General features: G+C 61.5%; 42 protein-coding genes, 1 tRNA gene, 2 rRNA genes and 1 pseudogene (1 of these 46 cut by a window edge). 39 read left to right on the top strand and 7 right to left on the bottom strand.

The genetic code is table 11. The features are described 5' to 3' along the window. Both D580_RS0101250 and rrf read left to right on the top strand, forming a co-directional pair. Window positions 1–1,239 (top strand): 23S ribosomal RNA (locus D580_RS0101250) (it extends 1,646 nt beyond the left edge of the window). Window positions 1,240–1,353: 114 nt separating this feature from the next. Continuing rightward, window positions 1,354–1,469: ribosomal RNA gene (rrf, locus tag D580_RS0101255) — 5S ribosomal RNA — on the top strand. 314 nt (window positions 1,470–1,783) lie between these two features. Here the strand turns inward: rrf and D580_RS0101260 are convergent. Then, window positions 1,784–2,437, bottom strand: a complete 654-nt coding sequence (locus tag D580_RS0101260) for a lytic transglycosylase domain-containing protein (RefSeq protein ID WP_026289589.1) — start codon at window positions 2,435–2,437, stop codon at window positions 1,784–1,786. Between the two features lie 40 nt (window positions 2,438–2,477). On the opposite strand from D580_RS0101260, the gene D580_RS0101265 reads away from it, so the two are divergent. The 24 genes from D580_RS0101265 to D580_RS0101390 all read left to right on the top strand — a co-directional run bounded on the left by D580_RS0101265 (window position 2,478) and on the right by D580_RS0101390 (window position 30,380). Continuing rightward, a complete protein-coding gene (locus D580_RS0101265; protein ID WP_231363470.1) occupies window positions 2,478–3,515 on the top strand; it encodes a biotin--[acetyl-CoA-carboxylase] ligase in 1,038 nt (345 codons plus the stop codon). Beyond that, window positions 3,512–4,273: a type III pantothenate kinase gene (locus tag D580_RS0101270; protein ID WP_018952627.1), complete on the top strand. Its 762-nt coding sequence runs from the start codon at window positions 3,512–3,514 to the stop codon at window positions 4,271–4,273. Before D580_RS0101265 ends, D580_RS0101270 begins: the two co-directional genes overlap by 4 nt. Continuing rightward, window positions 4,255–4,920: a hypothetical protein gene (locus tag D580_RS0101275; protein ID WP_018952628.1), complete on the top strand. Its 666-nt coding sequence runs from the start codon at window positions 4,255–4,257 to the stop codon at window positions 4,918–4,920. The genes D580_RS0101270 and D580_RS0101275 overlap by 19 nt, the downstream gene beginning before the upstream one ends. An 85-nt stretch (window positions 4,921–5,005) precedes the next feature. Next, window positions 5,006–5,081: transfer RNA gene (locus tag D580_RS0101280), tRNA-Thr, on the top strand. Window positions 5,082–5,448: 367 nt separating this feature from the next. Beyond that, entirely contained in the window at window positions 5,449–7,038 is a 1,590-nt protein-coding gene (locus D580_RS0101285; protein ID WP_231363471.1) for a TIGR03013 family XrtA/PEP-CTERM system glycosyltransferase, read from the top strand. Between the two features lie 212 nt (window positions 7,039–7,250). Then, window positions 7,251–9,359, top strand: a complete 2,109-nt coding sequence (prsK, locus tag D580_RS15010; RefSeq protein WP_038042946.1) for an XrtA/PEP-CTERM system histidine kinase PrsK — start codon at window positions 7,251–7,253, stop codon at window positions 9,357–9,359. A 233-nt stretch (window positions 9,360–9,592) separates the two neighbouring features. Continuing rightward, window positions 9,593–10,885: an AAA family ATPase gene (locus D580_RS15785; protein ID WP_018952631.1), complete on the top strand. Its 1,293-nt coding sequence runs from the start codon at window positions 9,593–9,595 to the stop codon at window positions 10,883–10,885. A 113-nt stretch (window positions 10,886–10,998) separates the two neighbouring features. Then, a complete protein-coding gene (locus D580_RS0101300) occupies window positions 10,999–12,570 on the top strand; it encodes an exosortase C-terminal domain/associated protein EpsI (protein ID WP_018952632.1) in 1,572 nt (523 codons plus the stop codon). Between the two features lie 25 nt (window positions 12,571–12,595). Further along, a complete protein-coding gene (prsT, locus tag D580_RS0101305; protein ID WP_018952633.1) occupies window positions 12,596–15,412 on the top strand; it encodes an XrtA/PEP-CTERM system TPR-repeat protein PrsT in 2,817 nt (938 codons plus the stop codon). A gap of 99 nt (window positions 15,413–15,511) precedes the next feature. Beyond that, on the top strand, window positions 15,512–16,129 hold the full coding sequence (locus D580_RS0101310; RefSeq protein ID WP_018952634.1) for an XrtA/PEP-CTERM system exopolysaccharide export protein: 618 nt from the start codon (window positions 15,512–15,514) through the stop codon (window positions 16,127–16,129). Window positions 16,130–16,184: 55 nt separating this feature from the next. Continuing rightward, complete coding sequence (locus D580_RS0101315; RefSeq protein ID WP_026289591.1) at window positions 16,185–17,777, top strand: XrtA system polysaccharide chain length determinant; 1,593 nt, start codon at window positions 16,185–16,187, stop codon at window positions 17,775–17,777. After that, the gene (locus D580_RS0101320) at window positions 17,777–18,628 is read left to right on the top strand and encodes an XrtA-associated tyrosine autokinase (protein WP_018952636.1); all 852 of its coding nucleotides are present in this window, start codon (window positions 17,777–17,779) and stop codon (window positions 18,626–18,628) included. Before D580_RS0101315 ends, D580_RS0101320 begins: the two co-directional genes overlap by 1 nt. Before the next feature lie 77 nt (window positions 18,629–18,705). Next, entirely contained in the window at window positions 18,706–20,118 is a 1,413-nt protein-coding gene (locus D580_RS0101325; protein WP_081617208.1) for a TIGR03016 family PEP-CTERM system-associated outer membrane protein, read from the top strand. Between the two features lie 29 nt (window positions 20,119–20,147). Continuing rightward, entirely contained in the window at window positions 20,148–21,062 is a 915-nt protein-coding gene (locus D580_RS0101330) for an XrtA system polysaccharide deacetylase (RefSeq protein WP_018952638.1), read from the top strand. Between the two features lie 9 nt (window positions 21,063–21,071). Beyond that, window positions 21,072–23,039, top strand: coding sequence for an asparagine synthase (glutamine-hydrolyzing) (gene asnB / locus D580_RS0101335; RefSeq protein WP_018952639.1), 1,968 nt, complete (start codon window positions 21,072–21,074; stop codon window positions 23,037–23,039). Window positions 23,040–23,131: 92 nt separating this feature from the next. Beyond that, complete coding sequence (locus tag D580_RS0101340; protein ID WP_018952640.1) at window positions 23,132–23,521, top strand: GxxExxY protein; 390 nt, start codon at window positions 23,132–23,134, stop codon at window positions 23,519–23,521. 146 nt (window positions 23,522–23,667) lie between these two features. Further along, window positions 23,668–23,919 carry an acyl carrier protein gene (locus D580_RS0101345; RefSeq protein WP_018952641.1) on the top strand — a complete coding sequence of 84 codons (252 nt, stop codon included), beginning with the start codon at window positions 23,668–23,670 and terminating at the stop codon, window positions 23,917–23,919. Window positions 23,920–23,947: 28 nt separating this feature from the next. Next, entirely contained in the window at window positions 23,948–25,516 is a 1,569-nt protein-coding gene (locus tag D580_RS0101350; protein ID WP_018952642.1) for a class I adenylate-forming enzyme family protein, read from the top strand. 352 nt (window positions 25,517–25,868) lie between these two features. Beyond that, a complete protein-coding gene (gene prmC, locus D580_RS0101360) occupies window positions 25,869–26,759 on the top strand; it encodes a peptide chain release factor N(5)-glutamine methyltransferase (protein WP_018952644.1) in 891 nt (296 codons plus the stop codon). A 123-nt stretch (window positions 26,760–26,882) separates the two neighbouring features. Next, window positions 26,883–27,851, top strand: coding sequence for an NAD(+) synthase (gene nadE / locus D580_RS0101365; protein ID WP_026289593.1), 969 nt, complete (start codon window positions 26,883–26,885; stop codon window positions 27,849–27,851). 22 nt (window positions 27,852–27,873) lie between these two features. After that, window positions 27,874–28,098, top strand: a complete 225-nt coding sequence (locus D580_RS0101370; protein ID WP_018952646.1) for an AbrB/MazE/SpoVT family DNA-binding domain-containing protein — start codon at window positions 27,874–27,876, stop codon at window positions 28,096–28,098. A 277-nt stretch (window positions 28,099–28,375) separates the two neighbouring features. Then, window positions 28,376–29,464, top strand: a complete 1,089-nt coding sequence (locus D580_RS0101380; RefSeq protein ID WP_081617209.1) for a FemAB family XrtA/PEP-CTERM system-associated protein — start codon at window positions 28,376–28,378, stop codon at window positions 29,462–29,464. Between the two features lie 228 nt (window positions 29,465–29,692). Beyond that, window positions 29,693–30,079: a type II toxin-antitoxin system RelE/ParE family toxin gene (locus tag D580_RS0101385; RefSeq protein ID WP_026289594.1), complete on the top strand. Its 387-nt coding sequence runs from the start codon at window positions 29,693–29,695 to the stop codon at window positions 30,077–30,079. Window positions 30,080–30,152: 73 nt separating this feature from the next. Continuing rightward, window positions 30,153–30,380, top strand: a complete 228-nt coding sequence (locus D580_RS0101390) for a helix-turn-helix domain-containing protein (RefSeq protein ID WP_018952650.1) — start codon at window positions 30,153–30,155, stop codon at window positions 30,378–30,380. Between the two features lie 179 nt (window positions 30,381–30,559). Here D580_RS0101390 and D580_RS0101395 read toward each other — a convergent pair whose 3' ends face one another. From D580_RS0101395 to D580_RS15790, 3 genes are all read right to left on the bottom strand, one after another. Further along, complete coding sequence (locus tag D580_RS0101395; RefSeq protein WP_018952651.1) at window positions 30,560–31,540, bottom strand: VanZ family protein; 981 nt, start codon at window positions 31,538–31,540, stop codon at window positions 30,560–30,562. 456 nt (window positions 31,541–31,996) lie between these two features. Beyond that, window positions 31,997–33,043, bottom strand: a complete 1,047-nt coding sequence (locus D580_RS0101400) for a GNAT family N-acetyltransferase (RefSeq protein WP_018952652.1) — start codon at window positions 33,041–33,043, stop codon at window positions 31,997–31,999. Between the two features lie 194 nt (window positions 33,044–33,237). Beyond that, window positions 33,238–33,954 carry a 4'-phosphopantetheinyl transferase family protein gene (locus D580_RS15790; RefSeq protein WP_018952653.1) on the bottom strand — a complete coding sequence of 239 codons (717 nt, stop codon included), beginning with the start codon at window positions 33,952–33,954 and terminating at the stop codon, window positions 33,238–33,240. 511 nt (window positions 33,955–34,465) lie between these two features. On the opposite strand from D580_RS15790, the gene D580_RS15025 reads away from it, so the two are divergent. The 9 genes from D580_RS15025 to D580_RS15965 all read left to right on the top strand — a co-directional run bounded on the left by D580_RS15025 (window position 34,466) and on the right by D580_RS15965 (window position 44,660). After that, window positions 34,466–37,549 (top strand): non-ribosomal peptide synthetase, encoded by a 3,084-nt coding sequence (locus D580_RS15025; protein WP_231363472.1) that lies wholly within the window; start codon window positions 34,466–34,468, stop codon window positions 37,547–37,549. Between the two features lie 289 nt (window positions 37,550–37,838). After that, window positions 37,839–38,570, top strand: coding sequence for an alpha/beta fold hydrolase (locus D580_RS15795; RefSeq protein WP_018952655.1), 732 nt, complete (start codon window positions 37,839–37,841; stop codon window positions 38,568–38,570). Then, window positions 38,558–39,397, top strand: coding sequence for an alpha/beta fold hydrolase (locus D580_RS15800; RefSeq protein WP_018952656.1), 840 nt, complete (start codon window positions 38,558–38,560; stop codon window positions 39,395–39,397). Before D580_RS15795 ends, D580_RS15800 begins: the two co-directional genes overlap by 13 nt. A gap of 616 nt (window positions 39,398–40,013) precedes the next feature. After that, window positions 40,014–40,352, top strand: coding sequence for a nucleotidyltransferase domain-containing protein (locus D580_RS0101425; RefSeq protein WP_018952657.1), 339 nt, complete (start codon window positions 40,014–40,016; stop codon window positions 40,350–40,352). After that, complete coding sequence (locus D580_RS0101430) at window positions 40,349–40,756, top strand: HEPN domain-containing protein (RefSeq protein ID WP_018952658.1); 408 nt, start codon at window positions 40,349–40,351, stop codon at window positions 40,754–40,756. The genes D580_RS0101425 and D580_RS0101430 overlap by 4 nt, the downstream gene beginning before the upstream one ends. Window positions 40,757–41,144: 388 nt before the next feature. After that, window positions 41,145–41,879 carry a YdcF family protein gene (locus D580_RS0101435; protein WP_018952659.1) on the top strand — a complete coding sequence of 245 codons (735 nt, stop codon included), beginning with the start codon at window positions 41,145–41,147 and terminating at the stop codon, window positions 41,877–41,879. A gap of 386 nt (window positions 41,880–42,265) precedes the next feature. After that, window positions 42,266–43,624: a Fic family protein gene (locus D580_RS0101440; RefSeq protein ID WP_026289596.1), complete on the top strand. Its 1,359-nt coding sequence runs from the start codon at window positions 42,266–42,268 to the stop codon at window positions 43,622–43,624. Window positions 43,625–43,999: 375 nt separating this feature from the next. Continuing rightward, window positions 44,000–44,290 carry a nucleotidyltransferase family protein gene (locus D580_RS0101445; RefSeq protein WP_018952661.1) on the top strand — a complete coding sequence of 97 codons (291 nt, stop codon included), beginning with the start codon at window positions 44,000–44,002 and terminating at the stop codon, window positions 44,288–44,290. Window positions 44,291–44,396: 106 nt separating this feature from the next. Beyond that, window positions 44,397–44,660: a DUF86 domain-containing protein gene (locus tag D580_RS15965; RefSeq protein WP_231363474.1), complete on the top strand. Its 264-nt coding sequence runs from the start codon at window positions 44,397–44,399 to the stop codon at window positions 44,658–44,660. Between the two features lie 605 nt (window positions 44,661–45,265). Here the strand turns inward: D580_RS15965 and D580_RS15040 are convergent. Next, window positions 45,266–49,573: a MupA/Atu3671 family FMN-dependent luciferase-like monooxygenase gene (locus tag D580_RS15040; protein ID WP_018952663.1), complete on the bottom strand. Its 4,308-nt coding sequence runs from the start codon at window positions 49,571–49,573 to the stop codon at window positions 45,266–45,268. Between the two features lie 269 nt (window positions 49,574–49,842). Continuing rightward, window positions 49,843–50,034, bottom strand: coding sequence for a hypothetical protein (locus tag D580_RS0101460; RefSeq protein ID WP_018952664.1), 192 nt, complete (start codon window positions 50,032–50,034; stop codon window positions 49,843–49,845). Between the two features lie 223 nt (window positions 50,035–50,257). On the opposite strand from D580_RS0101460, the gene D580_RS0101465 reads away from it, so the two are divergent. The 4 genes and pseudogenes from D580_RS0101465 to D580_RS15980 all read left to right on the top strand — a co-directional run. Beyond that, window positions 50,258–52,072: an ABC transporter ATP-binding protein gene (locus D580_RS0101465; RefSeq protein ID WP_018952665.1), complete on the top strand. Its 1,815-nt coding sequence runs from the start codon at window positions 50,258–50,260 to the stop codon at window positions 52,070–52,072. A 140-nt stretch (window positions 52,073–52,212) separates the two neighbouring features. Further along, a complete protein-coding gene (locus D580_RS15970) occupies window positions 52,213–53,589 on the top strand; it encodes an O-antigen ligase family protein (protein ID WP_081617213.1) in 1,377 nt (458 codons plus the stop codon). A 54-nt stretch (window positions 53,590–53,643) separates the two neighbouring features. Beyond that, complete coding sequence (locus D580_RS15975) at window positions 53,644–54,867, top strand: glycosyltransferase family 4 protein (RefSeq protein ID WP_081617214.1); 1,224 nt, start codon at window positions 53,644–53,646, stop codon at window positions 54,865–54,867. A gap of 164 nt (window positions 54,868–55,031) precedes the next feature. Then, window positions 55,032–55,257: pseudogene (locus D580_RS15980) on the top strand (IS5/IS1182 family transposase); the annotation flags it as partial. A gap of 228 nt (window positions 55,258–55,485) precedes the next feature. Here D580_RS15980 and D580_RS0101475 read toward each other — a convergent pair. Next, window positions 55,486–56,220, bottom strand: coding sequence for a methyltransferase domain-containing protein (locus D580_RS0101475; RefSeq protein ID WP_018952667.1), 735 nt, complete (start codon window positions 56,218–56,220; stop codon window positions 55,486–55,488). Between the last annotated feature and the right edge of the window lie 142 nt (window positions 56,221–56,362).

The following is a 56,362-nucleotide window of genomic DNA, read 5'->3' on the forward strand; positions in this document are numbered from 1 at the left end:
GGAACTAGGCAAAATGGTACCGTAACTTCGGGAGAAGGTACGCCTCTGATGGTGATGGGACTTGCTCCCTAAGCTGTTGGAGGTCGCAGAGACCAGGCCGCTGCGACTGTTTATTAAAAACACAGCACTCTGCAAACTCGAAAGAGGACGTATAGGGTGTGACGCCTGCCCGGTGCCGGAAGGTTAATTGATGGGGTCAGCCTTCGGGCGAAGCTCTTGATCGAAGCCCCGGTAAACGGCGGCCGTAACTATAACGGTCCTAAGGTAGCGAAATTCCTTGTCGGGTAAGTTCCGACCTGCACGAATGGCGTAACGATGGCGGCACTGTCTCCACCCGAGACTCAGTGAAATTGAAATCGCTGTGAAGATGCAGTGTACCCGCGGCTAGACGGAAAGACCCCGTGAACCTTTACTACAGCTTCACACTGAACTTTGAACCTGCTTGTGTAGGATAGGTGGGAGGCTTTGAAGCGGCGACGCCAGTCGTCGTGGAGCCAACCTTGAAATACCACCCTGGCATGTTTGAAGTTCTAACCTAGTCCCGTTATCCGGGACAGGGACATTGTGTGGTGGGTAGTTTGACTGGGGCGGTCTCCTCCCAAAGAGTAACGGAGGAGTGCGAAGGTACCCTCAGCGCGGTCGGAAATCGCGCACTGAGTGCAAAGGCATAAGGGTGCTTAACTGCGAGACAGACAAGTCGAGCAGATGCGAAAGCAGGTCTTAGTGATCCGGTGGTTCTGTATGGAAGGGCCATCGCTCAACGGATAAAAGGTACTCCGGGGATAACAGGCTGATACTGCCCAAGAGTCCATATCGACGGCAGTGTTTGGCACCTCGATGTCGGCTCATCACATCCTGGGGCTGAAGCAGGTCCCAAGGGTATGGCTGTTCGCCATTTAAAGTGGTACGCGAGCTGGGTTTAGAACGTCGTGAGACAGTTCGGTCCCTATCTGCCGTGGGCGTCGGAAATTTGAGAGGATCTGCTCCTAGTACGAGAGGACCGGAGTGGACGTACCTCTGGTGTTCCGGTTGTCACGCCAGTGGCATTGCCGGGTAGCTAAGTACGGAAGGGATAACCGCTGAAAGCATCTAAGCGGGAAGCCCACCTCAAGATGAGATTTCCCTGGACCCTCGAGGTCCCTAAAGGGCCGTCGGAGACTACGACGTTGATAGGCTGGGTGTGGAAGCGCAGTAATGTGTGAAGCTAACCAGTACTAATTGCCCGTGCGGCTTGACCATACAACCCCAAACAGTTTGGGCTGTATGTTGAGTCCGAAATCGACATAACACTGCGCCTAGAATGCTTTCTCGAATTCTGTGTATCGGAATTGACCGGTACATGGTACAAGTTTGCCTGGCGGCAATGGCGAGTGGGAACCACCCGATCCCATCCCGAACTCGGAAGTGAAACTGCTCAGCGCCGATGATAGTGTGGGGCTTCCCCATGCGAAAGTAGGTCACTGCCAGGCACCTATCCCAAACCCCGTGGTCTTTCTGGACTGCGGGGTTTTTTTTGGCCTGCATGGGGAAGCCGCTAAGCGGCGCTCCAGCCTCGCACACGAGGTGCGAGTCGCTCGCATCGGCTGCGTTCGTCCACTGGACGAACGGGTCCCCGCTCGCCCCCATGCGAAAGTAGGTCACTGCCAGGCACCTAACGCAAACCCCGCTGTCCTTTGGGCAGCGGGGTTTTTTATGGGCGATTTTGGAGCAAATGCTTGGTTCAGAGAGCGAGTTTGACGGGTTTGATCACGACTTCAGCCGCAGCAAGGCCCGTGCGACTGTATCAGGGGGTTGGCGTCTGGGGCGTACCCGCCAGTCGCTCGTAGTGATCCATGACCCGGGTGATGTAATTGCGGGTTTCGTTGAAGGGCGGGACACCATTATGCCGGCGTACTGCGCCTGGGCCGGCGTTGTAGGCGGCCAGGGCGAGGGTGATGTCCTGGTCGAATTCCTGCAGCATCCGATGCAGGTAGCGTACGCCGCCCCGGATGTTGTCTAGGGCATCGAAGCTGTTCTGAACACCCAGTTCCCGCGCCGTCGCCGGCATCAGCTGCATCAGGCCCTGGGCACCCACTCTAGAGACCGCCTGCCGGTCGAAGCAGGACTCCACCGTGATGACTGCACGGACCAGGTTCGGGTCGATGCCGTAATGGGTGGCGTAGTGTCGCACGGTGGTGAGATAGGGTTCGGCCCGTTGCGCCAGGATGGTCGGCGTGATGCCGTTGCAGGAGTGGCTGGCGGTGGGTCGCCCGTAGGAGCCTACATAAGTATAGTCGGGTCCCATGTTGCGCCGGTCGGTGAACCACTGGGTGCCGTCCGGGCTGCGGTGGATGTGTATCTGGCCCTGTGCCATGACAGCCGATGGCGCAGCCGCACCCAGAAATACGGCACCGGCCAGCGCACAGTTCAGGAAGGTGGATCTGTGAAATGGTGTCATTGTGTTCATTCCCTGTTGCCACGATCATAGCCGAAAGTCTTTGACGGACAGAACAGGACGTCATCCCATCAGCACCGTTGATCCACAAATCAGTCACGGGCACTCGGATCCGGATCAGGCGGCGATCCAGGACGCCATGATTCTGCTGCATCTGCTGGCGGACGGGCAGCCGCATCCTGCGGCGGCGCTTCCCGGCGACTGGCACGCGTCCCGACTCAAGGGCGCGCTTGATCGCCTGCGCGGCTGGGGGCTTGGATTGATAGGCGATCAGGCCGGCATGCTGCAGCTCGAACGTCCCGTCGAACCCCTCGCTGAAGAACGTATCGTCCAGGATCTTCCAGCAGATCTGCGTGCCAGATTGCGCCTGCACGTCTTCCCCGAGCTGGACTCCACCAGTGCCTGGCTCGGGCGTCTGGCCTGTGACTCCGGCGAGGCCGCTTGTCTCGCGGAACATCAGAGCGCCGGACGGGGCAGGCGCGGCAGGGAATGGCGGATGCCCTTTGGCGGCGGGCTGGCCATGAGTGTGCGTCGGGATGTTTCCCACTGGACGGGGGTGCCGCCACGGCTGACCCTTGCCTTGGGCGTGGCCCTGGTCGAGGCGCTTGATCATGAAGAGATCGGTTTGAAGTGGCCCAATGACTTGGTCGCCCGTGGCCGCAAGCTGGGCGGTATCCTGGTCGAACTGCGCAGTCGGGAGCAACGGTCCGTGCTGGTGGCCGGCGTGGGACTCAATGTGGCACTGTCTGGCGATGTTGCCATCGACCAGCCCTGGATCGACCTCGCCGGGCTCATGGGGGCGGACTTGCCGTCCAGGAATGCGCTGGCTGCCCGTCTGATTCAAGCCCTTTCCCGGGCGCTGGACGACTTCTGCGCTCAACCGGCCGAGGCCCTCCTGGAGCGCTGGTCCCGCTACGATGTGCTGTTCGGACTTCCGGTCAAGGTAAGTTCAGCCTCGGGGGAGATTCTCGAGGGCGAGGCCCGTGGCGTGGATTCAGAGGGTCGGTTGCGGCTCGTGGGTCAGGGCAGCGAGTGGTTGCTGGATGCGGGCGAGGTCAGTGTCAGGAGGGCGATGTCATGACCCGGCTGCTGCTGGATGCCGGCAACAGCCGGCTCAAGTGGGCCCTGGTCAACGCGCCCGGGCAGGATCCGCCGCGGGGTGTCGTGACGCCCGACGCCGAAGGCCTGGAGGGATTGGCCAGGAGCCTTTCGCCCCATGAAAGTCCGGAATCGATTCATGTGATCAGTGTCAGGGATGAGGGTTTCTTCGATGGACTCTCCAGTTTTTGCGCACACCAGGGCTGGCCGGTTCCGCTGTTGCACCAGGCCGTCCAGGAGGCTCATGGCATCCGCAACGCTTACGCGGACCCGGGGCGTCTGGGCGCGGATCGCTATGCGGCCATGGTCGGGGCTCGGCGGCTGTTCGCGGGCAGCCTGGTGGTGATCGACTGTGGCACGGCCCTGACCCTGGATGCGGTTGATCCCGATGGCCGGCACCTGGGCGGTATGATCCTGCCAGGCCTCAGGCTCATGGCGCTCGCCCTGGGGCAGGGGACCGCCCAGATCGGCGTGAAGCCGGATGGGCCACCGGCCCTGCTGGCGGATAATACCGCCGGCGCGGTGTCGGGGGGCGCGCTTTTTGGCATGGCTGCGGCGGTGGACGGGCTCTGTGAGCGTATTGAGTCGAATCTGACAGAACCCTTTCGACGCATTCTCTGTGGCGGGGATGCGCCGCGCATCCTGCCTTGGCTCAAGGGCCGCTACGAACTCTGTCCCTGGCTGGTGCTGCAGGGGCTGGACGTGATGACGGGGGGGCGTGCATGCGAACCCTGGTCCTGATCCTGATCTTGCTCAACGGGGCGTTTCTGTACTGGCAGACCCAGGTCAAGCCCCCCGGGGAAACCGGTTCTCCGGTCGAGAGCCTCGAGATCCGTAATGCTGCCCGGCTGGTGCTTTTGTCCGAACGTGCTGCAGGGGTCGTGCCTGAAGCCCCGCCGAGCGCGCAAACGGCCGGTGCTGCGCCGCGCTGGCACTGTGAAACCGTCGGCCCCTTCATGTCCCGGATGGAGGCCCAGGCCCTCAGTACACAACTGGAGGCTCAGGGGCTCCTGGGGGACCTGCGCAGCGTCAGCCGGGAGATCGTCTCCAGTTACTGGGTCTACCTGCCTCCACGGGCGACCCGCGAGGCCGCGCTCAACCTGGCCCGGGATCTGGCCGGGCGGGGTCTGCTGGATCTCTATGTCATCGGCGAAGGGGAGCACCGCAACGGCATCTCGCTCGGCCTGTTTTCCGAGCATGAACGGGCCAGAAGACGCGTGGAGCAGGTCGAGGCCATGGGTTATGGACCGCGCATCGAGGCGCGCACACGCACCCAGACCCTCTACTGGCTGGATCTGGCGGGGCCCGAGGAGGCCTACGCCGATGTCGCGCTGCCCGTTGGGGTTAACCGCATGGAACGGGCCTGTCCTCCCCTCGTGGTGCCTTAACCCGCATATTTCACCGGGATCGGTGAAATATGCGGGTTAATTGGCGCCTGTCCCCGCCCTGGAGTACACTTCTCGACCGGATTGCGCTGGCGTAGCTCAGTTGGTAGAGCGGCTGATTTGTAATCAGTAGGTCGCAGGTTCGACTCCTGTCGCCAGCTCCACGATTGCTCAGGTCGTCCGGGACTCTGGATCCTCCATCCGAGCCCGGAGACTGACTTGTCCCACCCTTGCCATGGACCCGGTGCCTTAAAACATTTGCAATCTTCTGAACGTACACTATGCTATGCATAATGTGACCTGTGTCACATTGCTGGTGCCGGTGCCGCCGTCTTACTGACGGGGCAAACGGACCAATACCGGTGTCTTTGCAAGGGTTTGATCCGTAGGTTGAATCCCCGGTATGAAGGGCCTCTCAGGCCCAGGGCCCCCTGGTTCAGTTAGGGGTAACACGTTGTATCTGGGCAGTCCGGCAGCCGTCTCAAATCGGCTCGAATCGGCTGCCCCCACGGCCAAGGAGGCGTGTGGATCATGACGCAGAAAGCTGAATACAAGGCCGCAGTCCCCAGTGAGTCGGGCATGTCCGGCTTCAGCGGCCCGGATCGCAGGCGGGCAGGCGAACGCGGGTCCGTCCCGGCGCCCGAGCAAGGCGGCGGTACGGTCACCATGCTGCCGGTCGCTGAGCCCGCAAGACGTCAGAAACCACGCGGCATCCGCCTCAAACACAGCCACGTCCAGATCCTCGGGCGCGAACTCTCCACCCCCCTGGTGGTGCTGGCCATGGCCGAGGCCGTGATCATCATGGCGGCCTTCTATCTCGCCGTGCAGTTTCGTTTCCCCCAGGGCGCGGCCCCCGTTGTCTTTGATGGCCTGGGCCTGAAGCTGGTGATCTTTGCCGCCGTAAACATGCTGGCCATGCTCAGCATGGGTCTCTACCGGCGCGGGTTCCGGGATTCCACCCTTGCTGTGGTCCTGCGTGTGGTCGGCGCGTTCGCCCTGGGTGCCGCGATGCTGGCTGCACTTTTCTATGCATTTCCCTCGCTCCTGTTCGGTCGCGGCATCATGGTGCTGGCCATGGCGGGTGCCTTTGCGGGTGTGATCGTGACCCGTCTGGTCGGCGTACGTCTCCTGGATCTGGACGCACTCAAGCGTCGGGTGCTTGTGCTGGGTGCAGGAAACACCGCCACCCTGTTCAACCGGCTGCGCCGTCGCAGTGACCGGCGCGGTTTTGAGCTCTTCGGATTTGTGCCCCAAGCCCAGGAAGTGAGTCTGGTGCCCCAGGACAGCCTGGTGCATCTGGATCAGCCCCTGGATCAGTACGTGCGCGCCCACCAGATCGATGATGTGGTCATCGCCATGGATGATCCTCGCGGCGGCTTCCCAGTGGATGAGCTGATGGCCTGCAAGATGAACGGGGTCAACGTGCTGGATGTCTCGGATTTCTTTGAACGGGAGGGCGGGTTCCTCAAGCTGGATATCCTGCGCCCGAGCACCATGATCTTCTCCCGGGGCTTCCGTCAGTGCCTGTACCGGGACTACGCCAAGCGCATGCTGGATGTCACGACCAGTCTGGTTCTGCTCGCATTGACCTGGCCTCTGATGCTGTTGACGGCGCTGGGCATCCTGATCGAGAGCCGGGGTCGGGGGTCGGTACTGTTCCGTCAGGTGCGGGTTGGGCAGAACGGCAAGCCGTTCACCCTGACCAAGTTTCGCAGTATGGTGATGGACGCGGAGGGTGACGGGGTGGCCCGCTGGGCCCAGAAACAGGATCCCCGGGTTACCCGCTTCGGCAATTTCATGCGCAAGACACGCCTTGATGAACTGCCGCAGCTGTTCAATGTGCTGCGAGGCGACATGAGCTTCGTGGGGCCGCGTCCGGAGCGTCCGGAATTCGTGGAACAGCTGTCCGCCAAGCTGCCCTATTACCATCACCGTCACTGGGTGAAACCGGGCCTGACCGGCTGGGCGCAGATCAACTATCCCTACGGTGCTTCCGAGAAGGATGCCTTCGAGAAACTCCAGTACGATCTCTACTACGTGAAAAATCAGAGCATCGCACTGGACCTGCTCACCATCATCCAGACCGTGGAAGTGGTCCTGTGGGGCAGGGGTTCCCGCTAACATCGGCAACCAGGTGACCGTGCCTGCACGGTCACCCGGTGATCCTCATCCTCCTCTGTGAAGAATCCCGGATCGTTCTATCACTCCTTTCGAGGTCCGGTTTTCCTGGTTCCATGCGCCAAACCCGTGAGACCTCCAGCTTGCCTGCGATCCGTGCCACGAGTCACGACACGCCACGGATGTCTGAGTGATATGCCGTCGGGGCCGATAGCATGAACATCGGTCTTGCTGGCTATGCCCTGTCCGCCATTGCATTTTCAGCGCTTCTTGCGATCCTGCTGATCGGCTGGAGACGTCCGGGCCCAGTGGGCCATGTCTTGATGTGGGCGGTCGCCGGCAGTGTGCTCTGGTCTGCTCTGTTCGCCTGGCAGTGGAGCAGGCCCGTCTTCAATCCCGGTTTCCTGTTCATCATTGAGGTTTTCCGGGACAGCGCCTGGATCGGCTTCCTGTGGCTGTTGAACTGGAAGGCCACGGGGCCGGAGGATCGAGCCAGGCGGTATCTGGCCGCCATTGGCGTGGTGGCCGGCGTGATCGCTCTTGCGCTCGTGGTCCACTTCATCATCTCGCCCGGCGTCGTCAGCGATGATCCGGTTCGTGATTTCCTGCTCGTCGGCAAGCTTGGCCTGGCCCTGTGCCTGCTCGTGCTGCTTGAACATCTTTTGCGTTCCACGACGCCGGCAGACCGATGGCAGATCAAGTACGTGGCCCTCGGCCTGGGGGGTGTCTACGTCTTCGAGTTCTATATCCATGCCGAGGCGCTGATGCTTGGCGGCATGTCCCAGCACCTGCTGGATGCCCGCGGTTACATCTTTGCACTCATGGCACCGCTCATCGCCATCTCGGCCGCGCGCAATCCCCGCTGGGAACTGGACGTGTTCGTCTCCCGGGGGGTGGTGTTCCAGGGCGTGACCCTGATGGCGGCGGGGCTGTACCTGGTGATCATGGCTGCTGCCGGGTACTACGTGCGCGTGTTCGGCGGCGACTGGGGCACGGTACTGCAGGTGGTGTTCCTGTTCGCGGCCCTCATGCTGCTGGTCGGCGCGCTGTTGTCAGAGCGGCTGCGTGCCCGGCTGCGCGTGTTTGTCAGCAAGCATTTTTTCAGTTACCGCTTCGACTATCGTGACGAATGGCTGCGGTTCATTGCCACCATGGCCGCCAGTGACAGTCATGAGGATCTGCCGGTTCGGGTGATCAGGGCGCTGGCCAATATCGTGGACAGCGGCGGGGGTCAGATCTGGTTGCGCGATGGTGGTCGAACGTATCAGTTGATGGGTACCGTTGGCATGCCGGGCCAGGTGGCGACCGGGGTTGCGCAAGACAGTCCTTTGCCGGTGTTCCTGCGTGACTCTGGATGGATCGTGGATCTTCCCGAATATCGCCAGTATCCGGAACGCTACGGGAACCTGGTACTGCCGCCCGTGCTGAACGACCAGGATGCTGTCTGGCTCATCGTGCCCCTGTTCCATGACCGGGATCTGATGGGCTTCGTCGTACTCATGCCTTCGCTTTCCGTGTCTCGCCTGACCTGGGAGGAGCGGGATCTCCTCAAGACGGCGGGGCTTCAGGCGGCGACGCACCTGGCCCAGCTGGATGCCTCCCGGGCGCTCGCGGAGGTACGCCAATTCGAGGGCTTCAATCGCCTCTCGGCCTATGTGCTCCATGATCTCAAGAATCTCATCGCCCAGCTTTCATTGGTGGTCAGCAATGCCAGGCGACATGGAGACAACCCTGCGTTCCTGAAGGATGCCATTGCGACGGTCGAGAACGCGGTCAATCGCATGAACCGGCTCATGGAACAGCTGAGGGCCGGCGACGTGCCGCCCAGGTATCTGACGGTCGACCTCGAGACGCTGGCCGCTCAGGCGGTGGCCAATCGATCGACCCACAAGCCGGTGCCGGTGCTGCAGGTCGAGGGCGGGCCGTTTCCCGTGCGTGCGGTGCGAGACCGTTTGCTTTCGGTCATCAACCACCTGGTGCAGAACGCCCAGGAGGCCACGCCCGCAGAAGGCAGCGTCACGCTGCGCCTGTGGCGGGACGCTGAGCAGGTACATCTCGCCGTGCAGGATACCGGCGTCGGCATGGACGCAGACTTCATCCGCAGCCGTTTGTTCAAGCCCTTCGAGTCCACCAAGGGGCTGACGGGCATGGGCATCGGAGCCTACGAGAGCCGGGAATTGGTGCGATCTCTCGGGGGTGATGTGGAAGTCACCAGTTCACCGGGTGCGGGTACCACGATGCATATCCGACTACCCGTGTCGGATGAGGCGTGGGATGATCCTCAACGCTCGGGCAGCCTGCGGAGCGAGCATGGCACGGTTTGACGTCAACATGGCCGACCGCAGGCGTCAGTCGAGATTCCGCTGCTCCGTCCTGTCTCTGGCCGGAACGGCTCTACGGGGGGCGGGTCAAAGGGCTTGCAGGCTGCAAGCCTCACCTGCGAAGATGGTTTTATGTCCTGCCCGGCTGCACCCCGGTGTACCCGTCCGACCAATCTACGGCTTCGCTCCTGGCAAGCCCTCTGGCGTTTGACCAACCTGCGTACGGCCTACTGATCATGTACCTGGAGTACTTCAACCTCGACAAGCCGCCTTTCCAGCTGGCGCCGGACTCAAGCTTTCTGTACATGAGCAAGCCCCATGCCCGGGCGCTTGCGTACATGAAGTACACGGTCATGAATCGTGACGGCTTTGCCGTAGTGACCGGCGAGATCGGTTCCGGAAAGACCATCGTTCTGCAGCGACTGCTGGACTCCCTGGATGATTCGGTGGTGGTGGCACGGATCCACCAGACCCAGCTTACCGAGGTGGAGTTCCTGGAACATCTGGCCACGGTGTTCGGCATCGACTCCCATCGCAGCACCAAGGTCGAACTGATCGAGAAACTGAACCGTTTCCTCGCCAATCAGGCCAAGCGTCGCCGAAGCGTGCTGCTGGTGGTGGATGAGTGTCAGAATCTTTCCCGGGATGTCCTCGAAGAGATCCGCATGCTGAGCGACGGTGAGCCTGCGCGCAACAAGGTGCTGAGCGTCATCCTGGTCGGCCAGCCGGAACTGGCGGACCTGCTGGCGGATCCCTCCCTGGAGCAGCTCTCGCAACGTATCCGACTGCGTTTTCACCTGCGCCCCCTGGGGCCCGAGGAGATCGCCGAGTACATCCGGCACCGTCTGGAGGTGGCCGGCTGGCAGGGTCAGGACCTGTTCCCCGCGGAGACCATCGAGCTGATCCACCGCTATACCGGTGGCATCCCGCGGCTCATCAACGTCTTCTGCGACACCGTGCTGCTGGCCGCCTTCGTTGAGCAGACGTCCAGCCTCACACAGGCCTTGATCGAATCTGCCGCCGAGGAGCTTCAGTGGGCACCTTACGCGCAGCGCCATGCGCCCGTTCTGCCGGCCCCTGCCGAACAGACCCACCCGCCCGAAAGCGCCGCTGCTCCCAGACCCGTCGCCAGAGAGGCGCGGCTGATCATCACCCTCAAAACTGCCGTACTCTCCACCCATGCGGTGACCGGTGACATGGAGACCATCGGCCGCACCTCCGCCTGTCGGATTCAGCTTGCGCACATGTCCGTGAGCCGCAAGCACGCGGCGATTCTCAAGGCGGACGAGCACTATTTCGTCGTGGATCTCAACAGCCGCAATGGCATCGCCGTCAACGGCGAGCGTGTCGAGCGTCGTCTGCTCAAGGACGGCGATCGCATCGCGATCGGTTGTTATCAGCTGCATTTCTATAACCCGACCGCTAACCGCTCTGCGGCTGGGCCGAGAAACGACGACACCCTCGCGGGTGAACGCAGCCTTGCTGCAGGCGATCTCGGGCAACCCCATGATGAGCTTGCGGCGAGTTGATCATCGCAGTCTGCCTGCTGATATACCCACGGAGCTGGAGAACTCATGACGATTGACTTCACGGATAGGATGTCCGCCACCCGTGCCCTGGTCCTGAAACGGGAGGGCCGGTCTTGATCCTCCTGCCCCCCGCGCCCCGTGCCTGGCCCATGCTTCCGGCCGCCCTGGGTCTGTTGGGCCTGTTTGTCCTGCTGGTGCTGAGTCATGGACAGTCTTTCGCCGCGCTCTGGGAGGTCTGGCGCAAGCCGGAAGATCTCACCTATTCCCACGGTCCGCTGCTGTTGCTCATCGCCTTGGGCATCGCGGGCTACCGGCTGTGGAGGGAGCCGCAGGCCCTCGGCTGGAATCCCAGCCTGATCGGTGCCGGCCTGCTCCTGGCGGCCTCCGGCCTGTGGCTGGTTTCCACGCTGGCGGTGGTCAAGGTGGGCACCATGCTGGCTGCCTGGCTGGTGCTGGTGGGCGGCGTCTGGAGCGTGTTTGGCGTTCGCGGTTTCAGAATCCTGGCGCTGCCCCTGGGGCTGCTGCTGTTCACCATCCCGCTGTGGTCCGTGTTCAACGAAGCCCTGCGTAGCAGCACAGCCCTGACCGTGGACTGGCTGCTCAACGCCACCGGCACCACCACCGTGCGCGAGGGGGCCGTCCTGCATATCGCCGCCGGAAGCTTCAGCGTGGATGACACCTGCACCGGGCTCAGGCAGCTGGTGGTGGCCATGCCGCTGGCGTTCCTGTTTGCGGCCTGGATCGGCCTCAAACCTCTCTTTGGCTGGGTGATGCTGGGGCTCGCCATCACCATGTCATTCCTCATGAATACCCTGCGCATCTACGTGGTCGTGCTGGCGGGTGCCATGACCGACATGCAGCATTACTTCGTGCAGGAGGATCACATCGGCCTGGGCTGGGTCATGTTCGGGCTGGGCATGCTGGCCTTGTTCTTCACGGCGGCGCGCCTGCTGCCTGACGCTTGGTTCAAATCCCCAAGCGTCTCGGCGGGGACCAAGCTGCGTACTGCCGAACCCCGGCTGAGTGCCGGCGTCGTCAGCGCCACGGCTCTGGGCATCACCCTGCTGGTTGCCCTGCTGCTTGGGCGGCCTGCTGCGGACCTGCTGCCCACGGACCCCGGGCTGCAACTGCCCGAGCGTGTTGCCGGCTGGACCCGGGAGCCCATGGCGGAGACTCAAGGACGGGGCGGTATCTTCCCTGGCGCCGATCTCGAACAGTGGGCGGTGTACCGGCGCAGCGACGGTAGCCGTGTGCTGGTGCAGATGGCCTGGTTCCAGGTGCCCAGGGAGGGGCACAAGGCGGTGGCCTGGGAAAATCGCGTCTATGACCGTGCCCGCTGGCCCCAGACCGGGCACAGGGTGATCGCCCTGGCCAATGGTGAGCGAGCGCTCAGCGTGCGCGAGGATCATCTGGTCTCCCGGGCCGAGGGTGAGCGCCTGGTCTGGTCCTGGTATCAGATCGGTGGCCAGCGTGTGCAGTCGGATCTGTCCGCCGTGGCGGCCGGGATCCTGGGCGGACTGTGCGGTCGGCCGGATTCGGCGCGCTGGTTGATCACGCCCATGGGCGGTGGCGACGAAGCGGTGCAGCGCAGACTGTTGCAGGAGTTCCTGGAGAGTGCTGACAGTGCACTGAAGCTGCAGGTGCAAACGCTGTCCCGCCAGGCCCATCCCGGGGCCTGGTGTTGAGCAAGGTACATACGGATGACGAGACATGCTTGAGCTGACTGCGCGCTGGACTTCTACGCCGAACCGACTGCTGCGAGGTCTGTTCTGTCTGGGCCTGGTGCTCGCCCTGGCGGCCTGTTCACCGGGCGAGGATGCGGCGAGCCGCCTGGAGCGGGCCGCCGACTTCGAGGCCCGGGGAGATTACCGCGCCGCCGCGCTCGAACTGCAGCGTGCCCTGCAGAATGAACCCGATCACGGCGAGGCGCGCCTGCGGCTGGGGCGCCTGCGCGTGCTTTCGGGCAACCCGGAGGCCGCGGAGAACGAGCTGCGCCACGCCCTGCGTCTCGGCATCGACCCGGCTCGGGTCATGCCCTGGATGGTGGATGCCCAGCTGCTGCGGGAGCGTTACAGCGCGGCCCTCGAAGCGATCAACGCACTGCCTGACGAGCAGCTGGCCGGCGATCCCCAATGGCTGGTGCGCCGGGCCGAGGCCTACCTGGGGCTCGACCGGGTGGCGGATGCCGCCCGGGATCTGGAGGCTGCGCGCGGCCTGGATGCGTCGCTGGTACGTGTCAGCGTGGGTCGCGCCCGGGTCGCCTTCGTCCGGGGGGAATATCTGGACGCCCTGAGCCTGGCCCGGGAGGCCACGGCGGCCGATCCCGATGACATGGATGCGCAGTTCGTGGAAGGCTGGTTTGCCCTGCGCCTGGGTCGATTCGCCGAGGCTGAGACGCCCCTGGTCCGTTCCGTGGAACGGGCCCGGGCCCGGGACAACGGCGGCGCGATGGTGCGCGCGCGCATGCTCCTGGTGGAGGCCTACCTGGGCCAGGAGAACATCGCCGAGGCCTCGGCCACGGTGGACGCCCTGGGCGAACAACTCGGTGATGTGCCCGAGATGGGTTATCTGAGGGCACTGGTGGCCTATCGGGAAGGTGATTATGCCCTGGCGCGCACCTGGCTGCGGGATGTGCTGCTGCGCAACCCGGACCACACCCCGGCCTACCTCCTGGCCGGCGGTACCGCCTATGCCCTGGGGGAATATGAAGAGGCAGTCAGGCACCTGCGCCGTTATCTGGCCGTGGTGCCCTCCAATCATTCCGCCCGCCGCCTGCTGGCCGCCGCCGAACTGCGCCGCGGGCGGCCGGAGGAGGCGCTGGGTGCCGTGGAGTCCCTGCGTCAGGGTGATGCCGGCGAGCAGGAGGTCACGGCCCTGCTCGCCCTCATCGGGCGTAGCGCCACCGCTTCCGGCCAGTTCGAGACCGCCGAGCGGGCGCTGACGGCGGCGCTGGAAGGCGCCCGGGGTGATACCCGGCTGCGTGGCGAACTGGCCCAGCTACGTGTCGCCCAGGGACGCTATGACGAGGCCATCCGGGAACTCTCCCGAATGGCCGAGGCCGGGGAGGGGGATGCGGACCTGCTCCTGGTGCGTACCCTGGTGGCCAAGGGCGATATGGCCGAGGCCGCGCGCTTTGCCGCGGAACGTGCCGATCGCTTTCCCGACCGGCCGGAGTGGCAGTCCCTGACCGGCTTGATCCTGCTGCAGCAGGGGGAGCGCCAGCAGGCCCGGGATCGCTTTGCCCGCGCGCTGGCCATCGACGCAGATCATGTGCCGGCCATGCTGCAGATGGGGCGCATGGCCCTGGAAGAAGGCGATGAACCCAGGGCAAGGCGATTTTTCCAGGACGCGCTGAGGCTCGCCCCGACACACCTGGGCGCCATGCTGGGCCTGGCGGAGGCCGCCGAGCGCCGCGGTGATTCGGCCCAGGCCCGGCAGTGGCTCGAGAAGGCGGTCGAGGCGGAGCCCCAGTCTCCGGCACCACGGATCTGGCTATCACGCTACTTCTGGGGGGCAGGTCAGGCCGATGCCGCGCTGCAGAGTGCACGGGAGGCGGTGCGGGTCTCGCCCGAGGATGCCGATGCCCTGCGTTTGCTGGGCGACCTGCGTCGCGAGACGAACGATCTGCCCGGCGCGCTGGAGACCTATGGCACCCTGCTGACTCTGTATCCCCGGGATGTCTCCGCCCGCAGTGTGATGGCCTGGACCCAGGCGCGGGCCGGCGAGCCGGCCCTGGCCCGACAGACCCTGAGCGCAGGGCTGGCTGATCAGCCCGGGGAGCTACGGCTGCTGGCCGACTCCGCCCGGCTGGAGCTGTCCCTCAATGACACCGCACGCGCCCTGGAGCATGCCCGTGCCGCCCAGACGGCCCATCCCCGCTCCCCGGTGGGCTGGATGCTGGAGGGCGAGGTGCGCGAGCGGCTCGGCGAACAGCGGGCCGCCCTGGAAAGCTACCGTCGTGCCCATGGACTGAGTCCCTCCTTCGCCACGGTGCAGCGCATCGCCCGCGTCGCCGATGCCCTGGGAGATCCGCGCCAGGGCATCGGTGTGCTCAACGACTGGCTGGCCGCGAATCCCAACCACGCCCCGGCGATGCTCACCCTGGGGATGCTGTATCAGCGCATGGGCCAGGGGCGGGAGGCGCAGACCCAGTACGAGCGCCTGCTGGCCCTGCACCCCGACGAGACGGTAGCGCTCAATAATCTCGCCTGGCTGTACCTGGACAGGCAGGATCCCCGGGCCCTGGAGGTGGCGCGCCGTGCCTATGAAACGGGTCCCGGCCCGGCCACGGCCCATACCTATGGCTGGACGCTAGTGCAGTCGGGTGATCCGGCCGCGGGCCTGGTCCTCATCGAGCAGGCCGCCGCCGAGGCACCCCTGCCCGAGGTGCGCTACCGCCTGGCGGTGGCCCTGGAACGCACCGGCGAGCGCAGCCGTGCCCGGGAGGTGCTGGCGCGGCTTCTGGAAGAACATCCCTCCTTCAGACAGCGGGCCGAGGCCGAGGCCCTGTACCGCTCTCTTCAGTAGGCGTACGCTGGGTGAATGGCGGGGCAAGTGTGACCCAGTGCACTAAAATCAGGGGAGTTTGAGATGGTTTCGAACACGAACGGATCAGGGAGAAGTCTCATGAGAACGAAATTCATCGGCTGGGTCCTGCTGCTCATCGCGAGCCTCTGGCTGAGTGCCTGCGCCACGGGACCGGATACGACGCTGCCCGAGGCGCCCGCAGTGCCGTCCGAGTCCCGTTACACCATCGGGCCGGGTGATGAACTCAATGTCTTCGTCTGGGGCAACCCGGAGCTCTCCGTGACCGTGCCGGTGCGCCCCGATGGCAAGATCACCACCCCGCTGGTGGAGGACGTGGAGGCGAGCGGCAAGACGCCCACGGAACTGGCCCGGGAGGTCGAGAAGAAGCTCGCCCGCTACGTGAACAATCCCATCGTCACCGTCACGGTGACCCGTTTCGTGGGGACCTCCACGGAGCAGATCCGCGTGATCGGTCAGGCCATGCAGCCCCGTTCCATCCCCTATCGGGTCAACATGTCCGTGCTCGACGTGATCATCGAGGTGGGTGGCCTGACGGAATTCGCCGCCGGCAACCGTGCCACCATCACCCGCGGGCCTCCCGGTCAACAGCAGACCTTCCGGGTGCGGCTCTCGGATCTGGTCAACCGGGGTGATATCTCCGCCAATGTGCTCATGCAGCCGGGCGACATCCTGATCATCCCGGAGTCCTGGTTCTGAGCCTGGGTGTCCAGCGCGGCGAGTCGGTCTTTGACGAAAAGAGGCAGGTTTTTCAGTGCAGCAGTTGATCGATCAGTTCTTCCAGATGGCGCGCAGCATGTGGCGGTTTCGCTGGTACGCCATCGTCGTGGCCTGGCTGGTGTGCCTGGGCGGCTGGTATTTCCTGTCCAAGGTACCCAACACCTACGAGGCCAGTGCCACGGTGTACGTGGACACAGACACCGTGCTGCGCCCCCTGTTGCGGGGACTCACCGTGGAGGTGGACGTCAGTGAAAAGCTGGGCCTGATGACCCGCCAGCTCCTGAGCCGCGCCAACCTGGAAAGGGTGATCCAGATGACCGACCTGGGTCATGCCGCCATGAGCGGCCGGGAACAGGACGAACTGCTCGCCGACATCAGGAACCGGGTCACCCTGCAGGAGATGCACGCGGTCCGCCAGCGCGGTGGCCGCAACCCAGACCTCTACGTGATCAGCTTCCGTCACCAGAGCCCGGAGACCGCCCGCCGCGTCGTGGAGGCCCTGGTCAGCACCTTCGTGGACGACACCACCGGTGATCAGCGCGCACGTACCGACATGGCCCAGCAGTTCCTCGAGCGTCAGATCGCCGATTATGAAACCCGCCTGATCGAGGCCGAGGACCGGCTGCGGGAGTTCAAGCGTCGCAACGTGGATGTGTTGCCCGATCAGGAGGCGAGTTTCTATGCCCGCCTGACTGCGGCCCGGACCAACCTGGAGGCGGTGGAGCTTTCCCTGCGCGAGGCCAATTTCCGGCGTGACGAACTGCGTCGGCAGCTGGACAGCACACCTTCGACCCAACGCGGCCTGGGCCTGGACGGTGCTCCTATTCAGAGTCCCACCGAGGAGCGCCTGCTGGCCCTGGAGACGCGCCTCGACGAGCTGCTGCTGCGCTTTACGGACAACCACCCGGATGTGGTGGCGACACGCAACAGCATTGCCGTGCTGGAACAGCAGCTCGCCCGGGAGACGGAGAGCGGAGGAAGCAGCAGGGGAAGATCCTCGGTGGCCAACCCGCTGCACCAGCAGCTGCGCATGGCACTGGGGGAGGTCGAGACGGAGATCGCCGCCCTTCAGGTGCGCCGGGATGAATTCCGCACCCGCGTGAGTGCCCTGCAGCAGCAGATCGAGACCCTGCCCCAGGTGGAGGCCGAGCTGCAACGCCTGGACCGCGACTACGAGATCATGCGCGAGCAGTACAATACCCTGGTGGCGCGCCGCGAATCGGCACGCATCTCCGAGGACGTGGAGCAGGCAGGCCAGGACGTGCGTTTCCGGGTCATCGAGCCGCCGCGTACACCCATTGCTCCGGTCTCACCGCCCCGTGCCAAGCTCTCAGCCGGCATCCTCCTCGCAGGCGTGGCGGCCGGTGCCGGTGTGGCCTTCCTGCTCATGCAGCTCTTCCCGGTGGTCCACGGCCGCAGGATGCTGCATGAGCTGACGGGGCGCCCCGTGTTTGGCGCCGTCTCCCGGGTCTGGAGTCCCGCCGCGTTGTGGAAGACGCGCATCGATTTTGCGGGCTTCGCCCTGCTGGCCCTGCTCATGGTGCCTGCCTTTGGCCTGGCGCTGTACATGCAGATCACGGGACGCAGCCTGATGGCAGCGGTTGCCGCGCTCGGAGGATTCAGTTAATGGATATTTTCGAACGCGCGGTCAACGCCTCGACGCAGGCGGTGCGCAAGGTCAAGGATGTCGTCCAGCCGGAGCTCGTAGCCGAGCCTCGCAAGGCTGCCGAACCCGCACACAGGCACAACCTGGATCTGGATGCGCTGCAGCGGGCAGGATTCATCACGCCCCGCAAGGCCCACACCCGGCTTGCCGAGGAGTATCGCCTGATCAAGCGCCCGTTGCTGATGAACGCCTTCGGCAAGGGGGCGGCGGTCATCGAGAACGGTAACATCGTGGTCATCACCAGCGCGCTGCCGGGTGAAGGCAAGACCTTCACCTCCCTGAATCTCGCCATGAGCATCGCCCAGGAGCGTGACAGCACGGTGCTGCTGGTGGACGCCGACATGGTGGAGCGCACCCTGAGCAAACAGCTGGGGCTTGGGGATGCCACCGGTCTGAGCGACCTGCTCTCCGATGAGTCTCTCGATGTCGCGGACGTGATCGTCAGCACCAACGTCCCCTCCCTGCGCATCATCCCGGCGGGCACGCCGCGGGGCGGACTCACGGAGCTGCTGACCAGCGAGCAGATGGAGCACCTGATCCGGGAACTGGCTTCCCGCTACGACGACCGCGTTATCCTGTTCGACACGCCGCCGCTGCTCGCGACCAGCCAGGCCCAGGTGCTCGCGGACCTGGCTGGGCAGACATTAGTTGTGGTCCGTGAAGGCAAGACCCCTCAGTCCGCCGTGGAGGAGGCCGTGGATCTACTGGATGAGGACAAGGTGGTCGGCCTGGTGCTGAACAATTGCAGCCGCCTCTCCAGTGGCTCTTACTACGGTGGGTATTACGGGAGCAGGCCAGAGCGGGAAGACTGAGGTCTTCGCCGGATGCATCGGAACCGCGACATACGCAAAACATCAACGCCAGGGCAGCCGTGACCATGAAACCGACAATGAGATGGGTACCTGGGACCAATCTAAGAGGTCGAGCGGTCTCGTTCGGCATTGCCTGCGCGCTCGTTGCCGGCCAGGCTCATGCCGGGTGGGAATTCACCCCCTCCGTGACCCTGGGCAGCATCTATTCGGACAACGTGACCCTGGCGCCCAAGGGCGCCGAGACCTCGGACCTGATCCTGGAACTGGCCCCGGCCCTGGATGCCCGCTTCGACGGCCGCCGGGTGGACGCGGACATCCGTTATCGCGCCCGCAGCTTGTTCTACCGTGATCGCGACGAACTGGATCAGACCTACCATTTCCTGGATGCCCGCACCAACGCGGAACTGGTACAGGATACCTTCTTTCTGGATGCCGGCGTCGGCGTGCGGCAGCAGGTGATCGATCCCTCCGTGGTGATCCCCGGGGAAACACTCAGTGGCGGCGAGAACCTGTCCGACGAATACACCGCCTTCATCAGCCCCCACTGGACCGGCCGCGTGGCGGACAACCTCCGGGCCGATGTCCGCTACGTGCTGGGCGTGGTGCGCTACGACGAGAGCACCCTGACGGACAGCGATCAGCATGTGCTCGCCGCCCTGCTGGAGCGCACTCCCGAGGCCGGCACTCTGTACTGGGCGCTGCGCTACCGTCAGGCCCGCGTGGAATTCGAGGACGAGGACAACGTCACCCTGGAGCAGGGCGCCGGTGAGCTGGGCATCCCGGTCACCGGGCGCACGCGCCTGATCCTCATCGGCGGTTACGAGCGCAACAACTTCCTGCTCGCAGACGGCAGCAATGCACCCGACGATTCTCTCTGGGCGGTGGGCCTGCGTTCCTCCCGGGGCGAGCGCTTCGAGGTGGAAGTCCTGGCCGGTGAACGGGTGTTCGGCAACACCTTCAGCCTGCGTTGGGTGCAGCGCGCGCCCCGCTGGCGCATGGTGGCGAGCTATGATGAAGATTTTGTCACCTATGCCGAAACCCGCCTGAGCATCGATCCCCGTTCCCCGGAGTCCATCCTGCCCGGTCCGGACCTGGGCCGTGCCGCCAGCGACGTCTACCTGCGCGAACGGGCCCAGGTGGATCTGGCCTTCGACTGGCGGCGTACCACCGCGTCCATGCGGGTCTACAACGAGCGGCGCGATTACCAGACCCGCGAGGGCGAGGAGGAGGTGCGCGGCGTCGACTTCAGCATCGACTGGCTGTTTCGGCCCCGCACCAGCTTCGTACTCGCCGCCGGGGTCGAGGAAACCGACATCCTGGGCGCGGACGCGGAAGACCGGCTGACCCGCCTCTCCGCCGGAGTGACCCAGCAGCTGGGGCGGCGCACCGCCGGCAGCCTGATCCTGGCGCGCAGCGACCGCAGTTCGGACCTGGCGGAGCGCGAGTACACGGAAAACGCCATCATCGCCCGTCTCATCGCCACCTTCTAAGCCAACGATCTGTACAGGAGCCATTTGCCATGACGGCCAATCCCACGGCCAGCGGGCCGGTCAATGCCATGACCGTCGACGTGGAGGACTACTTCCACGTCTCCGCCTTCGCCGATGCTATCGACCGTGCCGACTGGCATGACATGCCGTCCCGGGTGGTGGCCAACACCCATCGCCTGCTGGACCTGTTCGACGGGCAGGGTGTGAAGTCCACCTTCTTCGTGCTGGGCTGGGTGGCGGAGCGGGAGCCGGGACTGGTGCGCGAGATCGTCGAGCGCGGGCACGAGTTGGCCTGCCACGGCTACAGCCACCAGCTGGTCTACAACCAGACGCCCGAGCTATTCCGCGAGGAGACAGTGCGCTCCAAGGACTTGCTGGAGCAGGCGGGCCAGGTGCCCGTGCGCGGCTATCGGGCAGCCAGCTATTCCATCACCCGCCGCTCCCAGTGGGCCCTGGATATCCTGGGCGAGGCGGGTTTTGAGTACGACTCCAGCATCTTCCCGGTGCGACATGATCGCTACGGTATCCCGGGCGCCGGTCGCTGGCCCCACGAGATGACCCTCAATGAAGGCCGGCGCCTGGTTGAGTTTCCCCTCTCCACCGTGCGCTGGGCCGGCATGACCCTGCCCATGGCCGGCGGTGGTTATTTCCGGCTCTACCCTTATGCCCTGAGCCGGGCCGGTTTTCGCAACATCAATCAGGGCGCCGGCAAGCCCTTCGTGTTCTACCTGCACCCCTGGGAGGTGGACCCGGAACAGCCGCGCATCAAGGCCAAGGCCCTGTCGCGATTCCGGCACTACAACAACCTGCACCGTTGTGAATCCAGGTTGCGCCGCTTGTTGGAAGATTTCCGTTTCGCCCCCATGCGCGACGTGCTGGCGTCCATGGAGCTGGTGCCTGGCGAATCTTCGGCGCCCGTGGGCGCTGCGTCCGCCCGGGGTTGAGCGTTCATCATGTGCGGCATTGCAGGCATCCTGAACCTGAACGGCGGACCGGCCGTCGAGCAGCGTGAGCTGGAGGCCATGGTGGATCGCCTGTATCACCGGGGTCCGGACGGCCATGGTTTCTACCGGGATGCCCATGTGGGTCTTGGCCATGCCCGCCTGAGCATCATCGATCTCGAGGGTGGCCGTCAGCCCCTGCACAACGAGGATGCCTCGGTGTGGGTGGTGTTCAACGGCGAGATCTTCAACTACCTGGAGCTGCGCGCCGAGCTCATCGCCCGCGGCCATCGCTTTGCCACCCAGTCGGACACCGAGGTCATCGTCCACCTCTACGAAGAATACGGGGACGACTTCGTCCACCATCTGAACGGCCAGTTTGCCATTGCCCTGTGGGACATCCCCCGCAAGCGACTGGTGCTGGTCCGCGACCGGGTCGGCATCCTGCCCCTGTTCTATACGCTGCAAAATGGACGCCTGCTGTTCGCCTCGGAGATCAAGGCCATCCTCCCGGCCCTGGATAGCGCGCCGCGACTCAACGCCACAGCCCTGGACGAACTCATGACCTTCTGGGCGCCGCTCACGCCCCACACCCTGTTCGAGGGTATCGAGGAGGTCTCGCCCGGGCAGCGTATCGTGGTGCAGAACGGGCACATCACCCGCGACACCTACTGGGACTGGTCTTTCCCCGTGGATGACCGTTATCGACAGGGCAATGAGGACGAACTGGCCGCCGAACTGGGTGAACTGCTCGTCGATGCCACGCGCATCCGCCTGCGCGCCGACGTACCCGTGGGCGCCTATCTTTCCGGGGGGCTCGATTCCTCGGCCCTGGTCTCGATGATCCACCGCCAGGGCACCGCGCGACTTCGCACCTTCTCCATCGGCTTCGAGGATGAGGGCCTGGACGAGTCGGGTTTCCAGCAGCAGATGATCCGCCACGTGAATGCCGACCACAGCAGCATCCGCTGTGACACGGCCCGGGTCGGCGAGGCCTTCTTCGACACGATATTGCGCACCGAGGCCCCGGTGCTGCGCACCGCGCCGGTCCCCATGTCCCTGCTCTCCGGCCTGGTCCGGGAGCAGGGCTACAAGGTGGTGCTGACCGGCGAGGGTTCCGACGAGGTGCTGGGCGGCTACGACCTGTTCAAGGAGGGCAAGATCCGCCAGTTCTGGGCGCGCAACGCCGATTCCAGCTGGCGTCCCCTGCTCATCAAGCGCCTGTATCCCTACCTGAACCTCACCCAGGCTCAGGGGCTGACTTATCTGAAGAGCTTCTTCGGTACCGGCCTGGATCAGCCCGAATCCCCCTTCTTCAGCCACATGACCCGCTGGCAGTCCACCGCCCAGTGCAAGGTCTTCTTCTCCGAAGAACTGGGCGCCCAGTTGCGGGGAGACGCCGTGGAGCGGCTGGCGGGTGGCCTTCCGGAAGGCATTCAGCGTTGGCACCCCTTCAATCGGGGCCAGTACGTGGAGGCGCACACTCTCATGTCCGGCTACCTGCTGTGCTCCCAGGGCGACCGCATGCTCATGGCCAACTCCGTGGAGGGCCGTTTCCCGTTCCTGGATCACCGGGTCATCGAATTCGCCAACCAGTTGCATCCCCGCCACAAGATGCGGGTACTCAACGAGAAATACCTGCTTAAGCGGGTCATGAGGCCCTATCTCCCCGAGGCCATCGTCGCCCGCCACAAGCAGCCCTACCGGGCCCCCGACATCCCGGCCTTCTTCAGTGGCGGCAAGACGGAGTACGTGCGGGAGTTGCTCAGCCCGGAGGTGGTGTCCCGCTACGGCTATTTCGACGCCGCCAAGGTGCAGCGTCTGTTCCAGAAGATCGAACGGGGCAGGGCCATCGGTTACAAGGACAACATGGCCTTAGTGGGTATCCTCTCCACCCAGCTCTGGCATTACCATTTCGTTGAGCGCTTCCATGAGAATTTCCGTGATGAGGGTAAAGTGGTTTTGCGCGGGTTGGGGTAAGGATAAAAACCTTTTCCTCTCACGGAGCCACGGAGCCACGGGGAAAGATATTCAGGAGTTGAGCAGATAGCCCATAAGCACAAGGAGGTGCAATGGTGACTGAGAATGAAATCGGCGATCTTGTGGTTGAGATTGCGGTGCGGGTACACAGCAGTCTGGGTCCAGGGTTGATGGAATCAGTCTACGAAGTGGTCATGGAGCATGAGCTCCGTCAGAAAGGATTGATCGTCGAACGACAAGTGCCCGTGGAAATTCAGTATCGCGGCTTGAAATTTGAAGATGCCTTCCGGGCTGACATGATTGTGGAAGATAAGGTGATTTTGGAGTTGAAGAGTGTCGAGAGACTCAATAATGCACACAGAAAGCAGCTTCTGACCTATCTGAGATTGACGGGCAGAAAGTTGGGTTATGTTCTCAACTTTGGCGAAAGTCTCATGAGAAATGGCATTGCCCGTGTAATCAATGGGTATCTCAGTAAGTAGTGGGTTAATCAACACACATGATAAATGCGGTGTTCATCTGAGCATTAGATTTCCTCTGTGGCTCCGTGCCCCCGTGAGAGGATGATCTTTTTGTCTCTGCGCCTCCGCGAGAGAACAGTCTTTGATTTTCTGACTTGGGGTAAAAAATGGAACTGGAAACAAAGATAAAGGGCTACATCCTCGAGAATTACCTCTTCACCGACGACGAGTCCCAGCTCGCCAGCGGGGACTCCCTGCTGGAGCGGGGCATCATCGACTCCACCGGCATCCTGGAAGTCATCATGTTCCTGGAAGACGAATTCGGCGTCACAGTGGACGATGACGAGATGGTCCCCGAGAACCTGGACTCCGTGGCCAACCTGGTGGCCTTCGTGCAGCGCAAGAAGGCCGCGGCCTGAAGGACCACTGCCCGGACGGGAAGGGAATATGCCGATCAAGCCCCAACGCCTGCTCCACGAGATACTGCCGATCCATGCCCGGAACCACCCGGACAAGGTGGCGGTTGTCGTCGGCGGGGAGTCCTATACCTACACGCAACTGGAAGACCAGAGCGCCCGTCTCGCCGCGGCCCTGCAGCAGCGCGGGCTTGGGCGCGGTGACCGGGTGGCCATCTACATGGACAACACCTGGCCCTGCGTGGTCAGCATCTATGCCGTGCTCCGGGCGGGTGCGACCTTCCTGGTGGTCAATCCACAGACCAAGCAGGACAAGCTCGCCTACGTGCTCAACGACTGCACGGTTCGTCACCTCATAACCGATGCTCACCTGGCTTTCGTGTTCCGGGAAGTGCTGCCGGATGTGCCGAGTCTCACTCACCTGATCGTCTCTGGCGGCGACAAGGTGGCTGAACAGTGCGAAGGGCTTTCCCCCGCAGCCGAGGTGTTCGAGACCGTGGTCGAAGGCACCCCGGCCGGGCCCATCGATCCAGGCACCATCGCCCTGGACCTGGCCTCTCTCATCTACACCTCCGGCAGCACGGGCAACCCCAAGGGGGTGATGCACACCCACCAGTCCATGCTGTTCGCCGCCCAGAGCCTGATCGAATACCTGCGCATGGATGAGCGGGAGGTGATCATCAACGTCCTGCCCATGGCCTTCGACTACGGCCTCTACCAGATGCTCATGGCCGTGCAGATGGGGGCCACCCTGGTGTTGGAGCGCTCCTTCACCTACCCGGCCGAGGTTTTCAAGCGTATGGAACAGCATGGCGTGACCGCCTTCCCGGGTGTGCCCACCATCTACTCCATGATCCTCGCCGCCCATGGCCGCAAGCCGTTGTCTTTCCCTTCGGTTAAACGCATCACCAACACAGCTGCCGCGCTGCCGGCGGATTACGTACCGCGCCTGAAGGAGGTCTTCCCCAACGCCCTGATCTTCAAGATGTACGGACTCACCGAGTGCAAGCGGGTGAGTTACCTGGAGCCGGAACTGGCCGAGGTGAAGCCCCGCTCCGTGGGCAAGGCCATCCCCGGTACCGAGGTCTATCTGCTGAGTCCCGAGGGCGAGCCGGTGGGTCCCGGGGAGCCGGGCATCCTCCATGTGCGCGGTCCGCACCTGATGCGCGGTTACTGGAACCTGCCGGAGAAAAGCGCCGAGATGCTCAAGGACGGCCCCTATCCCGGGGAGAAGGTGCTGCGCACCGGAGACTGGTTTCACATGGACGAGGACGGCTGTCTGTACTTCGAGGGCCGCAGCGACGACATCATCAAGACCCGAGGCGAGAAGGTCAGCCCGGTGGAGGTGGAAAACGCCCTCTATGCCATCCCCGGCGTGGAGGAGGCGGCCGTCATCGGCGTCAGCGATGATCTCCTGGGCCAGGCGGTGCGGGCCTACGTGGTACTGGCCGCAGGCAGTGAACTGGACGAGCGTCGTCTCAGAAAGGAACTCACCTCAAGGCTGGAGAACTTCATGGTGCCCAGGGACATCCTGCTGGTGGACAGCCTGCCCAAGTCGGCCAACGGCAAGATCAACAAGAAAGATCTCGTGGCCACTTGATCGTCTCGGGGGAAAGGGGCCGCGTAACACATGAAAAACATGATTTCTCGCGAAGACGCAAAGACACCAAGGAAAAAAACATTTCCTCTCACGGAGATACGGGGGCACGGAGAATGACGAACAAGATGACCTTGACCAAGGCGCGATGGTGCAAGAAAGAAAGCCTCGGCATGAATCACCTCGATGTGTTTGAGGCGACCGATTCGCGATTCAATCGAGAGTTCACTGCCTTGAACTACTCCGTGCCCCCGTGTCTCCGTGAGAGGATGCTTTTAATCTCCTTCTCTGCGGCTCGGCGCTTCCGGGGGGAATGAGTGTGCAAGCGCGCTTTTGTGCGCGGGGGAGTGCCATCATGAAGCATCCTCTCTATCTGCAGTTGCTGGCGCGACTGAAACAGGACCTCCAGGTCCTGCCCGACAAGCCGGACGAAACGCCACGGAACACCCTGGACTGTCTCTGGGCGCTTGCGGCAGGGCAGCCCCTGGCGATCAGCCAGGTCCGGGATGCGGTGATCGACGATCTCGATCTGGAAGCACAGGCCACGTTGAACGCCCTCGTCGACAAGCGCCTTGCGGGTACGCCTCTTTCGCATCTGACCGGTCGGCAGGACTTCATGGGCCTGGTGCTCAAGTCCTCCGAGGCGGCCCTGGTGCCCCGGCGCGAGACCGAGATCCTGGGTCGTGCCGCTATCGGCAAGCTGCAGGGATTGGATGTCGAGGCGCCATGGGTGGTGGATCTCTGCACCGGCTGCGGCAATCTGGCCCTGGCCATGGCCGTTGCTGCGCCCCAGGCCCGGGTCTGGGGCAGTGACCTGTCCGAGGAGGCCGTCGCCCTGGCCCGGGAGAATACAGAGTTCGTCGGACGCCCGGACGTGAGTTTTTATGCCGGCGATCTTGTCGTTCCATTCGATAACGAGGAATTCCTGGGCCGGGTGGACCTGCTCACCTGCAACCCGCCTTATATCTCCAGCGCCAAGGTGGAGCAGATGCCCGAGGAGATCTCCGGTCACGAACCCCACATGGCCTTTGATGGCGGACCCTTCGGCATCAAGATCATCCAGCGCCTGATCCAGGACGCACCGCGCTTGCTGCGTCCCGGAGGCTGGCTGTTGTTCGAGGTGGGTCTAGGCCAGGGCGAGCCCATGAAACAGCGCCTGGAGCGCAATGACGCCTTCGACCAGGTAGAGGTCTTCGTCGATGATCACGGCGACGTCCGCGCCCTGGCGGCGCGGCGGAGACGATAAAGAATAGTTCTCTCACGGAGTCACAGAGGCACGGAGGAGGGCTGAATTTGTTCACAAGCTTTCCCCGTGGCACCGTGCCCCCGTGAGAGGAAACGTACTTAAGTTCTGTTCATGGAGAACAACATGTCCCAGAAGCTAAGCCCGGATGTCCTGAAGATCGACGCCGAAGCCGAGGTGCATCGCATCAGCGCGGCCCTGCGGGAGACCCTGCGCAAGGATCTCAATCGGCGCGGTCTGATCATCGCCATCTCCGGCGGCGTTGACAGTGCCGTCTGCGCGGCCCTGTGCGTCAAAGCGCTGGGGCCGGGCAAGGTCTTCGGACTGCTGCTACCGGAGCGGGATTCATCCTCCAACAGCGTGCGCCTGGGGCGCATGGTGGCCGAGCAACTGGGTATCGAGTACGCCGTGGAGGATATTGCTCCGACCCTTGAGGCCATCGGCTGCTACCGCTGGCGGGATGAGGCCATCCGCAGCGTGTTCCCGGACTACGACGGCACCTGGAAGAACAAGCTGGTCATCCAAGGCGGTCAGCAGGGGCAGATCAATCGCTTCGCCCTGGTGGTGCAGAAACCCGATGGAGAGCTGGCGGAGGAGCGCCTGGATCTCAAGAGCTACCTGCAGATCGTTGCCGCTACCAACTTCAAGCAGCGCATCCGCAAAACCCTGGAGTACTTCCACGCCGACCGGCTCAACTATGCCGTGGTCGGCACCCCCAACCGCCTGGAATATGACCAGGGCTTTTTCGTCAAGAACGGCGACGGCTCGGCGGATGTCAAACCCATCGCCCATCTCTACAAGACACAGGTCTACCAGCTCGCCCGTCATTTCGGTCTGCCCGATGAGATCTGCAGCGCCAAGCCCACCACCGACACCTACAGCCTGCCTCAGGGCCAGGACGAGTTTTATTTCGCACTGCCCTACGACAAGATGGACCTGGCGCTCTGGTCCCTGAACCATCAGGTTCCCGCCGATGAATTGGCTGCAGCCCTGGGCTGCGAGACCAGGCAGGCGGAATGGATCTACAAGGACATCGAGACCAAGCGGCGTACCACGCGGTATCTGTCCCTGGCGCCTGTGCTGATGGAGTCGTAATTCCTTTTTCGGAAACAGATCCATGTTGGCGAAGCGCACCAGTAAAAGCCAGGTGACCCTCCCCAAGGCCATCGTCCGGGCGGCAGGGGATGCGGATTATTACGATGTGAGTCTGGAGGATGGAAGGATCGTACTGACACCCGTCCGGCTGCAGCGCGCTGATGAAGTACGTGCCAAGCTGGCTGAGCTGGGGCTCACGGACAACGATGTCAAGGAAGCCATCGCATGGGCAAGAAAAAATGCCTGACACCACCTCGTGTGGTGCTCGACAGCAATTGCGTCATCTTAGCCCTGATATTCTCCAATGATCTGAATTATCTGGCGCTGACATTATTAACCCGGACCTTGAATAACGAGACAATCGTGCAAGCTCCGTAGGCCCGATAGAGCGCAAGCGGTATCGGGCAGGCTATGCCGGACACCGCTACGCTATGTCCGGCCTACGAATAACAAGAGTGACGGGTTAAGGGCCTCCTCAATATTGTCCGAGGCGTCGATCCATGGTGAAGCTGTCGTAAGTACGGATGAATTCAAACAAGACAAATAAGGCTGGCGCAACGCAAGAGCTGCACATCGATGTCCATGGTCCTGGTCAGCCATTCAATGCTAAGGCCTGGGATGCCTTCCTGGACGCCCTCCCGAATGCAGCACCCTATCATCGCAGCGAGTTCCGGGATCTCATCGAGAGGGTCTTCGGGCACCCCACCTACTATCTCTCTGCGCTGAACTCCGAGGGCACAGTCTGTGGCGTGCTGCCGTTGGTGCGCCTGCGCAGCCGTCTGTTCGGGGATTTCATGGTCTCCATGCCCTATTTCAACTATGGCGGAGCTCTCGCGACCGAGTCATCGGTTGCTGAGGCCCTGATGGATCGGGCCGCTAGCCTGGGCACCGAACTGGGCGTGAGCCATGTGGAGTTCAGAGACGTGGTGTCGTACGACGCACGTTGGCCGGCACGCACCGACAAGGTGGTCATGGAACTGGCCCTGCCCGATGACGAGGAGGCCCTGTGGAAGCAGGTGGGTCCCAAGATCCGTGCCCAGGTGCGCCGGCCACACAAGGACGGCCGGGAGATCAGCGTGGAGCGGGGCGGGCTTGAACTGCTGGCGGATTTCTATCGGGTCTTTGCCATCAACATGCGCGACCTGGGCACACCGGTCTACGGAAAACGTTTCTTCCGCGAAATCCTGGAACGCTTGGGCGACCGGACACGCATCATCCTGATCAAGGTGGCCGGACAGCCCGCAGCAGCGGGTTTCCTGCTCCAGGAAGGAGAGCGCATGGAGATCCCCTGGGCCTCTTCCCTGCGGGAGTTCAACGGCATCGGCGTCAACATGCTCATGTACTGGGAGGCGCTGCGCTTCAGCATCGAGCGGGGTTGCCGGGTGTTCGACTTCGGTCGTTCCAGCGTGGACTCCGGCACCTACCGCTTCAAGCGCCAATGGGGCGCCGAGCCCCGCCAGCTGTACTGGCACTACTGGCTTGCCGGCGGCGGCGCGCTGCCGGAACTCAACCCCAACAATCCCAAGTTCCGTCTTGCTATCCGGGTCTGGCAGCGCCTGCCCGTGGCGGTTGCCAACCTGTTGGGTCCGCCCATTGTTAAAAACCTCCCTTGACGGAAAAGGCAGTTCTCTCGCAGAGGCGCTGGGGCGCTGATGAAGTCAAAGGCATGATGCCTCGCGAAGGCGCAAAGACGCGAAGAACTGCATGAACTTTCAAAAGACTTTCTTCGCGCCTTTGCTGTTTTGCGAGACTAATCGCAAGGGTCGGGACGCCTCAGAACTACCCCATCCCCCCTTGATGGACGTTGCAAAATCATATCACTAAGTGATATAAAAAGGTCGATGAAAAGGATTTTCAGGACACGAAGCTTCAGCCGATGGATGAGCAAGACCGGACTGACGGATGATGCCTTGTATCAAGCCGTTACTGAGATGGCGCAGGGGCTCATCGACGCAGATCTGGGAGGCTGCGTCGTGAAGAAGCGCGTCGCCTTGCCTGGGCAGGGCAAGCGCGGCGGTGCTCGAACGATCGTGGCGACCAGGATGTCGGATCACTGGTTCTTTATCTTCGGCTTCCGCAAGAACGAGCGATCGACCATCGACAAGGACGAGTTGAGAGCGCTTCAGGAGGTGGCGAGAGATCTGCTGGGTTTCGATGAGCGGCAGCTTCAGAGTGCGTTGGATGCTGGCGAGATTACAGAGGTTCTATATGACAACGGCGAGGCGTAAGAGTAGGATTTTGAGCGAGATGCATGAGACCGCACGCGGGCTCCATGGAGCCGGTCTCATAAGCAAACGACGCATGGGTGAAATCGAAGCCTTGTGCCATCTCGATGTCCACGAGATGGCACCGCAGAAGATCAAATCACTCCGAGAGCAGGCACACCTGAGCCAGGCAGTCTTTGCAGCAGTTCTGAACACCAGTGTGTCCACTGTGCAGAAATGGGAGATCGGTGACAAGAAGCCGAGCGGCCCGTCACTCAAGCTGCTGAATCTCATCGAACGGAAGGGGCTTGATGCCGTCTTGTAAGCTGTGCGGAAACGCGGGTTAAAGGCAAAAAGCATATTTCTCGCGAAGGCGCAAAGACGCCAAGTAGTTCATGATATTTCCAAAGACTTTCTTCGCGCCTTCGCGGCTTTGCGAGAGTAATCGCTTTTAATGTTTGTCTTCCCCCGCGTCTCAGGGCCTCCGCGAGAGAATATCGCTCTTCAACATGATCCCATCTCCTGATGTCGTATCAGCCGGATACCATAGATTCGGAAGCGGCTGCCATGGCTCGCTTCGCTGCCGAACAGCATCAGGCGTGCAATGCCGGATAGGTCCATCTGCCGGCCCTCGGGCGCGTTTTCCAGGTCTGTCAGCGGGATGCATTCGCGGCTGCGTGAGCCGGCCTCCAGGGTGATGCGCTGATTGAATCGGTCGGTGAAACGGAAATTGTGGTGCAGGTCATCGATGCGCAGGGTGAGATCCAGGGGCAGGGGACCTGGATTGCCCAGTTCCAGCTCCAGGGCGTCGAAGCCGCGCCAGTCCTTCACCGGCCATTCCCAGGAGACCCCGGGAAAGGCGCTCGTTTCCATCAGAATCTCCAGATATGTCTCCCTGTCCGGACCGGCGGCCAACCGCACCGAGGCGCCGTTGCGATCGATCATCCACAGATCGACACGGTTTTTGGGGCATACGAGACAGGGGAAGTCAGCGTCACGCTTCATCAATGCAGCCGAGATCCCCGCCACGGGCAGGAGCACCAGCGCCGCGAGTATCACGGGTAACAATGCCAGGGACAGCGTGCGAAGGCGCGTCTGGGTGAACTCCGCGACCTGTCTGTCGTAGAGTGCGATGAGCGCCAGGGCGGCCACGGTGCCGGCCATGTTCACGGCCACGTCCCACAGGGAGGCGTTGCGTGCCGTGAATTGCTGCGACCACTCGGTGACGCCCGAGATCACCAGCATCACCAGCAGCGTTCCCCCATAGACCCCCCAGGCATTTTGCCGGCCCGGAGTGGCAAACCGCCTCAGGGCGATAAACACGATGACTGCCAACAGGCCGAACAGGGGAAAGTGTGCCGCGCTGTGCAGGGGGCCGATCAGTGGACCATCGCCCGGCAGGCGTGCGAAATGCCACACGCCCAGGAGCAGGGCGGCCGCAACAGCCAGACCGATCGGGTGCAGCCTGTTGGTCGCGCTTGTCAAAATGATCTGCTCCTCTCGCGGGGGCACGGAGCCACGAAGAAAGTCAAAATCCTGGTCTCTCGCGAAGGCGCAAAGACGCGAAGAAGATCTCTTTACCCAATCATTGCATAAATTTGACGCAACCAGGTTTTCGGCTACTTGCTTCAAGTATTCACGTAATGCAACAGAATCGTAGGCCGGACAAAGCGCAGCGATGTCCGGCGCCCTATCGCCCGATACCGCTTCGCTTTATCGGGCCTACGTTGGGTTGGAGCTCACATTGGGTTAGATCCAGAAACAGCCGTGCAACAGGCGGTTCGTACCGTATATAAGCCGTTTTCTTGTAAAACCGTGCCGAATTTATGCAACTGTCGGGTTTATTCAATCGTTAAGATCTTTCTTCGCGTCTTTGCACCTTCGCGAGAGATCAAGGTTTGGGGTTCAATCTTATTCGCGCCTCTGGGAGAAAACAGGACTTCAGGTGTCATTGTCACCCGGAACGAGGTACCAGGGGCCTGCCAGAAGATCCTGCAACTCCAGGCCTGCTCCAGGAGGGGTGAACAGCATAAGCGGATTCATTTCGCCCCGGGGTTTGAAACCGATCCGTTCGACAGTCCCGATGATGTCAGCACTCGCCGCCATGGCCAGCGAGACCGCATCCATGCCTGCCTTGTGTTGTGCGAGGGTGAAGCGCAGCAGCAGTTCGTCCAGGCTGAGGTGCTGGCCATCATGGGCAAAATCCGCGATGTGCGCACGCTTGTCGCAGTTGGAAAAGATCACGTAACCATCCAGCCTGCCAGCATCGGCACTCTTGACCATGAAGGCCTGGCGTCTGTCGGAAGGGCAGCGCCGGTAGCGCCAGTCGAGGAAGTCGGCGCTCTTCTCGCCAATCAGGCTGTAACCGGATGCGATGCGGCTCCAGAGGTCATCGAAAGTCTCGTCGAAGTGATCCGTGACGACGCTGATCCTGTGTCTGGCGAACGCTGATTTAAGCAGGGCGGGGCGCAGTCGCAGCCCGGTGTCCAGCAGCAGGGCGACGGGACGGCGCAACCAGGCCTGGGGGATGCGCTTGCGCAAATAGTAGTCGGTACGCAGCGGCATCACCCATTCCGCCATGGCGCCAACGCGCTTGTAGCCCACCCGCTGCATGATTGGCGCAGACTTGTTGTTCGGGAAACCGTAGACGAGCTGCACCTGTGCGGCGGCGGCGCAATCAAGCGCTGCCCGCTGCAGCTGCACGGCAGGGCCCAGGGAGCGATGCTTGCGATCGACCATCAGGTCACCGGCGATGGCGCCCGAGAGTGCCTGAGTCCGGCTGCAGAGTCGTCTCGGGAACAGCCCGGTGGATCCGACCTCATGACCGGCAGCGTCGTGGAGCAAGCACAGCAGAGACTCACCTGCGATGTTGTCCTGGTAGAGCCAGCGATAGCGCTCGCGGGAGAACGGGCCGAATACCTCGGTCCATAGGGCGGCGATCTTGTCGGCGGACTGTGTAGGGTCTGCCCGGGTGACCTGGTAGGACATCAGTCTGTCATTGGGAGCGCAGGTTTATGTCGCGTGGAATCATTGTCTCTCGGCCGTTCTCGCGTCCATGTGTCCCAGAAAAAACCGGGCGGTGTAGGTCGGACTTCAGCCCGACAAACGATGCTCGACCGAAACCACTGCCGTCGGGCTGAAGCCCGACCCTCGAACGAGCTGTGTCCTGATGACACCGGAAACTACCACATTCCTGTGGCCTTCGCCTGCGCCTCGTGGATGACCCTCACGCCTTGTACCGTTGCGGATGCAGCCACCGCAAGGGTCGCCTGCGCATCGCAGCCTACGGGCAGCACCTGCCAGTCTTCTATGAGCAACTCCGGGATTTCGCTACTCAGCAGGGCGTTATCTCCGGTCTCACCGAGATCCACGCTGAAGCCTTCCAACGGCATGGACAGTCCCTTACCGACCGCCTTGATCAGCGCCTCCTTGCGGGTCCAGCCCCGGTAGAAAGCGGCAAGCCGTGCCGCCGGATGCAGGGTGGACAGTTGACGTTGTTCCGCCGGGGAGAATACCAGAGCGGCGAGGCTTTCCAGGTCCTCCAGGGGGCGGATCATCTCGATGTCCACACCGACCTCCCCCTCGGTGCTCAGGGCAATGACCAGGCGGTCTTCCGAATGGGAAATGTTGAAGGCCGGCCCGCCGCGACAGAAAGGCTTGCCGTGGACGGTGATCTCCACGGGCACCTGTTCCGGCGCCTCGCCACGTAATTGCCCCAACACGGTCCGGAGCCAGGCGCGGGAGAGCGCGGCGCGCCGGCGCAGCAGCGGCAGACCCAGGCGGGCGATGCGCTCTCGTTCAAGGTCTGACAGCAGCGCATCCATGGGCCGCTCTCCGGTCCAGGGGATGTCGAGCCGGAAGTGCAGGATATCGATGACGCCAGCCGTCAGGGTTGTCATGGTGTCTGTCGTATTGAAAACCAAAACATAAACCCTGTTCTCTCGCAGAGGCGCAGAGGCGCAGAGGCGCGGGGGAATTCAAACCCGCAAAACCATTACTCTCGCGAAGGCGCGAAGCCCGTAGGATGGGTGAAGCGCAGCGCACCCATCAAACCCCGCCCGCAGCATGGGCACGCGATGCTTTGCCCATCCTACTGAACTTCTGAAAAAAGCCAAATGCATGTTCTCTCACGGGGGCACGGAGCCACGGGGAAGGCTTCTTGAACGTATCGCCTTTTCTCCGTGCCTCTGTGGCTCCGTGAGAGGATGGGTTTTTTTCAGCGTAGCCCGTAGGATGGGTGAAGCGCAGCGCACCCATCAAAAAACCCTGAAGCCGGTTCCATGGCGGGAGCTACCAGATACAGGCCAGATCTCATGTAATATGCGCTGTTTGCATTGAACTGCGGCGCTTGCCCGGAGACAAAAACAACAAAAAGGATCAGCATGAATCATGGCCGAGACACCACATGAGATGTCAGGATTGCCCTCCCTGTCCCAGGAAGGCCTCTGGGGCCTCTGCAAGCTGGAGGACACCGGCACGGCCTACAACCGGGGCACCGCGCTGCGTCTGCAGGGGACTCTTCAGGTCGACCGGCTGGAACAGGCGCTCACCGATCTGCTCGCCCGCCACGAGACCCTGCGCTCCCGCTACCCGGGAGAAGAGGGCGTGCCCACGGCACGCATCGCGGCCCCCGGGAAGGTCACTCTGCCGGTGGAGGACGTCTCTGCATCCGAGCGCCCGCTGGATGCCGCCGTGGCCCGTGCCGCCGAGGTGGTCGACCAGCCCTATGACCTGGAGACGGGGCCGCTATTCAGGGCCCGCTTGTACCGGTTGGGCGTGGATGATCACCTGTTGCTGCTGGCCAACCACGAGATCATCGCCGACGGCCTCGCCTGGAACACCGTGCTGGTGGATCTGGCCGCCCTCTACACTGCCCAGGTCACCGCCAGCCCCGCAGCTCTCGAACCGCCCCGGCAAGGCTTCTTTGCACTGGCGCAACGCCAGCGCCAGTCCCTGGCCGAAGACAGGGAGACCCTGGAGGAAGGCTTCGTATACTGGAAGGAGCAGCTGCAGGGTGCCCCGGTGCTCGAGTTCCCTGCCACCCAGCCCCGCCCTGCGGTACTCGGTCATCGGGGCGACGCGGTGGTGTTCGACATCGATGCGGATCTGAAGTCCCGGCTCGATGCCATCGGCCGGGAACAGGCGGCCACGCCGTTCATGGTGTGCCTCGCCCTGTACCAGCTGTTCCTCGCCCGCTATGCCCGCCAGCGCGACCTGGTGGTAGGCATCGCCGAGGCCGGCCGCGCCGATCCGGACACCCAGGGGGTGGTGGGCTTCTTCCTCAACGCCCTGGCGGTGCGTGTGCAGGTGGAGGAAGGCGCGAGCTTCCGGGACCTGCTGGAACAGGTGTTCGAGAAACTGCTGGGTGGCCTGGAATACGCCGCCATCCCCTTCGAGCAGGTGGTGGCCCAGCTGGACATCCGGCGGGATCCCAGCCGAACCCCGGTCTTCCAGACCATGTTCACCTACAAGGACAGTCCCGAGGCGCTGCGCTTCGCCGACCTGGTGGTGAGCGAGGTGCAGCTGCCCCGCCACGGCGCCATGTTCGACCTGGCCCTGTACCTGACCGAGCGCGGCGGTAGCCTGCGCGCAGAACTGGAATACAACACGGACCTGTTCGACCGCCCCTTCATGGAGGCCTGCGCCGCGCAGTTCCGGGATCTCATGGTCCGGGTGGCGGCAGACCCGGACGCCCCGGTCCTGGCGCTGCCTTGGCTGGATGAAGCGCAGGTGCACGAACTCATCCAGTCCCGCGCCGGAGTCAGCGATGCCGACCTGCCCGCCGGCAGTTTCCTGGCCTGGGTGGCGGACCAGGTGCAGGCGAACCCCGGGCGCACCGCCGTCAGCGACGACGATGGCCATGCATGGACCTATGCCGAACTCTGGGACTACGCCGGCCGAGTCGCCGCCGGCCTGCAGGCCCAGGGCGTGGCGCGCGGTGCCCTGGTGGGCGTGAACCTGGAGCGCGGCGCACCCATGCTGGGGGTGGTGCTGGGCATCCTGCGCCACGGCGCCGCCTACCTGCCCCTGGACCCGGATTTCCCCCCGGAGCGCCTCGCCTACATGGTGCAGGACAGCGGTGCCGTGGCGGTGGTCACCGACGATCCGGGCGCTGACTTTGGCACGCTGCCGGTGCTCGACCCCGAGGGCCTCGCCGACTCCGCCGAGCCCACACCCGAGACCCCGCTGCCCGGGGGCGACGATCTCGCCTACGTCATCTACACCTCCGGCTCCACCGGCCGGCCCAAGGGCGTGGCCATCAGCCACGGCAACCTGCGCAACTTCCTGGGCAGCCTGCGTGAGGAACTGGGCATCACCGCCGACGACACGCTGCTGGCCGTGACCACCCTGTCTTTCGATATCGCCGGCCTGGAACTGTTTCTCCCCCTGTGCGCCGGGGCGCAGGTGGTGATCCCCGCCGCGGACGTGACCGGCGACGGCATGGCCCTGGCCGAACGTCTGGCGGACAGCGGCGCCACCCTCATGCAGGCCACCCCCGCCACCTGGCGCATGCTGCTGGATGCCGGCTGGGACGGACGCCTCAAGCAGATCCTGTGCGGCGGCGAGGCCCTGCCCGAACGCCTGGCGGAGGCCCTACTGAGCCACAGCGATGCCCTGATCAACCTCTACGGCCCCACCGAGACCACCATCTGGTCCACCCTGGAGCGGGTCACGACCGAGGGGCCCATCCGGGTGGGCCGGCCCATCGCCAACACCCGGGTCTACGTCCTGGACGAACACGGCAACCCGGTCCCCGACGGCGTGCCCGGAGAGATCTGGATCGCCGGCGCCGGCGTGGCCCGGGGTTACCTCAACCGTCCCGAACTCACCGACGAGCGTTTCCGCCCCGACCCGTTCGTGCCCGGCGAGCGCATGTACCGCACCGGCGACCTGGGCCGCTGGTGGTCGGACGGGCGCCTGGAGCACCTGGGGCGGGTGGACTTCCAGCTCAAGGTGCACGGCTACCGCATCGAGGCCGGCGAGATCGAGACCGCCCTGGAGGGGCTGGAGGAGGTGCGCCAGGCGGTGGTCATGGCCCGGGGCGAGGACGAGGACAGACGCCTGGTGGCCTACCTGGTGTTTGAGCCGGGCCGCGAATTGCTGGCCGGCGAGATGCGCCGCCGCCTGCGTGAATCCCTGCCCGACTACATGGTGCCGGGCCTGTTGGTGCCGCTGGAGGCGATGCCGCTCACGCCCAACGGCAAGGTGGACCGCAAGGCCCTGCCGGATCCCCTGGAGGCCGCGGTTCGCAAGCCGGAGTACGAGCCCCCCGAGGGCAACGCCGAGCAGGCCATCGCCGGGGTCTGGCAGGAACTGCTGGGGGTTGAGCAGGTGGGTCGTCACGACAACTTCTTCGAGCTGGGTGGCCACTCCCTGTTGGCCATGCGCGTCCTGGCCGCCCTGGCCAAGCGTCTGCCGGGCATGGGCCTGCAACCCCGGGACATGTACTACATGTCCGTGGCGCAGCTGGCCGCTATGGCGGGGCAAGACTGAACATGCACCCCATACCGCACACCAGCCCTGTAGGTCGGATCAGCTTGATGGGTGCGCTGCGCTTCACCCATCTACGGTGCAGGGAAAACAAAACCAAAGATTCCGTAGGATGGGCAAAGCAACGCGTGCCCATGCCGACTGGGCTTGATGGGTGCGCTGCGCTTCACCCATCCTACCGGGGCACTGACAGCCGTGCCGGTCAGCGCTGACCATACATCCTATCCCGCACACCCGCCCTGTAGGCCGGAGAATCAGTGCGCGCACTACATAAATCATCCGGGCTAGAACCATGATCCCCATCCACTTCGGCAGCCGTGACCGCCTGATGCTGGGCATCTATTCCCCCGCCGCCGTGCCCCGCAAGCGCCGGGGCGTGCTGTTCCTCAACCCCTGGGGCATCGAGGCCATGCGCGCGCACCGCTCCATCAAGCAGCTTTCCGACATCCTTGTGCGCGCCGGCCACGACAGCTTCCGCTTCGACTACTACGGCACCGGGGACTCCTTCGGCGACGATCGGGACGTCACCCTGTCCGGTTGCGTGGACGACGCCGAGTGGGCCCTGGACGAGCTGCTGGGCGCCGCCTCCGTGGCCAAGGTGACCGTGGTGGGTCTGCGCCTGGGCGGCCTAGTGGCCGGGCAGCTGGCGGCGCGCCGCGCCCGGGAGATCGACCAGGTGGTGTTCTGGGACGCGCCGCCCACGGGGCGTGCCTACCTGGAGGAACTGAGCGCCCGCGCCTCGATACCGGTCGAGGACTTCCGGCAACAGAGCGGCTACGAGATCAGCCCCACCTTTCGGGATGAACTCCTGAGCGCGAGCCTGGACGGTCTGCCCGGCACCCGGGCCAAGGTCCTGGTGGCCAGTTCCGCCGCAAGCGTCGATCCGGCACCCCTCGGCCTCAAGGCCAAGTCGGTGGATGCGCTGGCGGTGGAATCCCTGAACTGCTGGGAGGAGGAGCGGGACTTCGGTGCCGGCGCTGTGCCGGTGGAACTCTGCAAGGGGATCGCCGCATGGGTGGCGTGAGCGAACGGGGCGTGGTGTTCGGCCGGGAGAACAACCTGCTGGGCATCTTCAGCGAGCCGGCCGGCGGCGCCAGCCGTCCCCTGTCCGTGGTATTGCTCAACGCCGGCATCATCCACCGGGTGGGCGCCAGCCGGTTCATCGTGGAAATGGCCCGGGCCCTGGCCGAGGCCGGCTTCCGCACCCTGCGCTTCGATCTCTCCGGCATTGGCGACAGTGCCCTGCCGCGCCGCCAGGGGACCCTGGCAGAGATCGTACGCCAGGACATCGACGACGCCATCACCCTGGCCGGCGAGGGCCTCTCCGGTGACGTGGTCCTGGTGGGCCTGTGTTCCGGCGCCGACAACGCCTTCCACATCGCGCCGGACGACCCGAGAGTACGCGGCCTGGTGCTCATCGACCCCATGGTGCACGAGACGCCCGGCTTTCGGCGAAGAAAGCGCATGGAGCGTCTCACCAGTGCCCGCTCCTGGTTCAACATCTTCTCCGGCCGCTCCCTGTGGCTGCGCATCAAGGAGCGCGTCGGCCCCGAGAAACACGTGCTGCCCCCCGACCACTACGGCCTGCTCACCGATGCCCCCGATGAGATGCGTCGCAAGGCCGCGATCCTGGAGCAGCGGGGCGTGCCCATGCTGCACGTCATCACCGGCGGCGCCCACGGCTACTGCAAATACCCGGGCCAGGTGGCCGAGTCCCTGGGCCTTGCGATGAACTCCCCCGTACTCAACATCCACTGGCGCCCCCAGGCCAACCACCTGCTCAGCGACCGCAGTGACCGGCAATGGCTCAACGACACGGTCAAGGCCTGGCTTGGGGAGTTCGCGGACTGAAAAGGCTTTGTTCTCTCGCGGAGGCGCGGAGACGCTGGGAAAGGCAACGGCATGTTCCTCTCACGGAGGCACGGGGTCACGGGGACAACCAGAAAGGCTTCGCAGGGCGGATAAGCGAAGCGTATCCGCCGGAGCCTTCGAGGCTATGCCGGATGTGGCTGCGCCTTATCCGGCCTACGAATTTTGTAGGATGGGCAAAGCATCGCGTGCCCATGCTGGCAGAGTTTGATGGGTGCGCTACGCTTCACCCATCCTACGGGCTGAGAAAGGCAAAGGCTTGGTCTCTCGCAAAGCCGCGAAGACGCGAAGAAGTTCATGATATAAAGAGTTTTTCTTGGCGTTTTCGCGCCTTCGCGAGAGTCATAATCTTTTTGGGTTTGCCTTCCTCCGCGCCCCTGCGCCTCTGCGAGTGAACCGGTTTGCGCTTTTTGCGGCGAGCACGGCCCGCCCTATGGCGTTTTCCTCCGTGACTCTGTGGCTCCGTGAGAGGATCAGGTCTTTGACTTTTCCCCTGCCCCCGTCAGAGAACATGGTTCATCCGTTTTCCCAGTGTCACCATGCCCCTGTGAGAGGACCGCGCTATCATATACAGTGAGTGGAATTACGGGTGACCCCCATGAAACGCATCGACCGTGACACCGAGCAAGCCGTCCGTCGCTTCCTGGCCCTGATCGCCGATCGATATGACACGGCAGGGGCCATTGTCTATGGCAGCCGGGCACGTGGAACCCACAAGCCAGACAGCGATGCGGATGTGGCCGTGCTCTTGCGCGGTGAACATAAGCGTTTCCTCACGGCCAAGCTGGACATGGCCGACGTCGCCTTCGACGTTCTGCTCGAAACCGGCATCCTCATCTCGCCGCTGCCGGTCTGGCTCGACGAATGGGAGCATCCTGAGCAGTACTCGAACCCTGACCTGCTGCGCAATATTGACCGCGAGGGAGTGCGGCTTTGAGCGACCAGAAATTGACGCCCGATGCATTGATGGCGAAGGCCGACACAGCATGCTCATCTGCCCGCGCATTGCTCGAACTGGGAGATGTGGATGGCGCGTGCAATCGCGCCTACTACGCCATGTTCGACGCCGCTCGTGCCGCATTGTTGGCGTCGGGTGCGCCGGTCGGGTCAGATATAGGCCGCACTCATAGCGGCTTGATCGCGGCCTTTGGCCGCTACTTGGTCAAGAATGGCCCAATATCAAAAGAGGTGGGTCGTCTCTTGAACCGGGCGCACGAAATGCGGCTGGTTGCCGACTACAAAGGGAATTCCGTAGGCCCGGGAGATGCCCGGGAGATGGTAGAGCAGGCTGCATCCTTCGTCGAAGCCATGCGGGCTGGGTTCATGCCGAACTCCCGGTAATCACTTCAAAACCTTAAGGCCCTCTCGCGAAGCCTCAAAGTCGCCAACAACTCATAGGGCGGGCCATGCCCGCCGCACCGCAAAGGCATGATCTTCTCGCAGAGGCGCGGAGACGCCGGGAAAGGCAAAGGCCTGGTCTCTCGCAAAGCTGCCAAGGCGCGAATAACTTCATGATATAGAAGGTTCTCTTGGCGCCTTCGCGCCTTCGCGAGAGTAATGGTTTGGGGATTCGACTTCCCCCGCGTCCCTGCGCCTCAGCGAGATAATCGGTTTGCGCTTTTTGCGGCGGGCACGGCCCGCCCTATGGCATTGTCCTCCGTGACCCTGTGGCTCCGTGAGAGGACAAAGCCTTTGACTTCCCCGCCGCCCCCAGGAACAGACTTCCAACATGCTGAGCCGACTACTCGACCCCCTGTTCATCTGCCTCATCCTCCTGCTCCTCGGCCTGGCGGGCATGAGCCTGACCGGCGCGCGCAGGGCAGGGCGTTTCTGGCTGGGCATCACCTGGGCCGGGTTCATCCTGCTGTGGCTGGCCGCCTCACCGTGGTTCTCCAATTCACTGGGCCGGGCACTGCAACCCTCGCCGACTGATCTGGACACGGCCCTGGCCGGCAGCCACACGGACCAACGTGCGCTGGCGATCCTGGCCCAGACCCTCAAGAACTGGTACCCGTTCGTGCCCATGGTGGAACGTCTCGACGACGCCACCCGCTCCCGCCTGCTGGGTGGTGCGCGCATCTATCACGACCATGGCGGCTTCGGCCTGGTGATCGTCACCGGTCCGGGGGAGGAATACGTGCAGGCCATGGCCGACTACCTGGTGATGCTGGGCCTGCCCCGGGAGCGCATCGTGCTGGAACCCCAGGCGGTGGACACCCTGACCAACGCCAGCCACAGCGCAGCGATCCTGCGGGGCAGGGATATCGGCCCCGTGGTGCTGGTCACCAGCGCCCTGCACATACCAAGGGCGGTGAAGGCCTTCGAGGCTGCAGGTGTGGATGTAATCCCTGCGCCGGTGGATTACCAGACCGGCCAGGGTTTCCAGCTCATCCCCTCCACGGAAACCCTGCAAAGAACCGCCCGCATCACCCACGAACTGCTGGGTCGCCTGAAATCAGATTGATTGAATGGCAAAAAGCGATCCTCTCACGGGGCCACAGAGCCACGGGGAAGGCTTTTTGATCAAAACGCTTTTCTCCGTGCCTCTGCGCCTCAGCGAGAGAATCGGACTTGGTCTTTCCGACGACCACGACCCGGCACACCCCCAACCCCCCTCCTCTCACGGAGCCACGGAGCCACAGAGAAAAGCGTTTCAACTAAAAAGGCCCTCCCCGTGGCCTCGTGGCTCCGTGAGAGGATCATGCTCATGACGTTCCCCGCCCCCGCGAGAGAACCAGTAAATAACGGGATCCGGGAACCAACACGAATTGCGCCACCCGTGCTGGCGCAATTCCGGATTTCGCGCCATAATTGCGCCACAGGATTCTATGAATCGCGCCACGAAACCCTATGCCCACGCCGCAAGACCTGTTCGAAAGTATCCAAGCCAGCCCTGAAGGGCTATCGGTTGCCGCCATACTGCTCCGCCATCCGGGGCTTGCGCGTCGGACCGCCCAACGTTGGCTCAAAGAACTGGTGGCGGAAGGCCGGATCAGGCCCTTGGGCGCAGGGCGGGCGCGACGCTATATCGCTGCGGCCAAGCCCTTGGCGCCCTCCGTCACCGGCGATGACGTCTTTCCCCAGCACATCCCGCTTTCAGCCGATAGCCGAGACATCCTCGCCTATGTCCACCAGCCGCTGACGGCACGCAAGCCGGTGGGTTACCAGCGCGACTTTCTGAGCGCCTATGAGCCCAACCAGACCTGGTATCTGCCGCAGCCGCTGCGGCGCCAATTGCGCAAGATGGGCGATACCGGCCAATCGCTCCTTCCGGCCGGGACGTACGGCCGCGCCATCCTGAACCGCCTGCTGATCGATCTGTCCTGGGCGTCCAGCCACCTGGAAGGCAACACCTACACCCGACTCGACACCCGGGAGCTGATCGAGCACGGCCGCGCCGCGCAGGGCAAAGCCGCGCTCGAAACGCAGATGATCCTGAATCACAAAGCGGCCATCGAGTTCCTGGTCGACAACGCCGAATCGCTCGGATTCAACCGTTTCACGCTGCTCAACCTGCACAGTGCCCTTTCGGAAAACCTCCTGCCCAACCCCGCCGACGAGGGGCGCCTGCGACAACATGGCGTGGAGATCGGCAAGAGCGTCTATCATCCATTGGCCGTGCCGGCCCAGATCGAGGAAATGCTCGATCTCCTGTTGCACAAGGCAAACAGCATCAAGGACCCGTTCGAGCAATCCTTTTTCGTGTTGGTCCATGTGCCTTACCTGCAGCCCTTCGCTGACGTCAACAAACGGACCTCGCGGCTGGCCGCGAACCTGCCGCTGATACGCGCCAATCTGTGTCCGCTGACCTTTCTCGACGTGCCGGAACAGGCATACTCCAGTGCCGTGCTCGGGGTCTACGAGATGACCAGGATTGAGCTGTTGCGCGATCTATATGTCTGGGCCTACGAGCGCTCGACCCAGGAGTACCTGGCCATCAAACAGGATCTCGCCGAGCCGGATCCACTGCGTCTGGCATGGCGTGAGGTAATCAAGCAATCCGTGCGCGAGGTTGTGCGGCAGCCCAGGCGCGCACCGCTGGAGGTCATCGCTGAATGCCTGTCTCGACATGAGCTTGGCGCCGACAGGGACAATGTCGAAGCGCTGGTGATTGAGGAACTGCGACGGTTGCATGAGGGCGTGTTGGCTCGCTACGGACTACGTCCGTCCGAGTTCAGCGAATGGCAGTCACGCCAGAGGCTCACCTGAGTTCATCGACCGCGGAGAGGCCCCGGAGGGAATGGCAGGTCTCGCGTTCAGAGGGGCTGAGAAACGTGAAAGCCCGATCTCTCGCAAAGCCGCCAAGACGCGAAGAAGTTCTTGATATAAAAGGGTTTTCCTGGCGTCTTCGCGCCTTCGCGAGAGTCATAATCTTTTGGGGTTTGCTTTCCCCGCGTCCCAGCGCCTCCGCGAGAGAAAATGCCTTTTAGTCCCAGCTTGGGACTTATCGACTGATACAGGTGCATGGAGTACAGTCATTATCCCGCATATCTACACCACCATTTGTACGAGGGCGTCGAGATGCCGCAGTAGAAGGGTGGTGAGATATGCTGGTTTAACCCGAGCATCAACGGAGTTCTACCCGTGAAGCCTTCTATCGCCTACCTGCAGCACCGCGAGGCCATCCGGCAGATCGTCGAGCGCCATCACGCTAAGAACCCCCGGGTCTTCGGTTCCGTTTTGCGTGATGAGGACACCGATCAGAGCGATCTCGACCTCCTCGTGGATACCACGGAAGAGACCTCTCTATTCGATATCGGTGCCATCCGTGCCGAACTCACGGAACTCCTCGGTGTGGAGGTTGACGTGCTGACCCCGGGTGCGTTGCCGGACAGGTGGAGGGGTGAAGTGCTCAAAGAGGCACGAGAGATATGAGCAAGCGTGATGCGCTTGCGCTGAGAGACGAGACTATCTGGAGCATATCCAGCAAGCCATCGGCCGAATCCAGCGATATCTTGCTGATGTAGACTTCGGGTCTTTTCTGGAAAATGAAGAAAAACAGGATGCGGTCATTCGAAACCTGGAAATCATCGGGGAAGCCGCTGGCAACATCCAAAAACACTTCCCGGAGTTTTCCACCAAACACCCGGACTTTCCCCTGAAGGCTGCCTACGGTACACGTAACGTGCTGACTCACGGCTATTTTAAAGTCGATCTGAGCGTAGTCTGGAAGACAGCTGAGCGGGACCTCCCTCAATTGTCAGTGCAGGTCGACAATGTCCTGAGAACACTCGCGCAGAAGTAGCCTTGCCGGACTTTTGAGAGCATCTCTTGCATCAGCGCCAACAGCCATAGGGCGGGCCATGCCCGCCGCACCGCAAAAGCATGTTCTCTCGCAGTTTTGTAGTTTTGTAGGATGGGCAAAGCACCGCGTGCCCATGCCGGCGGGGTTTAATGGGTGCGCTGCGCTTCACCCATCCTACGGGCTGAGAAAGTCAAAGGCCTGATCTCTCGCAAAGCCGCCAAGACGCGAAGAAGATCATGACGTAGAAAGCTTTTCTTGGCGTCTTCGCGCCTTCGCGAGAGTCATAATTTTTTTGGGTTCGCCTTCCTCCGCGCCCCCGCGTCTCCGCGAGAGAACAAGGTTTTGATTTTCCCCGCGCCCCTGCGCCTCCGCGAGAGAACCGATTTGCGCTTTTGCGGCGGGCACGGCCCGCCCTATATCGTCTTTCCACCGTGGCCCTGTGGCTCCGTGAGAGGATCAGGTCTTTGGGTGTGTGGCGGGCACGGCCCGCTCTATGGGTCTGCAAAGTGGATGATGTTTTTTCCCCGCGCCTCTGCGCCTCCGCGAGAGAACATCATTTATGTTTTGGTCGTCTTAGCGCCTCCGCGAGAGGACCGCTTTTTTCTTCAGGCCCGACCATCCAGCCGCCCGGCCAGCTGCCGGATGGTCGGATAACGGAAGATATCGGTGATGGCCACCTTGCGGCCCAGGGCCTTGCGCAGTTCACCCTGGAGCTTCACGGCAAGGATGGAATGGCCGCCCACCTCGAAGAAGTTGTCCTCCGGACCGATGTCGGCGCGGCCCAGCAGGCGCTGCCAGATCTCCCGAACGGTTGTCTCCATCTCGCCCGAGGACGAATCCTCCTGCGCGCCGGCCGAAGTAGCGGCGAGCGTTTCGGCTGAGGCCTTCGGCTCGTCCCCGGGGCCAGGCGTCGAGGCGGTGTCCCGGGACACGAACGGATCCGGCAGGGCTTTGCGGTCCACCTTGCCGTTGGGGGTCTGGGGCAGGCTGTCCAGCATCACGAACACCCCGGGGACCATGAAATCCGGCAGGTTCTCGCGCAGGTAGGCCTGCATGGCCGACGGGTCGATGGCCGCGCCCGTCTCGCGGACCACATAGGCCACCATCTGTTTGCTGCCCACGCTGTCGTCCCGGGCCACCAGCACGGCGTCCTGCACACCCTCCATGGCGCGCAATACCGTCTCGATCTCGCCCAGTTCGACCCGGTGGCCGCGCACCTTGAACTGGAAATCCCGCCGGCCCACGTAGTGCAGCGCGCCGTCCACCAGGCGCACCAGGTCGCCGGTGGCGTACATCCGCTCGGGCCCGCGGCCGGGCACCACTTCCCGTTCCACGAACCTGCGTGCATTGAGTTCAGGGCGCTGGTGATAACCCCGCGCCAGGCCGTCTCCGGCGATGAACAGTTCCCCGGTGCGTCCCGGCGGCACGGGGCGGCCCTGACCGTCCAGCACATGGCAGCGGGTGTTGACGATGGGGGTGCCGATGGTGATCCGGCTGGCGTCCCTGGGGATATCGGCGGTGGTGGACCAGATGGTGGTCTCCGTGGGGCCGTACATGTTGGTCAGCCGCGCCCCGGCAGGGAGCCGCTGTTGCAGGTTCAGGGCGAGATCCTGTGGCAGGGCCTCGCCGCCGACCAAGAACTGCCGGAGCGAGGAGAAATCCGCCGGGTCCTCGCTCGAAAGCAGCAGCATGCGCGCCTGGGACGGAGTGCACTGCAGGTGGCTGGGCCGGTAGGTGCGCAGGTCCGTGACGAGACCGTATGTCTCGCCACCGTTCGTTGCGAGGGCGTCGAGATGCTGCTGTGACGGGGCGTGCTCCACCTCCCCGTTAATGCGCGTGGCCAGTCGCTGGATATAGGGCAGGTGGGCGAGCACGGTGTCCGTGTCCACGCCGAAATCGATCAGGCAGGCGATCTCGTTGACACCGGCCTCCAGCAAATGATCCACCAGCGCCGCGCACTTGTCCTCGGCGCCCAGCAGGCTGCCGGTCTCGAAGAAGCGCTCGAAGGCAAACTCGTAGAGCTCGTTGCGGGTCTCCTCGTCCATGCGCGCGATGTCGTCCGGACTCACCTGGGCCCCGCTGCCCCGGCGGTAGGCGGTCCAGGTGTCCGCATACTGCCCCACCAGGCTGGCCGAGCTGGCCAGATAGGCCTTCATGGGTTCGCGCACCAGCGCCTTCACAGCCTCCTCGTCCTCTCCGAGGAAGGTGTGCAGCATCAGGGTCACGTGCCCCGCGTCGAAGCCGCTTTCCCGCCGCGCCTGCCGGTAGATGGCGATGTTGTTGCGCACCTGTTCCACGCTCTGGCCCAGCATGTGGGTCAGCAGGTTGGCGCCGACGCGGCCCGCCTGGGCGAAGGTCTCCGGGTTGCCGGCGGCGGTGATCCAGATGGGCAGTTCCGGGGAACGGGGGCGGGGATAGGTGCGCAAAGCCACCTCGTCGCCCACGCCGTTGCGCCGGGTGATCGCCTCGCCGCGCCACAGTGCCCGCAGGGTTTCGATGCCCTCATACATGCCTTCCTTGCGCCGGGCATAGTTCTCCGGGGCCAGGGCGAAATCGTTGGGCTGCCAGCCGGAGGCCATGGCCAGCCCGATGCGGCCGCCGCCCGAGAGCTGGTCCACCAGCGCCCATTCCTCTGCCACCCGCAGCGGGTCATGCAGGGGCAGCACCACGCTGCCGGCGCGGATCGCCACCCGTTTCGTGGTGGCCGCGATGGCGGCGCCGATCACCGAGGGGTTGGGATAGGGTGCGCCGAAGTCATGGAAATGCCGCTCCGGCGACCAGACGGCCTCAAAGCCCGCCGCATCGGCGAAACGCGCCGCTTCCAGGATCAGACGATAGGGATTGTCGCTGACGGTGTCCGTCCCGTGGGCGAAGTGGAACAGGCTGAAGCCCGCCCGGGGCGCGGCATCCCGGATCGGTCGCGCCCCGTGCAGCACCACCTCGAAGCCCCGGGTGAGCGTCCAGAGCAATTCCAGGATGGAGATATCGAAGGACAGGCTGGTGACCGCCAGCCACCGCCCGCCGTCATTGGGCGGGATCACCCGATCCATGCCGGCGAAGAAGTTCACCGCGCTGCGATGCTCGATCATCACCCCGTTAGGCACGCCGGTGGAGCCCGAGGTGTAGATGACGTACATCAGGTCATGGGGTTTCGGCGCGACGGGATCGAGACCCTGGCCCTCGGCAGCGGCGAGGGCAGTCACATCCATCAACCGGGCCTCGGTGCCGTCGAACAGGTGACGGTAGCGGTCCTGGGTGATGATGAAGCGCGCGCCCATGTCGCTGACATAGTGGCGCAGCCGGTCGGCCGGATAACCCGGATCCAGGGGCAGGTAGGCGGCGCCGGCGCGCAGCACCGCCAGTACCGAGGCCACCAGCTCGAAAGACCGGTCCAGGGCGATGCCGACCACCGCGCCGGGGCCGATCCCCTGTTCGGCCAGGCCCCTTGCCAGCCGGGCGGAGAGCTGGCCCAGTTCCCGGTAGGTCATGGCGCGCCCGTTGGCCAGCAGCGCGGTGCGCTCCGGGTGCCGGGCGATGCAGGCCTCGAAGGCGGTGGTGACGTCCACGAAGGGCACCTCCACTGCCGTGGCATTGAAGTGCTCCAAGGCCTGGAAGTCCGTCTCGGTGAGGAGCGTGAGCGCATCGAGGGGGGATTCCGGTCGGCTCGCCAGTTGCAGCATCAGTTGCCGCACGTGGTCCAGGGCGCGCCGGGCCTGCTCAGGCGTCAGGGCGTCGTGGCGGTGGCAGAGCCTGAGCTGGATGTGTCCATCCCCAGTCCCATCGCCGTAACCATACAGGGTCACCGCGAAGGGGGGCTGCTCAAGGAGGGCGAAACGGATATCGCGCAAGCCGGGCCGCAGTCGATGCACGGCAGCCTGCAGGCCCTCCCGGTCGTAGACCACCTGGGTGTCGAAGGGCGGGGAGGGCAGGCCGGGAACGGCCTTCTGGATCTCGGTCAGCGGCAAGCGCTCGTGGGGTCGCACCTCCCGATGGAACCGGGCAACCGCCTCCAGCAGACCCCGCCCGGTCAGACCGCCCAGCCGAACTCTCAACGGGACGTTGTTGATGAACACCCCGAGCATGGCCTCCGTATCGGCCACCGGGCTGCCCTTGCGCCCGGCGCGCACCACACCGAAGCAGACATCCTCATGATCCGTATACCGGGCCAGCAACAGGGCCCAGGCGGCCTCGATCAGCACTGCCAGCGAAACACCCAAGCCCTCGCAGGCCTGGCGCAGTCGCGCGGATTCCTTGCTCGCGAGGACCAGCTCGGCGTTCCCCCAGCGGTGAGCCGCCTGGGGCACCTGAACCAGGGTGGTGGTGCCGCTCAAGCCCTCCAGCCGGTCACGCCAGAACGCCCGGGAGCCTTCCTGATCCTGTGCCCCCAGCCAGTCCAGAAACGGACGTCGATCCGGCCGGGCGGTGATCTCCGGTGTGCGCCCAGCCTGCAAGCCCTCATAGGTATCGAACACCTCGGTCAGCACGCCCGGGAAACACCGCCCGTCCAGCAGGATATGGTGAAAGCTCCAGACCACACGCATACCCGCACCCAGCGGCCCGTGGGCAAGGCGCATGGGCACCTCCCGCACCAGGTCGAAACCGGCCGCACGATCCTCCGCGAGCCAGGCCTCCCAGCCTGATCCAGAAACCCGGTCAGCCACGTCCACCACAGGTATTCGGAAATCGCGGACAGCGATCAGCGACGGATTGGCCGTATCCTCATGCAGCCGCAGCTTAAGGGAGGCGTTGGCGGAGACCACCTGTTGCCAGGCCTGAGTGAACAGCGGCACATCGAGGGGGGAAGGGAAGTCGATCAGGATCTGTTCCAGATCGGCACCGCTGCGCGCAGAGGCCAGGTGGTTGAAAACCATGCCCTGCTGGATGGGGGTCAGAGGGTAGCGCAGGTCATCCATCTCACGTAGGCTCCATGTGCACCGGGCCATGATGCAGCAAAACGGAGCACAGCAACATCATGGAGTATGCCGGCGGAGCAGAATGCCGGGTTAGATGCTTATCATCTCACGGAGACACAGAGGCACGGGTAAACAGTGCAAGCCTTATCATGAAGCTGCCCCGTGACCCCATGCCCTGACTAGAACCGGATTATGGGTTAGCGACCGAGCCGAAAAAAGCCTAACCCGTGTAGGAGCGGCGACCCCGCCGCGAACAGCCAAAGGCCGATCTACCCGCCTTCGGTCACCTTTCGCGCCCGACGCTTCATGCCTTGCTGAACAAGGTTTCCAACCGCCGCCCCCTGTTCATTCCACCAAAAGGTGTACATCATGGTCACGAACGCCAGGTGGAGCTGCAGATAGGGGTAATAGGCGACGGTCAATAAGAGCCCGGCTATCAGACCCGGTAGGGAGAGGTTCATGGAGACAAAGGACTCTCGTAGAGCAGCAGAGGCATTGCCGAGTCAGCGAGCACTATCAGGCAGGAACCTATGATGAGTACAGAGTCAGGCTACCCACCGGTATCTACAGATAAATATTCTCGTCGGTGATCGATCCCCATCAATATTTCGGAGAAAGCTCCCGAGGCAAATATTCTGCCAGAGATCTGAAGCAACACATTTAATTGTAAATAAGGCCACTTAAATGCTTCGAACGTACAAGCAACTTTACAGCATACTCGATGCGCGCGAGAGATTTCTGGCGATGCTCGTTTTTATTCTAATGTTTCTTGTTGCGGTGTTTGAGATGGTTGGCGTCGCATCAATCATGCCCTTTATGGCGGTGCTTACTAATCCTGATGTCATTGAATCAAATAAATACCTTTCCGCTGTTTATGAGTTTCTTGAATTCGAATCTACCGACGCGTTTTTGTTGTTTCTGGGGGCGGTATTTCTTGTTTTGATCGTAAGTTCCCTGATTCTCGGCGCTATTTCATTCTGGGCGCAGGCACGCTTTACCCAATTACGAAATCATGCTTGGGCTTGTCGGCTATTGGAGCGGTATCTCAACCAGCCATATGATTGGTTTCTGAATCGTCATAGTGGTGAATTGGGCGCGTCTGTCCTCCATGAAATGAACAAGATAGTTTATGGTGTGCTCTGGCCTGCGATCCACATGGTTGCTCGTGGTCTGGTTGCGATCTCACTACTGCTTTTGATGGTTGTAGTGGATCCACTACTAGCGGTCTCAGTAGCGTTTGTCCTTGGTGCATCCTATGCGGGCATTTATTTGATGGTCCGTCGCTATCTACATAATATCGGCCATGAGCGTTTCGAGTCGAATGAGCAAAGATTCAAAGTGGTTCAAGAGGCGCTGGGGGGAATCAAGGATGTGAAAGTTTCAGGTCTAGAGAGCGTGTTTCTGGAGCGTTTCAGAGAGCCGTCTCTGAAGATGGCGCGCCATGAAGTTGCAGCAAAGATCGTTGCTGAATTCCCGTCATTTGTGATGCAGGCGCTGGTTTTCGGTGGTGTAATGGTGGTACTGATTTACCTTTTGGCCTCACGAGGTGGGTTTCAGGAGGCATTGCCTATATTCACACTCTATATACTTGCTGGTTATCGCATGCTGCCAGCTTTGCAGCAGATGTACAGAGAGATTTCGAGCATGAGGTTCCATGCGGCTGTGCTTGAAACTATGATTGGTGATTTACGCCTTGATGCGATCAAAGATAAAGTATCAGGCTTAGCTGATTCGCAGGACAATATATCAAGTAAACTCGGCCTGGATAAGGCTTTGAAAGTTGCGAATGTGACTTATAGTTACCCGGGTTCGAAAAGGCTGGCACTAGATAATGTTAGTTTAATGGTTCCTGCGTATTCGAGGATCGGTCTCGTTGGACCTACCGGCTCAGGAAAGACTACTCTGGTCGATATACTGCTAGGCCTTCTTGCGCCATCGTCCGGTGAGTTAACAGTAGATGGTCATGTGCTTACTCCGGGGAACATAAGAGCATGGCAGCGCAACATCGGCTATGTGTCCCAACACATATATCTCGCTGATGACACGATTGCTGGAAACATAGCATTTGGTGTTCCTAGGGAGGAAGTCGATGTGGCTGCGCTTGAGCAGGCGGCAAGGGTTGCCAACATTCATGATTTTATAATCAAAGAATTGCCCGAGGGTTATGATACGCTTGTGGGTGAGCGTGGTGTTCGACTGTCTGGTGGTCAGAAGCAGAGGATTGGTATAGCTAGAGCCATTTATCGCAACCCTGATATTCTCATTCTTGATGAAGCAACGAGTGCCTTGGATAACATCACAGAGCAAGCGGTAATGGATGCTGTGAATAATCTAGGCCGTCGCAAAACAGTGGTCATGATTGCTCATCGTCTCAGCACAGTCAGAGAGTGTGATCAAATAATTTTTCTGGATCACGGCAAGATTGTGGACAGTGGCACTTATGATGAACTTTTGAGCGTAAATCCGAGATTTCGTCAGATGGCTCTGAGCGCAAAATAATGTTGCCTTGTTGTGAGTATCTGTCCTATCACTAATTCATTGGATTAGTGTACTTGCTTGGTCATTGCTTGATGGATTTTTCTGGCGACGTCATGGGTTTTATGTTTTTTGTTGTATGGCATGAGTGAAGTGAGTCTTTGATGCGCAAGCGTGTACGAGATTCGATCAATGTCAATGATGATCTGACTGATGTCTATCGTCTTAGGATTGGCGCAATCTGGCAGCGTCTAAAAGCCGAACCACTCTATTTCTGGTTCTTCTGTGGTTATATCTTTTTTGAGTACGTACGTCCTCAATCGATTTATCCCGCAATCTCAATTATCCCCTGGATGCCGATATTGCTGCTCGGTGCATTATTTTTATTCATTGTCGATGGTCGTGCAAGTAAGAGCCTTTCTGGGCCGCTCACTTTTCCTGTTTTGGGTTTCTTCATCGTAGCCTTTCTATCTATTCCGTTTGCGTATGACCCAAGCGTTTCTATTGAGCAAGTAGACGTATTAATTAATTGGGTTCTTGTTTATTTGCTTTTTATTTGGATTGTGGATTCCAGATTCCGTTTTTTTGTCATATTTTTGATTCTATTGCTGGCGTCATTCAAAATGGCTCAGCATGGATTCAGGGTTGGATTGAGCAGAGGATTTGCATTCGAGAGGTGGGGGGTTGGCGGGCCGCCTGGATGGTTTCAGAACGCTGCGGACCTTGGTGTCCAGATGATAATTTACACTGCTTGGTCGATCGCGTTCTATTTTGGTCTCAAGAATTCCTGGAATAGTAAAATCCTCAAATGGATTGGGCTCTTCTTTATCGTATCAGGCTTCGGTGCGGCGCTGGCCACTGGTCAGCGTAACACTGTGTTGGCATTTGTTGCGATGGCAATCGCATTAGTTATTTTTTCGAAGAGGCGCATTCTCAATCTGTTTCTTATTTTGCTTGTGACTTTGGGTGCATACTCATTGTCATCGCAAGAGTTTAGGGATCGTTTTGTGAATGCGGGTGAGTCTGATACAGCCCAATCTAGGCTTCATTTTTGGCGACAAGGAATCTCATTCTACGCAGACAACCCAGTTATTGGTGTGGGTTACAATAACTGGATTGTCTACTATGCAGCATATGGGGTTGATGATGACATTCATGGCGGGAATGTGATGGTCGCGCATAGCGCCCCGATTACGGTTGCTGCTGAGTTGGGTTCGCTCGGATTATTTTTTTATCACCTTGTCATCCTTGTTACCATTCTTGTAAATATACGAACAGCCCGATTATTTGCTGGTCTGGATCCGCCCTTTTGGCGCCTTGTTGCCTTATCTTTAAGTTACGGGCTAATTGGTTATGTTGTAGCCAGTGCGTTTCTGAGTGTTTCTTATTATCCCTTTCTTTGGGTTCATGCCGCATTATCGGCTTCTCTATATAGAATCGCGGTTTATTGTAAGGAATCACTAAGACCCGGTCATGGGATGTCCAAATTGGCGTCTAACACAAGAGCAACTACACCTCTTTATCGAAAACCGTCTAAATAGATAAGGTCTGTGCTAGTAAAAACGATACGCCTGAAAGATTTCGATGACAAATATATGAGCGCCGAATTTAAGAAGAACATCCTATTTGTTTTGCCTGGGCCGCCGTTTCCGGTGCGAGACTCAGGCATATCTATGCGTTATGGTCCTGTAGTCGAACATTTTTCACAGACATGTCATGTTGATCTTGTGCAAATTGTGCATAAATGGTCTGAACCCATGTCCGACCGGTATGCTGGTTACTTTCATGATTACGCTACTATTGATCGCAGAGATTGGCGTAGATCATTCTTAAAGAAAGTCTATGGTCATTTGCGTCCGGCTTTGTATCCCAGGCCTCCCCGATGTATTTATGATCCTGATGCTAGAATTGTTGCTGAAAAACTGCGAAATATTATAAACGGTAAGCGCTATTCTGTATGTGTCTATGCAACGATAGACTGTTTTGATGGCTGTGTTAATGTTCTCCGTGAACATTGCGATAGAGTGGTTCTCGATGCGATTGATGGGGCGTACTCACACATCTCTAAAATAATAGGCGACAGTTACTTGGGCATGCGCAGCAAAAAATTGGTTCGTGATTGGGAGGTAAGGTTGGCGAGACTGGCTGATGCAGTGACCTACATCTCGGCATCCGATGCCGCAAGCTTATATGAGGCAGGTGGTCATAATGCTAATGTAAATCTACGAATCATTCCAAATGGCCTCTACGATAAAGACTTCGAGTCCCATGTCGCAAAGATAGATGGTATTAATCCATCTGTGCCGGTGATTGGCTATCTTGGTAATATGGGGTACACACCAAATATTATCGCGCTCGAGTATTTGCAGGAACTACTACCACTGGTTAAGGCTGAGGTGCCGAATGTAAAGCTACTTGTGATCGGCAAGGATCCATCCGGTGTCATCAGGGAGAAGTTTTCTGGAGAAGATGTTTATGTTACGGGCTATGTTGATTCTATATGGCCATATGTGAACCGCGTTAATCTATTCGTTTTTCCTCTTAAAGTTGGCGGTGGGCAGCAAAACAAAGTCCTTGATGTCATGTTGGCACGCAAGCCAATTGTGCTAACGTCTGTTGCAAATTCTGGCATTGGCGCGACCACAGAGTGTCATTTATTGCAGAGAGACACTGATGTTGAGATTGTCAGTGCAATTATTGCGTTGCTCAAAGACGCTGATCGAGCAAGAGATCTTGGTGAATCTGGTCATCAATTTGTTTTGCATAAATATGGATGGCCAGTGATTTTCAATGAGCTTGAGAAAGTATATTTTGGGTAAGGTTTTTCTCTTGATGTGGTCAAGTGTTAATTGGTCTCCAGTTTATTCTCTAGTTATCGCAATTGATTAAGAAAAGATCTGGTTTGAGATTTAGGGAACCTCTGATCAAGTCCCGCTGGATGGGATAATCACTAAACCATCCTCTCGGAGCAACAGTGCGCACCATTCAAAAGTTGGGCTTGAACGATTCGGGCTTTGTGAAACACCCCAAGAAGACCCGCAAGGCGCAGTTTCTGGCCGAGATGAACCAGGTGGTGCCCTGGTCCCGGGTGGTGGGCTTGATAGAGCCCTACTACCCCAAGCCCGGCAATGGACGCCGTCCGATCGGGCATGGAGACCATGCTGCACATCCACTTTATCCAGCGGTGGTTCGCCTACTCGGATCCGGCAGGCCTGGGAGACATCGGCAAGCTCCGCAGTCAGATTCAGCAGACCAACCTTGTGTATAATGATGCGCTCGTTACTATGAAGCATGAGGGTTTCCTCTTATGGTTTTGACGGTTTGGTTCGCACCCCCATCAAAAGCGGTCACCCTCACTTTTTTCAAGCCATGTGTCAGATCAAGTCTGAAGTACTGCAGATCACTTAATCAGACATTCCTTAACTAGTCATGCCCCATTAATTTATCACGCCCGAACAAACGGCAAATAAGTGCTGTTGTCTCCGGGTGGAAGAATCTTCGTTCCCCCGGATTCGCTCCCATCTGTAGTTGAGAAAGTTTGCAAGCATGCTTCCCACGGTGCGAACCGGTGATCGGATGCTCCAGCGGAAGAGACCGATTTTGAAAAGCAGATTGTCTTCTACGCAGTAACCGACCTCTACATTGTGAAAGTATTTTTCGAGCAATTCTTTCAGCTCGTTACGTCGATAATGGCGTTTGTGGTCCGGGTAAGGATCGGGTATTTCGTCCCCATTAGGGGTCGTCATTATGAAACTCCCTTTGTCCTTAAGGATTTTTCTCACGTTCTTAACAAATAAGTCATCTTCAGATACATGTTCTAAGACCTCAATCGCGACAACAATGTCAATGCTGCCAGGCTCAATGATAGTCTTTGTCATGTCGTCGATGACATATTTTTCTATGTTGCTGCGCCTACTTAAAACGGTTTTTATGATGGAATCGGTTGCTCCCAAATCAAGGGTGTTTTGGGTCTCGGTTTCCCGGGGGATGTCGGTGATAAGAATGCGTCCCTTAACGCCAATTGTGTAGTTGGATCGGCGACCTCCGACATCAAGAATGAGAGGTGTAGGCCCAGACTTCTGAGAATACTTTCTCAGTAGTCTGTAGACTCGTTGGTATAAGGGGTGTTCGAAATACCTAAGAATGCGATATGCATATTCGAATTTTGTCATTACACTTGGTGCTCCATATAGATTATATTTCATCACTAGTGTCCGGTTAAGAATCGAACAGATTCAATTGGTTACGAGACTCAGGGTCATCGCAGCTGTAGTTTGCATCCAAGAATGCCGCATTTAACGGCATTTTCTCGAA

The organism is Thioalkalivibrio sulfidiphilus, assembly GCF_000377945.1.
Classification (GTDB): domain Bacteria; phylum Pseudomonadota; class Gammaproteobacteria; order Ectothiorhodospirales; family Ectothiorhodospiraceae; genus Thioalkalivibrio_A; species Thioalkalivibrio_A sulfidiphilus_A.

Bases quoted from the DNA above. Each gene is read 5' to 3' on its own strand.
- D580_RS0101260 (WP_026289589.1), bottom strand. From the start codon at position 2,437: ATGACACCATTTCACAGATCCACCTTCCTGAACTGTGCGCTGGCCGGT.
- D580_RS0101270 (WP_018952627.1), top strand. From the start codon at position 3,512: ATGACCCGGCTGCTGCTGGATGCCGGCAACAGCCGGCTCAAGTGGGCC.
- D580_RS0101275 (WP_018952628.1), top strand. From the start codon at position 4,255: ATGCGAACCCTGGTCCTGATCCTGATCTTGCTCAACGGGGCGTTTCTG.
- D580_RS0101285 (WP_231363471.1), top strand. From the start codon at position 5,449: ATGACGCAGAAAGCTGAATACAAGGCCGCAGTCCCCAGTGAGTCGGGC.
- prsK (WP_038042946.1), top strand. From the start codon at position 7,251: ATGAACATCGGTCTTGCTGGCTATGCCCTGTCCGCCATTGCATTTTCA.
- D580_RS15785 (WP_018952631.1), top strand. From the start codon at position 9,593: ATGTACCTGGAGTACTTCAACCTCGACAAGCCGCCTTTCCAGCTGGCG.
- prsT (WP_018952633.1), top strand. From the start codon at position 12,596: ATGCTTGAGCTGACTGCGCGCTGGACTTCTACGCCGAACCGACTGCTG.
- D580_RS0101310 (WP_018952634.1), top strand. From the start codon at position 15,512: ATGAGAACGAAATTCATCGGCTGGGTCCTGCTGCTCATCGCGAGCCTC.
- D580_RS0101320 (WP_018952636.1), top strand. From the start codon at position 17,777: ATGGATATTTTCGAACGCGCGGTCAACGCCTCGACGCAGGCGGTGCGC.
- D580_RS0101325 (WP_081617208.1), top strand. From the start codon at position 18,706: ATGAGATGGGTACCTGGGACCAATCTAAGAGGTCGAGCGGTCTCGTTC.
- D580_RS0101330 (WP_018952638.1), top strand. From the start codon at position 20,148: ATGACGGCCAATCCCACGGCCAGCGGGCCGGTCAATGCCATGACCGTC.
- asnB (WP_018952639.1), top strand. From the start codon at position 21,072: ATGTGCGGCATTGCAGGCATCCTGAACCTGAACGGCGGACCGGCCGTC.
- D580_RS0101340 (WP_018952640.1), top strand. From the start codon at position 23,132: ATGGTGACTGAGAATGAAATCGGCGATCTTGTGGTTGAGATTGCGGTG.
- D580_RS0101345 (WP_018952641.1), top strand. From the start codon at position 23,668: ATGGAACTGGAAACAAAGATAAAGGGCTACATCCTCGAGAATTACCTC.
- D580_RS0101350 (WP_018952642.1), top strand. From the start codon at position 23,948: ATGCCGATCAAGCCCCAACGCCTGCTCCACGAGATACTGCCGATCCAT.
- prmC (WP_018952644.1), top strand. From the start codon at position 25,869: ATGAAGCATCCTCTCTATCTGCAGTTGCTGGCGCGACTGAAACAGGAC.
- nadE (WP_026289593.1), top strand. From the start codon at position 26,883: ATGTCCCAGAAGCTAAGCCCGGATGTCCTGAAGATCGACGCCGAAGCC.
- D580_RS0101370 (WP_018952646.1), top strand. From the start codon at position 27,874: ATGTTGGCGAAGCGCACCAGTAAAAGCCAGGTGACCCTCCCCAAGGCC.
- D580_RS0101380 (WP_081617209.1), top strand. From the start codon at position 28,376: ATGAATTCAAACAAGACAAATAAGGCTGGCGCAACGCAAGAGCTGCAC.
- D580_RS0101385 (WP_026289594.1), top strand. From the start codon at position 29,693: ATGAAAAGGATTTTCAGGACACGAAGCTTCAGCCGATGGATGAGCAAG.
- D580_RS0101390 (WP_018952650.1), top strand. From the start codon at position 30,153: ATGGGTGAAATCGAAGCCTTGTGCCATCTCGATGTCCACGAGATGGCA.
- D580_RS0101400 (WP_018952652.1), bottom strand. From the start codon at position 33,043: ATGTCCTACCAGGTCACCCGGGCAGACCCTACACAGTCCGCCGACAAG.
- D580_RS15790 (WP_018952653.1), bottom strand. From the start codon at position 33,954: ATGACAACCCTGACGGCTGGCGTCATCGATATCCTGCACTTCCGGCTC.
- D580_RS15025 (WP_231363472.1), top strand. From the start codon at position 34,466: ATGTCAGGATTGCCCTCCCTGTCCCAGGAAGGCCTCTGGGGCCTCTGC.
- D580_RS15795 (WP_018952655.1), top strand. From the start codon at position 37,839: ATGATCCCCATCCACTTCGGCAGCCGTGACCGCCTGATGCTGGGCATC.
- D580_RS15800 (WP_018952656.1), top strand. From the start codon at position 38,558: ATGGGTGGCGTGAGCGAACGGGGCGTGGTGTTCGGCCGGGAGAACAAC.
- D580_RS0101425 (WP_018952657.1), top strand. From the start codon at position 40,014: ATGAAACGCATCGACCGTGACACCGAGCAAGCCGTCCGTCGCTTCCTG.
- D580_RS0101435 (WP_018952659.1), top strand. From the start codon at position 41,145: ATGCTGAGCCGACTACTCGACCCCCTGTTCATCTGCCTCATCCTCCTG.
- D580_RS0101440 (WP_026289596.1), top strand. From the start codon at position 42,266: ATGCCCACGCCGCAAGACCTGTTCGAAAGTATCCAAGCCAGCCCTGAA.
- D580_RS15040 (WP_018952663.1), bottom strand. From the start codon at position 49,573: ATGGATGACCTGCGCTACCCTCTGACCCCCATCCAGCAGGGCATGGTT.
- D580_RS0101460 (WP_018952664.1), bottom strand. From the start codon at position 50,034: ATGAACCTCTCCCTACCGGGTCTGATAGCCGGGCTCTTATTGACCGTC.
- D580_RS0101465 (WP_018952665.1), top strand. From the start codon at position 50,258: ATGCTTCGAACGTACAAGCAACTTTACAGCATACTCGATGCGCGCGAG.
- D580_RS15970 (WP_081617213.1), top strand. From the start codon at position 52,213: ATGCGCAAGCGTGTACGAGATTCGATCAATGTCAATGATGATCTGACT.
- D580_RS15975 (WP_081617214.1), top strand. From the start codon at position 53,644: ATGAGCGCCGAATTTAAGAAGAACATCCTATTTGTTTTGCCTGGGCCG.
- D580_RS0101475 (WP_018952667.1), bottom strand. From the start codon at position 56,220: ATGACAAAATTCGAATATGCATATCGCATTCTTAGGTATTTCGAACAC.